The following is a 56,539-nucleotide window of genomic DNA, read 5'->3' on the forward strand; positions in this document are numbered from 1 at the left end:
GTAAGAATCCGGGGGACCGCAGGCGCGGCCTTGTGCGTAACCGCCTTCAGAACCAGCGAGTTCCCGGAAGGGAAATATTTTTCACCTTCCCTGCGGGTACCCCGCCCGAGGGAGACCGGCTATGAACCTATCCGGCGCAGATTCGCTCAGACTACAACTGCTATCGCTTATCAGCTGAAGAGACTTGCTCAAAGATTTCACATGCCAGCTCTATTTCCTCCTGAGTAATGGTATGCGGACGTCCCTGGTAAATCTTCTTAGTTACAAGCGCTCCTTGTGACTCTAATTGTTTAACCGTCTCCTCTACCCGCTTCACAGGCACGTGCATATCTGGATCTCCTGTGGTAATTAATACCGGCGTCCCCTCAAACCCACCTTGGTAATTAGCATCAAGGAGAGTTTGGCCTATCAAGCCCCCAGTGAAGATGAACAGCCCCCCAAATTTCTGGGCATGCCGGGCGGCAAACTCTACCGTGAGACAGGCGCCTTGGGAGAAACCTAATAGATAGATGTTCTCACTAGCGACGCCCTGTGTCTTGATATTCTTCACTAACTCATCTAGCTGCTCTAGCGCTAGGGCTAGTGCTGGTTGATTTTGGGCAACCGGTGCCATAAAACTATAGGGGTACCAGCTATGGTTGGTAGCCTGTGGAGCAAAGAGCGTGAAATCTTTCACCGGCAGATAATCAGCGAGCGAAAGAATACTTTCGGCGGTAGCGCCCCTACCATGGATCATGATTAACGCTTTCCCTGTCTCGGCCAATGATTTGCCTTGGGTTATCACGTTGCTTTGGTGGGTATACATATATAATATAGTGTGTAGTGTAAAACAGGCAGCTCACTGCCTTGGAGTTAATCCAGCTTAGGCAACACGGCTTCAATCTGGGCTCTGCGGGATTCATACTGCGGCGGCAGCAAAAGACTGGCGCCTAATTTATCCCATTCTTCATCTATCCCGAAGCCCGGATTATCTGTGGCAATTTCAAATAACACGCCGCCCGGCTCCCGGAAGTACAGAGAGTAAAAGTAGTTTCGGTCTATCTTTTCTGTGATGCCATGCCCGGCGCTGGCTATTTTCCGGCGGAAATCCATTAGAGTAGCTTCGTCTTTCACCCGGAAGGCAATGTGGTGATTGGTACCGGCCCCACCTATTCCACGCGCCTCATTAGGCAGTTCCACTAAATCTATAATGGCTGCGTGTTCTACTGCGTCTGTGCTATACCTATACCGGTTACCGCTCTTCTCCAATAGCGTGTAGCCAAAGATGTCGGTTAAAATGGCGGCGGTGGCTTTGACGTCCCGCAGGGTTAGGGTTACACTGTGGAAGCCTCTGGTCGCGACACTGGCATTGACTTCCTCGGTTTGCCAGGGCGTGCGGTTGTCCTGCACTTTTGGGATTACCAACTCCAGCTTTAAGCCTTCGGGGTCCAGAAACGCAAGATATTGCTCCCCAAACTTCTCTGAAGGCTTATTGTAGATGACGTTGTGTTTCTCAAAGCGGTCTATCCAGAAATCAAAACTGCCTTCGGGCACCGAATAGCCAATGTTAGTGGCCATACCGGTACCGGCACTGCCTCTTCTGGCTCCTTCATAGGGAAAGAACGTGAGAATGGTACCCGCACTGCCCTTCTCATCTCCGTAGTAGAAGTGGTAAGTACCGGGGTCATCAAAGTTCACGGTTTTCTTGAGCAGACGAAGCCCCAGAACCTTGGTATAGAAATCTACGTTCTTTTTGGCCATACCAGCAATTGCCGTAATGTGGTGCAGGCCTAGTATTTTATTGTCCATAACAGTAGAAGTTAATGATGGATGGATACTCTTTATAAGTAGTACGCTTGCGGGGCTGTGCAAGTGACCGGTAATCAATCTGCCAAATGCCACTGCCCCATCGGCACCTAGCTACTGGCCTCAGTGCCTTTTTATAAACGACGCACAATTCAGACAGGAAGCCTGCGCTAACTTGGAAGGTGCTGGTTTAGCCTTCTTTTTGGAAAAAGAGCCGCTAAACGCTTTTCCCGCCTGCGGTAGGTTACCCCTGCTTCACCAACTGGATTTCTGCGTGCAGTTTTATCTCATCGCTTACCACCACGCTTCCGGCCTCCGTGACTGCGCTCCAGGTTAACCCAAACTCTTTGCGGCTGATTTTACCGGTTACCGTAAAACCGGCTTTGGTCTGCCCGTAAGGATCTACCACAATACCGCCAAACTCCACTTTAAGAGTGACCGGTTTGGTGATGCCCCTGATGGTAAGCTCGCCGTGCAGTTCATAATCATCGGCTTGTAATTCTCCCTGCCCTACGTTGTCATAATGCGAAGCCACAAACCTAACCTGCTGGTGCTGCTCGGCATCAAAGAAATCCGGGGACTTCAAGTGCGTGTCGCGTTGCTCGTTGTTGGTGTTGATGGAGTTGACATCGGCGGTGAAAACCACTTTGCTGGCGCTGGAGAACTGATCATCTGAAGTCTCCGCCTCCACCTGGAAATTCTGGAAATAGCCGGTCACGGTGGTAATCATGAGGTGCTTCACCTTGAACTGAACTTCGCTGTGCATTGGGTCTACTGCCCATTTGATCGTTGCCATAGTCTCTTTCTATTATACAGTGTAGTTAAATACCTTCTTCGTCTTTGCCGAAGACATTACAAATGTATGTACATTTATTGTATATACATATATTTGGTCACAAAAGTTCAGCTATTTTTTTCATGGAAAAGAGATGGTCACCACTGTTAACAAAGATGGCTTGCGTTTAGCGGCTCTTTTTCTGAAAACAGGCCCTAAACGTGCGCGTTCTTCCCGTGGCTTTCTGGCCAATATGTGTTCAGGTCCGGACAAAAAAATGTCCGCTGGCGCACACTTCTCAGCAAGTCTACCTAGTATGCATTGAAAATCAACCACTTGATAAGGTGGCACGGCAATTGGCATAGGGAAAAGCATAAAGCCTCACTTCCATGGACCGCATCATTGAGAAAAAACGCTGGCCTCTGCCCAAAATAGCTGCCTATACCGCGGCCGTGGCGCTACTGGGTCTGCTCACGTATTTCATCGCCTTTGCCGACAGCAGCTCTAACCTGAACGTGGAAAGCCAGAAGCTGACTATGGCCACCGTGAGCCAAGGCTCTTTTGAGGAATTCATACCGGTAGACGGAACGGTGCACCCCATCAAGACCATCATGATCCCGGCGGTGGAAGGCGGTACCGTGGATCAGAAATACCTGGAGGGCGGCAAACCGGTAAAGCAAGGCGACCCCATCCTCAAGCTGACCAACAACCGGCTGGTGCTGGACTTCATGAACCAGGAAACGCTCATGAATGACCTCATCAACAACCTCCAGAACTCCAAGCTGAGCCTGCAACAGAACAAATTCAACCTCCGCCGTAAATTGGCCACCCTAGACGCACAGGTAGACGCAGCCAAAGACGTGTACGAACGCAATATTGCGCTGTATGAAGCCAAAGCGGTTTCGCAGCAGGAGTTCTTCAACTTCAGGCGGGAGTATGAGCGCCTGAAAGCCGAGCGGGCCATTGAGCTGGAGTCTCAGAAATTTGAGGAGAGCAATGCCCGGCAGCAGATTGCGCAGCTGGAAACTACCATTGCCCGCACCAGCCGCAACCTCCAGATGATGGAAGACAACCTCAAAAACCTTTATATTAAAGCCCCCATCTCGGGACAGCTCTCTTCTATTCAGGTAGAACTGGGCGCCCCCGTGCAGGCCGGTCAGGTGATTGGCCAGATAGATGACCTGAGCGGCTTTAAAGTGAAAGCCGAGCTGGACCAACATTACGTAAGCCGGGTGTTTGCCGGGCAACAGGGTAGCTTTCAATACAACGGCGCAACGTACCCGCTGGAAATCTCCCTGGTGTACTCAGAGGTGACCAACGGCCGCTTCCCGATAGACATGAAGTTTACCGGCAACCTACCTGAAAGCATCCGGCGCGGCCAAACCCTGCAGATCAGGCTGCAGCTCTCTGATCCGGCCCCGGCGGTTCTGCTGCCCAGGGGAGGTTTCTACCAAAGCACCGGCGGCGCCTGGGCCTATGTACTGGATGAAACAAGCAAAACCGCGACCAAGAGAATGATAAAGCTGGGCCGCCAGAACCCTGAGTATTATGAAGTACTGGAGGGCCTGAAACCCGGCGAGCAGGTTATTGTCTCTTCCTATGACGCCTTCCATAACAAAGAAAGGCTGGAACTGAAGTAAGGCGTTTAGGGGCTGTTTTCTGAAAAAGAGGCTCTAAACGCTTCAGCTCCAGTTCTGAGTCCTGAGTTCTAAGTCCTGAGTTGAGCACACATTCCGTCCCCCTTTGAAGGGGGTAGGGGGATGATCAAGGCGGTAGAAGAACCTGAAAGCACTAGCAATAGAAGATAAAAAGATGATTCTCGGGAATGCCTGATCAGCAAGAGCAATCATCCCCCTACCCCCTTCAAAGGGGGACATTCAGCAAGAGCAAAAACAATCAACAACCAGCAATAAACAATCAAAAAGATATGTTAAAGACCATTAATCTCCAGAAGAAATATACCACAGATGAAGTGGAAACCACCGCCTTAGCCAATGTAAACTTACACGTACGCCAAGGCGAGTTCTTAGCTATCATGGGTCCCTCGGGCTGCGGCAAATCTACTCTGCTGAATATTATTGGCCTGTTGGACAACCCCAGCGGCGGCGAGTTCTATTTTCTGGACCAGGAAATTTCCAGGCACAGCGAGCGCCAGCGGGCCAACCTGCGCAAAGAGCACCTGGGCTTCGTGTTCCAGAGCTTCAACCTCATTGACGAGCTAACGGTGTATGAGAACGTAGAACTGCCGCTCATTTACCTGAAAGTAGGCGCCACTGAACGGAAACAACGCGTAGAACAAGCACTGGAGCAGATGCAGATAGCCCACCGCCGCAACCATTTTCCACAGCAACTATCTGGGGGGCAGCAGCAACGGGTAGCCATTGCCCGGGCCGTGGTATCCAAACCCAAGCTGCTCCTGGCAGATGAACCAACCGGAAACCTGGACTCAGCGCACGGCCAGGAGGTGATGCAGTTGCTGAGCAGCCTCAATGAGCAGGGCACCACCATCATTATGGTGACCCACTCCCCCTCAGACGCTGACTACGCCCACCGCGTGGTCAACCTGTTTGACGGGCAGGTCATCTCTGAGAACGTGAAAGAATTAGCCATTTTATAACGCCAGCGCCATGTTCAAAAACTACTTTCTGGTGGCGGTGCGCACCTTGCGCCGCAATTTGGCCTACACTACCCTCAACGTGGTAGGCTTGGCCCTAGGCATTACCTGTAGCCTGCTGCTGTTTCTGGTGATACGGCATGAGCTCAGCTATGACACGTTCCATGGCAAGGCAGACCGTATCTACCGCATCAACGTAGACAAGATCTCGGCACACGGCCCTGAAAACAATGCCGGAACCCCGTTTCCCATGCTGGCTCTCCTGAAAGCTTCTCTGCCAGAACTCACCCCCGCCACGCACTTATTCAATGAAGAAGGCGGTACGTTCATGGTGTTGTCTCTCAATGACAAAGAGGCTCCCAGGAAGTTCAGAGAAGAAAAGAACGTCTTGTTTGTGGAGCCGGAGTTCTTTGACTTGTTTGATTTTCCTACAGACGGCGTAAACGGGAAGCAGGCGCTCAAAGACCTAAACACGGTACTGCTGACCCAAACCATCGCTGACAAATACTTCCCCGGTGAGAACCCCGTGGGACGGGTGCTGCGCATGAACAACCAGGTAAACCTGAAAGTAACCGGCGTGATTCCAGACGCGCCCGAGAATACAGATTTGCCATACCAGATGCTCGTTGACTACGAGTCCTCCAGGAAGATCAACACCTTTGCCAATGATTCCTGGAACAGTACCTACAGCAATCAGCAGATCTACTTTGCCTTATCTCCGGGAGCGAACCTGAAACAAGCCGAGGACCGGTTGAATGAGGTGGCCGCGAAATACCGACCACGTTCTCCCGGCGAGCAGGAGCGGTACACGTTTCAGCCGCTCACCCAGGTACACTTTGATGAACGGTACGGAAATTTCAAAGGTCGCACCATTAGCAAAACCACGCTCTGGGCGATGGCCCTCATTGGGATGTTCCTGGTGCTGGTCGCCTCCATCAATTTTGTGAACTTGGCCACGGCTCAGGCCTTGCGGCGGGCCAAAGAAGTGGGCATGCGCAAAGTATTGGGGGCCAGCAAACCGCAGCTTATGACCCAGTTCCTGTTGGAGACCGGGATGATAACCCTCACGGCGCTTTCGCTGTCAGTGGTGTTAACCGAGCTGCTGCTCCCGCCATTGAGCAACTTGCTGGAACTACAGCTCGCGTTTTCCATTCTGCATGATCCGCTGCTGCTGCTTTTCCTGGTGGTGCTACTGGTGGCGGTTACTTTCTTTGCGGGGTTCTATCCGGCCCTGGTCATCTCGGGGTTCCAGCCCATCTCTGCCCTAAAAAGCAAAACTGCTACCGCCCGGGCGGCGGGTTTGTCCTTGCGCCGCACGCTGGTAGTGCTGCAGTTCACCGTCTGCCAGGTGCTCATCATCTGCACCATCATTGTGCACAACCAGATGGAGTATTTCCGGTCGGCTTCTTTAGGCTTTGACAAGGAAGCGATTGTGAACATACCCCTTCCGGCAGGCAAAGCCAAAGATCTGATGGTCCTTCGGCCGCAGTTAGAAGCTCATCCGGCCATCAAGGCTACCTCTTTTGCCATCGCCCCGCCATCTGCCAACATTGACATGAATACGTCTTTCCGGTACGATGAATTCTCTGTGGAACGCAACTTCAGCGTGAACATGAAAATGGCCGATGAACATTACCTGAAAACGTTCAATATTCCGTTACTGGCCGGCCGCATGTACGAGAAAAGCGACACCATGCGGGAGTTCCTGGTCAATGAGACTTTCCTGAGGCAAGTGGGCGAGACAAATCCGCAGGCCGCCGTTGGCAAAGACCTGGTGATTAATGGCAATCAGAACCAAGGCAAGATTGTAGGAGTTGTAAAAGACTTTCACCTGACTTCCTTGCGTGATAAGATTCAGCCGGTAGTCATGTCTACCTTCACGGACATCTATTTGTTCCTGAATGTGAAACTGGAGCAGAAAAACACGAAGGCGGCCTTGACTCACCTGCAGAATGTCTACCAGAGCGCCTACCCAGACGATGTCTTCCACTATGAATTTTTTGACGACTCCATTGCCCGTTTTTATGAAGGAGAGCAGCGGCAGGCCTACCTGTTCAAAGTTTTCTCGGTGATCGCCATTTTAATTGGTTGTCTGGGGCTATATGGACTGGTGGCTTTCATGGTGGCCCAGCGCACCAAAGAAGTGGGGGTACGCAAAGTGCTGGGGGCTTCCTCGGCCAGCATTGTGGGCTTGTTCTGCAAAGACTTTGCCCAGCTGGTGCTCATTGCCTTTGTCATTGCCGGGCCCATCTCCTACTACTTCATGGAACAATGGCTTCAGGATTTCACTTACCGCATTAATATTGGGTATTGGGTGTTTCTGGCGGCCTGCGTCCTTACCCTCATTATTGCTTTGACTACGGTGAGTGTACAGGCACTGCGGGCCGCTTTCTCCAACCCCGTGAAAGCCCTTAAAACTGAATAGAAAAACCATCTTCCGTTTTCCGTTTAGGGGCCGTTTTTTCAAAAACGGCCCCTAAACGGAAAACGCTATTTAAAGAATCCTGCCCGGCCAACCCGGCAGGATTTTTTGTTTCTATCCTGCCCAGCCCTCACATGCTAAAATTGAGCAGAAAGATTCAGTTTGGTCGCTTTATTTTCTAATTTTACCCTTAGGCCTCAATTTTACGTTTAGAGGCTATTTTCTGTAAAAAAGGCCCAAACGGAATAGCTATTCCTATACTTAGAAAACTACCCCTTATGAACAAAGATACCGCCACGTACCTGAAAGGAAAGAGAAAACAGATTTTAGAGAAATGGATGGACAACCAGGTAAAGGACGCCGCCCTGCGGGACGATCTGATGAGCGTGGCTGAGTTACAGCAGCAGTCTGAGGAATTCCTGACCGCCCTCCTGAACGCGTTTGGAACTCCGGAAGCCGAAAACACAGACTCTGCCGGGTATGAGACCCTCATAGATATTTTAAATGAGATTTCCATTTCACGGGCCCGCCAAGGGTTTTCTCCACGTGAAACAAACATGTATATCCTAAGCCTGAAACAGGTACTAGGTCAGCAACTGGAGCAGAACCCAGCGCTTGACCCTTCTAAGCTGTCAAGGGAGATTCTGTCTATCAACAACATCATGGACAGCCTGGGCATGACTACCATGGAGACTTATATCAAAGGCCGTGAAGAGGTAATTCTGCGCCAGTCTAATGAGATGAGTGAAATCTCTACTCCCGTAATTAGAGTATGGGACGGTATCTTGGCTCTCCCCATCATTGGCACCTTAGACAGCGCCCGCACCCAGGTAGTGATGGAAGCCCTGCTGGAAGAGATTGTAGCCACCAGCAGCCGTATTGCCATTCTGGATATTTCCGGTGTACCCACCGTAGACTCCCTGGTAGCCCAGCACCTCATTAAAACCGTAAGTGCCGCCCGCCTTATGGGGGCTGAGTGCATCATTAGCGGTATAAGAGCAGAAATTGCCCAAACCATTGTGCATTTAGGCATTGACCTCACCAACATCTATACCAAAGCGTCTTTAGCCAGCGCACTTAAGATGGCCTTCTCCATGCTGAACATTCAGGTTACGCGTGGGGCAAAACAAAACTTAGGCTTTTAATCACGCACGGCTATGGAAAGAATTCCTATTCTTAAAATGGGGCCTTTTCTGCTGGTGACCATACAGGTAGACCTGTACGACCGGCTGGCCCTTACCCTGGAGAACGACCTCATCAACATGGTGAGCAAGACCGAAGCCAAAGGCGTTCTCATTGATATTTCTGCCGTAAGCATTGTAGACTCCTTCATGGGCCGCATCTTGGGCAACATTGCCTCTATGTCTAAAATTATGGACGCCGCCACGGTAGTGGTAGGCATGCAACCTGCGGTAGCGATTACATTGGTAGAACTGGGCCTTACCCTTTCTGGTGTGCATACAGCCTTAGACGTAGAACAGGGCATGGAACTGCTGCGAACTAAGATAGGCAACCTAGACACTGATGAGGAGGGACTCTATGATAGTTTTATCTAAAGAGAAGCTTCCCATACAGAGAGAGCAGGACGTAGTCCTGTTCCGTAACCGCATCAAAGAACTAGCCACCAAAATTGGGATGAGCCTGGTAAACCAAACCAAGCTCATCACCGCCGCCAGCGAATTAGTACGGAACATGCTGCGCTACGGCGGCGGCGGCATTACTTACCTAGAGGTTGTAAGCAAAAGCAGCATTCCGGGGGTACGTCTCACATTTGCAGATGAAGGACCAGGCATTGCGGATGTAACCTTAGCCATGAAAGATGGTTATTCTACTGGAAAAAGTTTAGGACTTGGATTGCCGGGAGCCAAACGGCTCGTGAATGAATTTGACATCAAAAGTGAACCCGGCAAAGGAACCACAGTCATAATTATCCGGTGGAAAAATGGACTTTAATTTTAATGCACATCAGCATTTTTCGCTTCCAGACCGCAGCTTCTTAAACATAGTTAGGCGAGACATAGGTAAGATTGCTGAAACTGCCGGTTTTACGGAGACTGAAGCTGGCCGAGTAAATTTGGTAATAACCGAAATGGCTACCAACTTACTCAAACATACAGACACGCAGGGCGGCGAGCTGTTGGTGAAACCTATCTGCCAGGAAAACGGCCTCACCTGTGGGCTGGAACTTCTTTGCCTTGACAATGGACCAGGCATGAGTGATCCACAGCGCATGATGGAAGACGGGGTTTCTACCTTTGGCAGCATGGGCCAAGGGCTTGGAGCCATTAAGAGGCAGTCAGACTTTTTTGACCTGTACTCCCAGCGCGGAGTAGGCACTGTAATTCTTTCGCGTATTTATAAAAAAGGACAGGCTCCCAAAAAAGCTGCTCCCAACAAGTATAAATTTCAGATGGGCGCTGTGTTGGTACCCAAGCCCGGTGAACAGGTTAGTGGTGATGGGTGGGGCTTCCGCCCTACTCTTGAAGGAGGCCATCTACTTATTTTAGATGGTTTAGGGCATGGCCCATTTGCCCATCAAGCCTCCAATGAAGCCCTGAAGACCTTTTACCAATTACCTAAACAAACGCCATCAGATATGCTGCGCGGGGTACATGCGGCCATTAAGAAAACCAGGGGAGCGGTAGGAGCATTGGCTCTTTGGAGCGCCGAAACCGGCACGCTCCAGTTCTGCGGCATAGGCAACATTGGCGGACGCCTGTTTTTCCCTGACCGGCCCAAGAATCTGCTCTCCTACAATGGCACCTTGGGCATGAGTATTCCTTCCACTATCCATCACCAGAACCACCCTTGGCAATACGGTAACCTTATGGTACTGCACTCAGATGGCCTTAAAAGCAGATGGGATTTGCACAAATATCCGGAACTGACAAGGCATGATCCTACGTTGATAGCGTCAGTACTCTATAAAGACAACACCCGCACCACAGATGACACGTTGGTGGTGGTAGTGCGGGCTACCAATTAGTTCTATGGATCAACCCATCACTACCATAAAGCTACAGAACGAACTGGACGTAGTATTGGCTTACAAACGAGCCATGCAACTTTCAGAGTTTTCGGGCTTGCCCATCGCCTCGCAGACTAAATTTGCGACGGCAGTTTCTGAGATTTGCCGTAACGTGCTGGAGCATGTAGGCGAGGGAACCATTAGGTTTAGTATGGTAGAAAACAGGGGAACATTGCTGCTGGAGGCCTATGTGACAGACAGAGGCAGGGGCATCCCTAACGTAGAGGAACTACTGGATAGAAAATATATCCCCACTGGAAACAAAGGACAGGGCATTTACAGCTCCCGCAAGTTAGTAGACCATTTCCAGCTGGAAAGCGGGTTTGAGAAAGGTACGCGGGTACGGCTACAGAAAAGGATTCCGGCCAACCACCCACCCATTAACAAGGCCATTATACAGGGTTGGTCAGACTTCTTCAATTTTGAATCTGAGATTTCACCTTACGCTGAGATAAAACGGCAGAACATGCAGCTCATTGAGCTGTTGGAGCAACTGCGGGTGCGCACGATTGAGACAGAATACCAACTACAGGAAATTCAGCACCTGAACCAGGAACTGCAAGCTTCTAACCAGGAAATCAATGCGCTGTTGCAGGAACGCGAGGTCAAGAACTTACAGCTGGAGAAGGTTAACACCACGCTAGATGAGTTTGCCCACACGGTCACCCATGACCTGAAAGCGCCACTGCAAAACATCATGGGCCTTACAGATGCCGTCACTGATTTCTTGGAGGAAGGAAGTCAGCAGGAGGCTCAAGCCGTACTGCCCATGATCCAGATGCAGATTAAGCGCATGGAATACCTGATTAGAGATGTGTTGGCGTACTCCCTAACAGGCCGCCAACAGATACAGAAGAAACGGGTTTCTATTGGGCAACTGGTGTACAATGTCATCACTACCCTTACCATTCCCACGGGCTATCAACTGCATGTCCCCAATAATCTTCCTATACTGGAAGCAGAGGAAATTTACCTGCAGCAGATTTTCAGCAACCTTCTGAGCAATGCGGTAAAGTACCATGATCAACCAACCGGCAATATCTGGGTGAAAGCTTTTGAGACGCCGGAGCATTGGGAGTTTGTGGTGGAAGATGACGGGCCGGGCATACCGGCCGAAGAGCAGGAAAAAATCTTTGAGCTATTTGAAACCACCAGTGATGTGAACCACCCAGACAGCACGGGCATAGGTTTGGCTATTGTGCGTAAGATCATACAAGAGAAAGGTGGCCGTGTGTGGGTAAAGTCTGAAGGAAGGGGAACAGCCATGCACTTCACCTGGCCTCTAGACACCGTTCTGGCTCCACCTTTGAAAGCCTAATTACTATATAAACAGAAAAGGCGCCATGTGTTCACATGGCGCCTTTTCTGTTTATGTTAAATGTAGATAGCTAGCTTCGCTGGTAATAGTCAGACATGATTTCTTTTACGTCACTGTCGGTTAAAGCTTTGGAAAAGTGTTTTTTTACGGAGCTGTAGCCTTTTAAGCGTTCTAAATCATAGAAGCTGGCCGAAGAGGTAAGCATTAAGATGATCATGCTTCGGTTATGCGCCAGATTCTGGTTATGATATTCATCCAAGAAGCTGAATCCATCCATCACCGGCATCTTAATATCCAGGAAAATTAAGTCTGGGAAAGCAGTTCCATTTTGAGCGGAAGTTTGCAGATATTCTAACGCCTCTGCTCCGTTTTTCTTGATGATGATTTCTTTTGCTACTCCTAATTTCAACAGCAAGCGCTTATTCACAAAATTGGTGGTATCATCATCATCTACCAACATGATCACTTCCAACGGCTCAAACTGGGTCTTCATAAAGTCTTTGTACGGGGATTAAACAACTGATCTTGTTTATCTGTCAGGCAAATATAATAAAACTATACCAATTCTATTTTTAACATTATTTTATCAAGCTAATTCCATAAGCCTACAATATTTTCTTAGAAAAGAAAGAGTTGCCTTTTGCGTCACATTTTTAGTAGCGTATTGGGTTTAGCCTGTTCAACGCGCGCGCCACAACTTGCGTATGAAGCAGAGGATTGACATCGCTCCTCGTACGGCGTTCTCCTTGTTGTATAAAGATCCGTATGCACCCACTTATTTACAATTTAACACACTGATAGTATGGCCATTAACCTTCAGCAGACCAGCGCCCGGCTCAACTTCTACATGCGCATAAAGGAGTTGGATGTGTACCAGCTTAGTATGCTTACCAAGACCCCTCCAGAAACTGTGGGCTGCATTTTGCAAGGAGAGGACTATTGCATGGATGACTTAGTAGCTCTGCTAAAGGAACTCCCGGATCTCAACTCCCGCTGGGTGATCTATGGGGAAGGCAATGTGTTCAAGGTTGAAGGCAAAGAAGGAGAGAATGCGCAACCGGTGGGTCTGAAGAAAGACCGCGCAGAATACCTGGCCGAAATGCAGGCACTGCTGCACCAACTGGAGGAAATTGAAAAGCAGAAGCAACAGCAAACCCATTTAGACCAGTTGCGCAGCAGAATCAGAGATCTTACCAAACATATTTAGCCTCTGTTTCTGGCACGTTATTTGGGCTAGTTCAACCAGTTACTCATGCACCGGAGTGGTAGTAGGAATTCTACTGGCTCCTTTGTCTGTCAAGTCACGGTATAACTGGAAACTGAACAAGCCCAAAGCGAATATGATGAACAGCAACGTAGCGTACTGCCGGAGAGTTTTAGGTCTTTTCTGCCCTTCATCGGGCTTTTTACCTGACAGGGCTATGGCAAGCCCTAAACTGCACCAAGCCGCCGCCGACACATATTCATGAGAGGATGCATGCAGCAGTGTCACCAGCGCAATCACGATTACTGCTAAAATCCGTCCTGTTTTTGTTTTCATTCTATTAGCTAATACCTGTACACCAGGCAGGAAGCAAAGGTACCATAGTGCTTGGAGTTTAAGAAGCATTTTGAACAGCAACGCATAGGCAAAACCAAGCCTGCGTTATTTCTTATTTTTAATAGCAGGAGGTATATTCATGAAACAACACCGTAAACTGGAATTACCAGAAGAGTTGCACTATTGCAACCGCAACCGATGGGGTTTTGTATCGGCCAATAACCCCCCACTGGTGCTACAGCAAACGCTGCCACCAGTAGCCCCACTGGCTGAAATCTATAACTTCTGTGGTTATACTTTTTCAGACAATTAACTGATTTTGCTTCATTACCTGCCCAGGCACTGGCTCTTCACATCGCCCTTGCCTGGGCTTTTTGCTTTATCAGCCCGCTCCAGTTCATCAGGGAATGGAGCTTCTAAGAATTATTAGAATCTGATGGAATATAAAATCAAAGCTAGAGACAAATCTTTCTACAGGAGTCTACTTTATACATTTCTAAGCTTTTCCCTCAGAAGCCTTCTCTGTAAAGCATGTTTTCTCCTTACACCTCTCCTCTGCCCTGTTGCTATGGTTCAGGTACCATCTAAAACAAGAAGACACCTAAGCAAAACACTATAAACAGGTACCACCACCTCATTCAATACCCAACAGTCTAGCTAATTACAAAGCAATACCAGACCCAATAAAATATATAATACAATTTCTTTCTCCCATATATACCGTAACCCCTATTTCTTTTTATTAGTATAACTACTCATAAACTCTTTACAGAGAGAAGGTTGGTGCCATGATGGAAAAGCTTAAAAAGATAAAAATAGAGCTGTACAATTTAAAGACGAAGGCTAGAAAGATTTTCAAACGCGGTTATGAAGATCTTACCATGCTCATCTATTACCATGACCTGAAAAACCAGTTTAGACTTTTAATCATTAATGCAAACAACTTGCTCTTGCTGGAAAAGGAAATTACCAGAGCAGAAGCCTTCAGGATCATGAATACCCGCAGCTAATAAACTGTACCCCTATATGGGGATTGATATATAATATACCCGGTGCAAGCCAAACAACGAAAAGACCAGCCATTACGGGCTGGTCTTTCTTTTTTTTAGATGCCTCCCCGTAGAAGCACTTTTCTGAAAACAGGAAATAAGAAGTTTATTCCCAGCCCCCAATGCCACTATTGTGCAGTAGCGTCTCGGCAGCACAATGAAAAAGGAACATCGCTTTTATGGGCCTTATTTCACTATATTGCTCTACAATTCAATTACAGACACTATTCATTATTTAATCTATACCTAATACTTCATTTAAGTGAAAAAGCTATTCATCATTGCTGCTCTCCTAGGCAGCGCTACCTTGTCCCATGCACAAGATTTTGGGAAGACCCTTATCACCGGGGCTGTCAGTTATTCTTCCTCTAAAACAGAAAATGGAGATACGAATTTTGATTCCAAAAACAGCACCTTCTCCTTGAACCCGAAAGTAGGTTTCTTTGTGAGCCCAAGATTTGCGATAGGAGTATCAGCAGGCTATGAATCCAGATCAACTCCTCAACTTATTAACCTTCCCATCTACAACGGCAATGGCTATAATACTGCATATGTTCAAATAGACTATGAGACCAAAACTTTCAATGTAGGTCCTTTTGTACGCCTGTATCAGCCGGTAGGAAACAAGGCAGCTTTCTTTGGTCAAGCCAACGCCTATTACAGTTCTGGCAAATCTGAATATGAAGACACACCCAACGTAACTTTTTCAACTTACTCTAATAAAGGAGGGGGAGTAAGCCTCGCTCCCGGGTTCGTCTTCTTCCCTACCAATACGCTTGGCTTAGAACTCACCATGGGCAATATTGGCTATACCATGATGAAATCAGAACCGGAGGGCTCAGACAGCTCAACTAAAACAAGCTCCTTCAATGCTAACCTGGGCTTAAGCAGCGTGTCTCTAGGTGTTTCTCTGTACCTAGGTCGTTCCGTTTCAGAATAATTCCCTGATAAGCCTAACGCCGGAATCTACAGCTGAGCTACAAATTCCGGCGTTAGCCTCTCCCCCTGTTAGAAATAAATCCACTTTTAGTGATTGGTTTAAGACCTAGTTCAGTACAGGAAGGAATACAATTACCTCATGTAGACTCGGCAAAAGGTCTCTGACAAAACAGGAGGCACTGAGGTAAAAAGGCTTGTATAAAGATTTGCGTTTAGGGGCCGTTTTTCCAAAAACGGCCCCTAAACGCAAATCTTATTTTTGATTCAGCTCTACTTCAATGACGGCGGGCTTCCCCTCCGGGAAACGTTCCACGTAAAACTCTTTCAGGTTGAGCTTGTGCTCCTCCGCGTGGTCAAACAAGGCACTGTAAATTCTTTTGGGGGCAAGGGTAATATTAGCGTCTAGTTCACCGCGCAAAACCGGTCTCCCGGCCGGCACCACCCGCACCGTAAATCCAGCAGGCAACGCGGTTGTATCTTGCACGGCCACGCCCACAAAAGCCTTGATGGTTTTGGAGTTCTTACCAGGGTTGTTGTAGTAAATCCCCGCGAAATCGCCCACTATCTGTTTTTGCTCCACCGCTTTACCCACCTGCTGGTAAATATCACCCAAGGCATCTGAGCTGGGATCTCCCTCAAAATATTTACCGGCAATAACTACCTGCGAGGAAACGGCCTCGGAGATTTTAACCTCAGTAAAGCCGCCCATATACGTGTAAAACACCAACACCAGGCCCACCACAATGGCCAGGTAAATCAAGAACTTCTTTTTCATAGCGCAAAGGTACAGCTAGAGCAGAAACCGGCTATGCCTGGTCAGGAATTTCTTTCCGGCAAGCCTACCTCTAGCTATCATCTGGTGCCACACTCCTTTCAAAGTTCCAAAAGGAAGATTACATTCACTGCGCCAATGGGCACCTTAGACATTTTGCCATCATTATATCTCTTCTATTTTATCCCTAAACCCTTTATGAAAAAAAGTTACCCACTCCTTTGTATCCTTCTCTTCCTCTGCTTTACCGGTAGCCATGCCCAAACCCTAAGACATGCGGTAATAGTTGGAGGCAATTTCAGTTATGAGCACAAATCTGGAAGCAATGCTAATCTTGAGACTAAGACAACGTTATCTGCACGTCCTTTTGCAGGTTATATGCTCAATGACAGATGGGCGGTAGGCATTATGGCCGGGTTCTCTAAGGCCACAACGGAGACAGAAACCAGGGATTTACTTCCTTACTCCGGCTCTACCCATGCCACCACTTTCGACACCCAGGCGGAAATCTCTGCCAAAACGTGGGAGGCCGGACCTTTTATACGCTACTATCAACCCCTCACGCAAAAGCTGTCCTTTTTTGCACATGCGGGAGGAGCCCTTGCCAGAACTACCCAAGAAGTTGACCTCTCCTATTTCACCTATGGATATATTGACTTAGTACATCCAGATGGGACTCCTTTTGGAGAATATTACACCAGAGATTCTCAAGGCAACCTGATTCTGGGTGGCGTCGGCCAGTCCACCAGTGTAGCATCTTCCCAGCACAATGAGACCAAAGCCAACAGCTATAAAGCGTTTTTAAGCCCAGGCATAGTGTTTTTCCCTACGCCGCTGCTAGGGCTTGAAATAACGGCCGGGGAGATTGGGTATGAACGCAACAAGATGCTGGATCAAAAGGAGTTCAAGGCGAACCTGTCCTTATCCAGCCTTAAATTTGGCTTGTCTTTTTACCTTGGTCGTTCTAAAGGGGCAGGCAGCCCAGAATAGAAACCCAGTCACGTTTAGGGGCTCTTTTTCCAAAAACAGCCCCTAAACGCAAAGCAAGTTTTACACGAAGCTCTTGTACTGCATTTCGTGCAGCTGAGCGTAATACCCGCCAGTCTGCAGCAACTGTTCATGGGTGCCGCTTTCCTTGATCTCACCGCGGTCCAGCACAATGATGTTGTCGGCTTTCTGGATGGTGGAGAGGCGGTGGGCAATCACAATAGAGGTGCGGCCCTGCATGAGCTGTGCTATGGCGAACTGGATGAGTTCTTCGGTTTCTGAATCTACGCTGGAAGTGGCCTCATCCAGAATGATGATCTTAGGGTCATACACCATGGCGCGCACAAAGGAAATAAGCTGCCGCTGCCCCACCGATAGCGTGGCGCCGCGCTCCATCACGTTGTACTGCAATCCGCCGGGCAAACGTTCAATGAACTTGTCTGCGCCTACCAGACGGGCGGCGTGCCACATCTGCTCCTCGGTAATCTCCTTGTTTCCTAAGCTGATATTGTCGGCGATGGTGCCGGAAAATAAAAACACGTCTTGCAGCACCACGCCAATGTGCTTGCGCAGCACCTCCAGATCGTACTCCTTCACGTCATGGCCGTCTACGCGTATGGTGCCCTTGTTGATCTCGTAGAAACGGCTGAGCAGGTTGATGATGGAGGTTTTTCCGGCGCCCGTGGCCCCCACCAAAGCCACCGTCTGGCCCGCGTGCACATCAAAAGAAATGCCCTTGAGCACCCAGTCCTCGTCATTGTAGGCGAACCATACGTTCTCAAACTGCACCCCACCCTTAATGGTCTCGGGCGCATAGGTACCCGAGTCTGAGATCATCTCCTTACTCTCCAGCAGGCGCATGATCCGCTCAGAGCTCACCACGCCCAACTGCAGGGTATTGAATCTATCGGCGATTTGCCGGATGGGCCTAAAGAACATGCCAATGTACATGATGAACGCGATCAAAGAACCCAGCGTAACCGTGTCCTGAATCACGCCTTTGGCCCCGTACCACACCAAAAGCCCCGTTCCGGCTGCGCCGATGACCTCGGCCACCGGGAAATAGATGGAGTAATACAGCACTGATTTGATGTTGGCGCGGGTGTGCTCTTTGTTGATGGCCTGGAACTTCTTCATCTCGCGCTCCTCGTTGTTGAAGATCTGCACCACCATCATGCCTGTGATATGCTCCTGCACAAAGGCATTGAGCTTAGACACCGCCCCGCGCACCTCCTGGAAAGACTCTTTTACTTTCTCCTTGAAGATGTACGTACTGATGATGAGCAGCGGGAACATGGAAAGACTCACCAGCGTGAGCTTCCAGTCAATCCAGAACATGTAACCCAAAATGAAAAGCAGCTGCAGAATGTCTCCGATCATGGCGGCCAGACCTTCGGAGAACACATCGGAGAGGGTTTCCACGTCGCTCACGTTGCGGGTGACCAGCGTACCTATGGGGGTGCGGTCATAGAACTTGAGCCGAAGTTTGAGGATGTGCTCATACAGCTTCACCCGTATATCACGGACCACGTACTGCCCCAGCCAACCGGCAAAATAAGTATGGAAGTAAGACACCACCGTGTGGCCCACCAGCAGCACAATGAGCCACATGAACATACGGTTCACACCCTGCCAGTTGTACTGCAGAATCTGCTTGTCCACCATTTCCTGGATGAGGAACGGCCGTATGGTAGCCAGCAACGCCGAGGCCACCGTGAGGAAAATAACCAAATAGAATATTCTCTGGTACGGTTTCACAAACCGGAATATCTTCCGCAGCACTTCCCAGTCAAATGCACTCCCGGTTTTGCTGCCTCCTATCTCACTCATGTAGGTTTCTCTGAATCTGTTAAATGCAATGCCTGCCTCTGCTAACGTAGAACAGGCAGAAGCAGGTGCAGGAATAAGCTAGAACTGTCTGTTTTTGGCGCTGTTTTGGAAAAATAGCCGCTAAACGCCCCTGCCGCGCCAAAGCAAAAGTACGCAATAAAGCCGCACCCGGTAGAGGTGTCCATTCCCGATGCCCCAGGCACTTTCTGCGCCAGGCCAAGCTGTTTTTGCCTTTATTTCAGAAAAACGGCCGCTAAACGCACTTGTTCTTCTTCTATGCCTCTTCGGCCTGACTGGCCACAGCCTGCTCAAACAGGGCCAACTGGTGCTGAAAATACCTCTCCGGATACTCCACGCGGTGCAGGAACAGCCCCTGGGCGGGAGCGGCCCCGCTGGCCAGGCTTCGGTCTTGCCGTTCAATTATCTCCCTGAACTGCGCCGGACTCAGCTTGCCCTTACCCACGTCTAAGAGCGTGCCCACCACCAGCCGCACCATGCCGCGCAGAAACCGGTTGGCTGTAATGGTGAAGATGAGCTGGTTTCCTTCCTGGAGCCACTGGGCGTGGGTGATGGTGCAGCGGTAATGTTTGGTATCTCCTTTCACTTTGGAGAAGGTGGTGAAATCTTCCAGTTGCAGCAGCGCCTGCGCCGCCTGGTTCATCTGGCCCACATCAGGTTTTCTGGAAAGATAATACGCTTGCCTCACCAGGAACGGATTTTTCTCCAGCGTGATGCGGTACTCGTAGGTTCGGCTTACGGCATCAAAACGGGTGTGTGCCTCAGGGCCCACCGGTTTCACCTGCCCCACGGCGATGTCTTGCGGCAGTATGCGGTTGAGCTTGTACTGGATTTCCTCCGGCTCATGCGCCCGCGGAAGGTCTACGTGTACCCATTGCTGCGTGGCATGGACGCCGGTATCTGTGCGCCCGCTGCCCACGGTCTCCACCTCGGCCAGCCGGAACACTTTGCGCAGGCAATCGTCCAGCACCTCCTGCACCGACAACGCATTGGGCTGCACCTGCCACCCGTGGAACCGGGTCCCGTCATACGCCACTTCTAAAAAATACCGCATACCGCAAAGATACAGAAACCCCGCCGTAGTCTGTTGCCTTGCCAGCTTTACAAAAAGAAAGCACTGCGTTTAGGGGCCGTTTTCCCAAAAACAGCCCCTAAACGCAGTGCTCTATATTATAATTGAGATTGCCTTTAGGCTACAATTTCACTAGCGAGATAGTATTTCTTTCTGCCTGCCAGGCGGTTTGACGCTTGTCGCGTTGGCGTTCATAGCGTTCCTGCAGTTTCTGCTTGTCCATCTCGTAAGAGATTCTGAGACGGTCCATTTCCTGGGCGAACTGGCTGGCGGTGTAGTGGTCTTTCACAAACTGATCATTGATCTTATGCTGCTTGCGGTTGTAATCCTCTTTGAGATCGGCTTGGTCGCGCTCGTACTTCTCTTTGGCTCTGGCCATTTCCTGCTGATACTCGGCGTCTTTTTTGGCCGCTTTCTCCAGGGCTTTAGTGCGTTTTTTCTCTGCTTTGGAGAACGGGTTCTCTTTGCCCTTGCCTGCTCCCAAAGTACCCGCTGAGGCTGCTCCGCTTCCTGTCAACAGCAACCCTACTAAACTGAATATCGCTAACCGTTTCATCACTCTTAGATTTGATCTACCTACCCAATTGCAACGTTCATGCCAAAACTGACCACTTTCTACAATTAGCTATCTCGCGCCCTTTACTTCCCTGATTCACAGGAAGATTTTTTATTTGCCGCTCCCTGACAGCAGAAAGCCGCAGAAACCTGTATTTCTGGCCAGAGGGGGAGTTACCTCATTGCCAAGATTTATGTAGCTTTGCAGGCACTATTGAAACCAAAAATTTATGATACAGAGAGTTCAGAGCGTTTTCCTGTTTTTGATTGTGGTGGCCATGGTAGCCATGTTCTTTTTGCCAATCTGGGCTAAAACTGATCCGGCCACTGGTCAGGAATACGCCTTAACCGCTTTCTCCTTGTCGGGGGTGGGTACGGCAGCGGCCAGCGCCCCTTCCACCAGCACCGTGTTCATTGCTATTCTGGCGGGTGCGGCGGCGCTTATTGCCTTATATGAGATCTTCCAGTACAAGAACCGCCTCACCCAAATGAAACTGGGCTTGCTCAACTCCCTGGTGATGGCTGCGCTCATGGGCTGCGCTTTCTACTTCTCCTCCTACGTGGGCGAAGACCTGGTGAAAACCCAAACCCAGGGCGAATACCTTTCCGGTTTCTATCTGCCGGCCTTTGGCTTGCTCATGAACGTGCTGGCCAACCGCTTCATTAAGCGTGATGAAGACCTGGTGCGCTCCATGGACCGCCTTCGGTAGAAATAGACGCTTGACGCCGAGGGTTAGCCAATAGGTTTTCCTCCAGCCGTAAGCCCCAAACAGAACGGCTCCGTTTAGATAACGGAGCCGTTCTGTTTGGGGCTTTTATCTTTTAAACCTGATATTCTTCAACTGATGTGTTTCCCATTCGCTTTGCCTATTAGCGTTTATACAGGAAGTCCTGCATCTCGCGTTTACCGGCGGAAGACTCAAAGGCATCCAGCACCCGGCTGAACCGATGGCGGTCGCAGACATAGGCATAGGCGAACTTGGCCAGGGCAACTCTCTGCTCATCAAAGTTCAGTTCTTTCAGGAGCAGGTACAGGTCTTCGGTCAGGAGGCCACCCGCCAGCTTTATCTCGCCCCTGGCGATCTCAAGCCTGCGGTCGTCAAAGTCTTCTTCGCGTATGAACCTGATTACCCGGTCCACATCGCGCTCTTCCATCATGTGGCGGCAGATGTCCTGCGCCGACACCTCTGCGGGCGGCAGCGGGTTCTCCAACGGGATATCTTCCGCTTTGCGGAGCACCAGTCCTAAGGATCTGTGAGAAGTTGGGGTCAGCACATACACACTTTCATAGCCCCGCTCCAAAACTACCTGGGCAGTAATGTTCTGCGCCCTTCGGCCTCTGCCCAGTACCCGTATGCGCAGCAGGTGCTTACCGGCGGGAAGATCCCCCACGGCCACCCTACTGGCGGGAGTTGGGTTAATGATTCGGCCCCCGATGTTGAGCTGGAAATACTCCCCGCGCTGGCTTTCTACCAGAAGAGCGGCCTCTGGCCTTGCCTGCCCGTACAACAGCGGATTCAGGAGGCACAGGCACAATCCTAAAAAGTATAGACGTTTCATGGCTGGTACAGTTGAAATCGTTCACCTACTCCAAAACCAATATTGTGCCAAATCTATATTTAAAGCCGAAGCCCTTGCGTTTAGGGGCTCTTTTTCTAAAAACAGCCCCTAAACGCAAGGGCTTTCTATAACAGGAAAGAAGAACCTATCCTTCGTAGTAAAACTGGCCGTACGGGCTGGTGATGGTGAGTTCGTTTTTCTCGCTGGCCTCTACCCTGCCAATGATCTGCGCATCAATGTTGAACGATTGGGAAATCTGGATAAGGTCCTGCGCGATGGCCTCGGGCACGTACAGCTCCAGACGGTGCCCCATGTTGAAGACTTTGTACATCTCCTGCCAGCTGGTGTTGCTCTGCTCCTGAATAAGCCTGAACAGCGGCGGCACCGGCAACAGATTGTCTTTGATGATGTGTACGTTCTGGGTGAAATGCAGCACTTTGGTCTGCGCTCCGCCGCTGCAATGCACCATGCCGTGCAATTGGCTGCGGTAGTCCTTCAAGATAGCCTGCACCAGCGGCGCGTACGTTCTGGTGGGCGACAGCACCAGTTTGCCTACCGTAAGGCCAGTTTCCTCGTTCACGTCTGTGAGTTTGCTGCTCCCGGAATAAACCAAATCGGCGGGAACGGCGGGGTCAAAGCTTTCTGGGTAAGCCTGGGCCAGGTAATTGGCAAACACATCATGGCGGGCGCTGGTTAAGCCGTTGCTGCCCATGCCGCCGTTGTACTCATTTTCATAGGTAGCCTGGCCGTAAGACGCAAAGCCCACAATCACATCGCCGGGTTGGATGGTGTGGTTGGAGATCACGTCACTGCGCTTCATGCGGGCGGTCACGGTGCTGTCCACAATAATGGTGCGCACCAGATCACCCACATCAGCGGTTTCGCCGCCGGTGCTGTAGATGCCAATGCCGTTGTCGCGCAGCATCTGCAACACTTCCTCGGTGCCGTTGATGATGGCGGCAATCACTTCGCCGGGCACCAGGTTCTTGTTGCGGCCAATGGTGGAGGAAAGTAGGATGTTCTCCGTGGCGCCCACGCAGAGCAGGTCATCGGTGTTCATGACAATGGCATCCTGGGCAATGCCTTTCCAAACGGAAATATCGCCGGTCTCTTTCCAGTACAGGTACGCCAGCGCCGATTTGGTGCCCGCGCCGTCGGCGTGCATGATGTTACAGTACTCAGGATCGCCCACCAACAGGTCTGGGATAATCTTGCAGAACGCTTTGGGGAACAAACCTTTGTCTATGTTCTTGATGGCGTTGTGTACATCTTCTTTAGACGCGGAAACGCCGCGCTGCAGGTACCTGTTTTCCATGGGAGGCAGTGATTGAAGTAAAAGCTGTTTTGAGCCTAATTTCGCAAAAAGAGCCCCTAAACGGGAATTGGCTCATTGCTGGGCAAAAATAAGAAAGCCTCCCGGTTCTGGGAGGCTTTTCTTGTGGTATTTCTGTTTAGAGCAGCAACATAGGTTTACTGCCCTTGTTCCTGTTTCCGTTTTACGAAGGCCGTTACCATCATCGCCAGCCCCAGGCCTAGCAGACCGCCCTCCACAAAAGAGGCATTCTTCCCTTGGAAAGGCATGTCAAAGAATAAAGGGGCTACCCCGAAGGCTGTAAACAAAAGACCTAAAATAAAAATTAATTTGCTTTTCATGCTTCGGCTAAACAGTTGAACACTTCGGTTTAAAGAAACTTACAGAACAGACCTTGAAAACGGCAAAGAGACTACTCATCAATGCGGGTCACGGTGAATTCTGTGCGGCGGTTACGTTGGTGCTGAGCCTCGGTTTTGGCGTTGCGCACTACCGGCCTGGTCTCGCCGTAGCCGCGGGCGGTGATGCGTTTGGGGTCAATGCCTTTGGAGATGATGTAGTCTACCGCACTCTGCGCCCGGCGCTGCGACAGATCCAGGTTATAGATGTCTACCCCGCGGCTGTCTGTGTGCGAACTCAACTCAATGGTGATGGTAGGGTTATCTATCAAGGTCTGCACCAGTTTGTCCAGTTCCACGGCGGCATCTGGCCTAATATTGGCTTTGTCATAGTCGTAGAAGATGTTCTCTACCACAATGGCCTTGTTGCGCACAATTTTACTCAGGGTAAGCGTGGTGGTAAGCCTGATGTCGGTCACGGGCTGCGTAAGCTGGCTCTGCGGCGGCGTTTTGCCCTGGGTCACCACTGGTTGGCGGGCCGCAAAATAACCGGAGCGCTCCGCGATGACGGAGTACACGCTGGCGGTATCTAATTTAAATGTGAAAGCGCCGGAGGCATCTGCGGTGGCTTCGGTGATCTTTACCCCCTGGGCGTTTTGCAGTGTAACGCGGGCATTGGCCATGGGCGTGGTGGCATTTGTTTTCTCGTTGCGCTCCAGCACGCGGCCGTCTACAAAGAAATTAACCAGTTTTGGCTGCCGCTTCACAAAGGAATAGAGGTCATCGCCGCCCTGGCCGCCGGCTCGGTTAGAGGCGAAAATACCTTGGTCCTGCCCAGTAACCAGCAGCGAAAAATCATCGCCTATGGAATTGATGGGCGCGCCTAAGTTGATGACCGAGTCACCGCTGATGCGGAAGAGGTCCAGTCCGCCCAAGCCGGGATGGCCGTCTGAGGCAATGTACAGGGTGCCGTCTGGTGCCACGTAGGGGAAAGACTCGTTGCCCGGCGTGTTGATGGTGGGTCCTAAGTTCTCTGGTCTGGAGAAGCGACCACCTGCATCCAGAGTAGTTTTCCAGATATCGCGCCCGCCCTGGCCACCGCGGCGGTCTGAGGAGAAATACAGCGTTTTGCCGTCTGGCGAAAAAGCAGGCGAGGCATCCCAGGCGGCGGCGTCATTGAAGCTGGCCGCCCGCGGCTCAGACCACTGCCCGGTCTTATACTGTGAGATGTACAGGTCTACGTTGGCGCTCCCAGACTTCTTGCCGGTATTGCCCCGGGCAAAGACCATGGTACGGCCTTCATTGGTGAACGCCGGCGAGGCATCGTGCACCTCAGGGGCGTTCAGCTGCTCGGCAAAAGGTCTTACCGTGGCGGCGGCGGTGTTGCCGGTATCTGCCAGAGGAACCACGTACAGGTTCAAAAACCCTTCGCCGTTGCCTTTATACTTTGCGTCCTCACGGGTGGAGGAGAAAATGAGCTCATTGTTAAGAACCACCGGCGAAAACTCAGACGCCGCCGAGTTAGACGCGGGCACCGGCTTCACAATCTGGTAAGAAGGCGTCTTGATGATGTTGGCTACCTGCTCCAGGTTCTTCACCTCCAGCTGCGCCAGTTTGATGTAGGTCTTGTTGGAAGCCACGGCCAGATACCGCTGCAATTGCGCGGCGGCCTCCTCATACTTGCCGTTGGCCTTGAGTGCCATACCGTAGCGGAACATGGTTTCCTCGTTCTTGCGGCCAGCGTCCAGGGCGGCTTTGTAGTATTGCTCGGCCTGCGGGAGGCGGTTAGACAGACGGTAAGCCTCGGCCAGTTTGAAATTCACCTCGGCACCGGTGCGTCCTTTGTTCAGCGCGGCCTGGTAATTTTCAATGGCTAATTGGTATTCTTCTCTACTGAAGTTCTTGTCGCCTTTTTGTACGGAGCTACGGAAGGGCCCGCAAGCCGCCACAGCCAAAGACAAGGCCAGTACAAGGATTCGGTTCTGTCGCATCATGTGCCTCTTACGCGTTATTGGCTCTGAAAGTAGCGAGCCAGCCAAGTATCTTTAGCGGGTTTGGGCCACTGTTCCCGCAGGGCACCCACTGTTTGCACTAAGGTATCAAAATAAAGGGAATCAGGCGATAGAGTACCGGCCGCTATCTGCGCTTTTATATCGGCCATCGCCACCGTGCGCACCTGGCTCTGCTCCTGGAAGGCCAACTGCGTGCGGTCAAATAATTTAACGTTAAAGTCCTCTTCTAATTGCCTTAGGAAAGAGACTGATTTATCTATGGAACAGCCGCTGGCCGAGGCTACCTGCTCATTGGTGGCCAGAAACAGAAAGTGGTGCTCCAGAATGCTGAAGGATGCCTGCAGATCACGCCCGTGGCTGCTCCACTCCGTTACGAAATCCTGCAGCCGCTGGTTCATCTGCGCTTCTTCCTCTACAGAAAGCGGTCTACTGATCTGGTATGCCCACACCCGGCTATACGGCGGTAATTGTTCAAAAGGAACGTACATGGCAATGTGCTAATGAGGTAAGCGCCTTGGCAGCGTAAGAAACAACTCACGTACAGAAACGCTTACAATGGGTAAATAGGACGTTTAGCGGCTCTTTTTCAAAAAAGAGCCGCTAAACGCATTTTTCAATCTGGCTTTTTACTCTATCGTCAACTTCAGGAGCCAAAGGAAAGCCAATGGCTACCGGAATGGTTTGTCTGAACTTGCCTTTGCGTTTAGGGGCTGTTTTTAGAAAAAGAGCACCTAAACGCAAACCAACCTGCTAGGCGTTGATGCCTTCGGCCTGGGCAATGAGTTCGGCAATGTCAAAGACTTTCACGTTGTCTTCCTGGTTCTTGTTCTTCACGCCGTCGGCCATCATGGTCATGCAGAACGGGCAGGCGGAGGCAATGATGGTGGCACCGGTGCCAATGGCTTCCTCGGCGCGTTCCACGTTGATGTCTTTGTTGCCCGGCTCTGGTTCTTTCCACATCTGGGCGCCACCGGCACCGCAGCACAGGCCGTTGGCGCGGCTGCGTTTCATCTCCACCAGGTCGGCATCTAAAGCAGCCAGTACCTCGCGCGGAGCCTCATAGATGTTGTTAGCGCGGCCCAGGTAGCAGGAGTCATGGAAGGTGATGCGCTTGCCCTTGAACTCGCCGCCCCCGGCAATTTTCACTTTGCCCTCATTGATGAGGTTCTGCAAAAACGTGGAGTGGTGGATGACCTCATAGTTTCCGCCCAGCGCCGGGTACTCGTTCTTAATGGTATTGAAGCAGTGCGGGCAGGCCGTCACAATGGTCTTGATGCCGTAGCCGTCCAGCGTGGCAATGTTGGTCATGGCCTGCATCTGGAACAGGAACTCATTGCCGGCACGCTTGGCGGGGTCTCCGGTGCAGGTTTCTTCCATGCCCAGCACGGCGTACTTGGTGCCCACGTGCTCCAGAATGCGCACGAAGGCGCGGGTCACGCTTTTGTAGCGGTCATCAAAGGCGCCGGCGCAGCCAACCCAGAATAATACTTCCGGAGATTCACCGCGGGCGGCCAAATCTGCCATGACGGGTACTTGTATCTGTTTTTTCTCTGACATGAGGTGCGTATGCTAAGTAAGATTGTAAAGTGCTAGCAGGCTAATTTACTCGGCATGCAGCACAAAAGCTAAGGTTTGTTCGGCAAAGCCGAAGGAAATGGCTTAGTTCTTAGAAGCCATGAATAAATCATCGGCCCAGTTGAACCGGTCGCTGGGCGAGAAGGCCCACGGGGCCCCGTTGTTCTCAATGTTGCTGAACATGGTATTGAGGGCCGCCGGCGCCGCCGATTCTTCCAGCACCAGGAAGCGGCGCAAGTCAATGATGGTAGACAGCTGGTTGATGTTCACGGGGCAAGACTCCACGCAGGCGTTGCAAGTGGTGCAGGCCCAGAGCTCTTCCGGCGTTACGTACCCGCGCAGCAGCGTACGCTCCTCGGTTACCTTCACGCGCTCAGACTCTTCTTTGTAGTGCGCCGGCGCGAAGATGATAGGCGAATGCCCTTTCTCTTCCAGGCGGTCGCGGGTGTCCATCACAATCTTACGCGGCGACAGCAACTTACCTGTAATATTGGCTGGGCATACGCTGGTACAGCGACCACACTCGGTACAGGTGTAGGCATCCATGAGCTGCTTCCAGGTGAGGTCTTCCACGTCTTTGGCCCCAAATTTCTGCGGATCTGCGCCTTCGGGGGCGGGTGGTACCACATAGCTGGGGTCTAGCATGGCTTTGATCTCATGTGTGATGCTCTCTACGTTGCTGAACTGGCCCTTGGGCTCCAGTTTGCTGTAGTACACATTAGGGAACGACATGAGAATGTGGAAGTGCTTGGAGCTGGGCAGGTAGTTCATGAACGCCAGAATACCAATAATGTGCACCCACCAGCCAATACCGGCAATGGTTTTGAGGGTACTCACATCACTCCCGAACAGATCTACCAATCCTGAGGTAACCGGAAAAGCCCCCGCCAACTGCACGCCATTCAACTGCGACAGTTTCTGATCTGCGATGTTGAACGCGAACAGCGCCAGCATGAGCACGATCTCCGTGATGAGGATCACGTTGGCATCCAGCTTAGGCCAGGCGCGCATCTCGGGCCCGCGGGTGAGGCGCGGCACTTTGGTGAGGTTGCGGCGTGCCAGGAAAATAACGCAGGCAATGATCACCAGCAGTCCCAGAATCTCATTGATGGCCATGAGCACGTTGTACACCGGCCCCAGAAAGCCCAGCACCCGGTGCGTACCAAAGGTACCGTCAATCAAAATCTCAATCAGTTCCACGTTAATCACCAGGAACCCGATGTACACAAACAGGTGCAACACGGCCGGCAAGGGGCGCTTGAACATTTTTTGTTGGCCAAACGCCACCAGCAAAAGGGTGTTAATGCGTTGCGAGACATCGCCGGCAATGGTCTTGTCGCGCCCCAGGTTAATGTTATGGGCAATCTTGCGTATCTGCCAGCCAAACAGCCCGATACCGAGCGCCGCCACCATGATAAAGGCTATACTACTTATCACAAAAAGGAAGTTTTACGTTGGAGTTTGCTTCTATTACGAACGAATTTAGCAAAGTATTCGGAAAAGGGTATAAAAGATTTTTTTGCATTAAGTTTTGCAAATCCGATCAGGCTTCCTACATTTGCATACTTTTTCACCAGAACGGTAGCGAAACGCCTCCGGAACGGTTGCTAAAAGATGCTGGTGATGTAGCTCAGTTGGTAGAGCAAAGGACTGAAAATCCTTGTGTCGTTGGTTCGATTCCAATCATCACCACCAGCAGAAAAGAGAATCCCGCTTCAAGTAATTGGAGCGGGATTTTTGTTTTAGGGCGTTTTGGGAAAAGGAGGCTGGAAGCGGAAGAGACTAATTTCTTATCTTGCCTTCTACTCCATCTCCATTTTGTGATGACATCCAGACCTCCACTACTTCCCCCAGCACAAGAATTAGAAACTAAGGCGGTACTTAAGCAGGCTGCCATTGCCCACAGATATTTGGCGGAACTGAAGGGAATAGCGGCCACCATTCCCAACGAGCAAATTCTAATTAATACGCTTACATTACAGGAAGCCCGTGACAGTTCAGCTATTGAAAATATCATCACCACGCAAGATGAATTGTTCAAAGCTGAACTACAGGAAAACTTAGCACTTTCTGCCGCCACCAAAGAAGTTCAGAACTACGCACAGGCTCTAAGAAAAGGCTTTCAAATTGCCCGGCAGCACAAACTTCTCACGTTTAACCACATCTTATCCATTCAGCAAGAGCTAGAGCAAAATAATGCAGGTTTACGTAAACTTCCAGGCACTGCTCTGAAGAATGCCCAAACGGGAGAGACAGTGTATACGCCACCACAAGAGTATGACACTGTCTATGCATTGATGCAGAACTTGGAAGAGTATATTAACGATGACTCACTCAGCGAGGTAGATCCTTTGGTGAAAATGGCAGTGATTCACCATCAGTTTGAGAGCATACATCCTTTCTATGACGGCAATGGGCGCACAGGCCGCATCATCAATATCTTGTATTTAGTCATCAAAGACTTACTCAACCTGCCTATTCTATACCTTAGTCGTTATATTATTGATCAGAAACAGGAATATTACCGTTTGCTGCAATATGTGAGAGACACTAATTTATGGGAGGAGTGGTTACTCTTCATTTTGAAAGGAGTTGAGGTCACGGCTCAGCAAACCATTAATTTAGTGAAGGGCATCAAACAAGTAATGCAACAGCACAAACACCAAATTAGAACGGAACTTCCCAAGCTTTATTCTCAGGATTTGCTGAACAACTTGTTTCGCCACCCATATACTAAAATTGAGTTTTTAGAGCGTGAGTTGCTTATTACCAGAAAAACGGCAGCCAAATACCTTGACCAGTTGGTAAACATAGGCATACTTCACAAAGAAAAGATAGGTAAAGCTAACTTTTACTTAAATCCAAGTTTAGTAGAAGTGATTATTCACACTGGCACTATCCATTACAAGCCTGAGTAGAACTTCAGTCAAACAATAAATTGTCATGGGTAAATTTTTAGATTTCTTACCCATATACTCTTTCTCATAGGTAAGAAATCTAAAAATTTACCCATGAAGAAAATTGAAATGTCTTACAGCCTGTCTCTCTATAGTATTATTATAAGTTATAATCACTTTTATTCTATATAATAATTCATTCCTGTTGGTAGAGCAAAGGACTGAAAATCCTTGTGTCGTTGGTTCGATTCCAATCATCACCACTTTCGCCATCCCTACAGGATGTCGAGTGGTAACAAAAAAGGTCTCTGAAAGTAATTTCAGAGACCTTTTTGCTTTTCGGTGCATTAGGGCAGCAATACTGTGTATGGCGATGCGCTTGGCAAACTATACTACATCAGCCCAGATAGAGCCATTACGAATTCCCCAAATAGTCTTAAAGGATACTTGGTACTCTTCTGCAAGCTCTTTGTTCATTTTACCTATCAAGAACTTACCTCTTATCTCTACTACCTGTTCAGGCTTAAGCTTGGCTCTTCTCCTACCAGCCAACGTAGACTTCTTGATGTTCTCCTTATGTGTAACCCATTGGAGATTGTCAGCTCTGTTGTTCAAGCGGTCATTGTCAATGTGATCTACATAAAGGGCTTCATTGGAGTTAGGCTTGGGCACAAAGTGCTCCGCAACCAACCTGTGAATGAGTTTCCCTACAGATTTCCCATTGAGCTGTACATCAGTCTGCAAGTAACCGTCATTACATAGGCTAGGCCTCATTGGCTTACCTAGTTTCCCTAGCAGCGTTCCGTAGTTCCCAATTTTGTAGCCCTTGAATCCTTCTACGTCTACAAAAACTTCTTCCAAATTTGTCATAACATTATATGGCAAGATTAGAAGAAAGTTTGAGGGGATGATTAGAACACAGGGCTATAGAGTAGGAAGAAGCAAATGCAAAGGAGTAAAGATTTCTTTTGGAACTTTAATAGTGTTTGACCTACCTCCTCCCATTGAAGCTCCCCCAGATTGAGTTACCCAAAAGCAATACTTTAGAACCTCAGAGAACCTTACACCCCACCATTCAATATTTCCCCCCAAATCATCAACCTCTTCAACAAGGTATAAAGCTTCCATATTATTTGATAGAGAAACGAAAAAGGACAACTTAGAAAAGGGTCCAATATCAATACCAAACCAGTCACCAAGCTTAGCATCTGCATAAACTCTTTTGCTTTTTAACTCGATTGGATATGCCTTTCCACTTTTACCGATTATAAAAAAGTCAAGGTCATTAGATGAAACCAAATAATTCCTCTGGAGAAAATATCTAGAATATTCTTTCCAGAAAAGATGAGTCACCAATGAAGAATCACTCCAAACAGGATCCTTTCTATCGATTCTACCCGATTTGTAGGCTCTCATTCCCACTAAGCCTTTCCTCCTAGGAAAGTTTCTCATCATCACGTTGATATCGACTTTCTCCAACCCACTGCTACCAATTAGGTGAGGCTCTAGTTCGTAAGTAGTATTATAGTTCTTTTTCCTTGGGACATCAAAACGACTTTCCCTGCCAGAAGGATCAAAATTTGCGAAATAAGTTTCTATGCCAACCTGATTAAAGAAGGATGATGCTAAAGTTTGGGCTGTAAATGGTGAAGGTGAAAACGACTTTGTCCAGCTAAACCCAAACGAATTTGGCAATACTGCTATTCTTGCCTTTGTGGGCATCAACACAGCATTACTACCAGGTGCTATTATCCATCCTCCAGGAATGATATATCGGTAAAGATCTTTAATCAAAGGGCTTTTCAAATAAGCCTCAAGGCGAATCTCAGCGTTTATTCCTTTTAATTTATTATCGTTGATGGAAGACCATTGAGTTTCCAAAAAATCAATAGCGGTATTTAAATTGCTTGGCATAGGCTAGTTCTAAAGAGTGTAAATCTTCTAAGAACATTCTAGCTAAACAAGACAGCTAATATCTTGTAGAAAATAAAAATTTTTATCTGCATCATTTGGTATTGAAGCCCTTTACCTTTAAGCAAAACAGCATTTTGCACAATTCCCAGGAAACCTGGCAGTTAGCCTAACAAGGCCTGTATTTTTCCCAGGAGTTGCTAATCGCATTAGGATTAACCCGTATAAAGGGTTAAAATTGTAAACTAATTCTTGCGCTATGGACTTCCAATCGAATATAGATTTTCAGCTAACCAGCCAGACTCTGGAGTCTGCTACATCTTCCATAACTCCCGCGCCAGTAAAAAAGGCAAAGCCGAAAAAGGCCAAAAAGATTACTGAGCCTGAGCTTCTATTCAAACCCGCCCCCCTCTTCAAATTCGTTGACCTCTTTGCCGGAATCGGTGGTTTCCGTCTTGGACTGGAGAAAGCTGGCGGAGAGTGCGTATTTACAAGCGAGTGGGATAAGTATTCCCAAAAGACCTACGAAGCTTGGTACGGAGATAAGCCATCGGGAGACATCACACAAATTGACCCTAATACAATTCCAGACTGCGACATCTTGGCCGCGGGCTTCCCTTGCCAGCCGTTTAGTTTGGCCGGCGTGAGCAAGAAGCAAAGCCTCGGAAGGCCTCACGGCTTCTTGGATGCGACACAGGGAACGATGTTCTTCTATGTTGCCACTATCCTTGAAGTAAAGAGACCTCCTGTATTTATCCTTGAGAACGTGAAGAACCTTGTCTCACACGATAAGGGAAAGACATTCAAGGTAATAATGAAAACACTTGAGGAGCTTGGATACAAAGTAGAAAAGCAAATCATTGATGCGGCAGACTACGTCCCTCAGCACAGAGAAAGGATCTTTATTGTTGGCTTTGATAAAAAGGTATTTGGGGAAGACCCTGGGTTCGAATTCCCGGCACCGCCAGCAGGGCCAAGGCCAACATTAAGAGATATACTTGACCCTAATCCTGATCCCAAGTATACATTAAGTGACCATTTATGGAACTACCTACAGGAGTATGCAAGGAAGCACCGGGAAAGAGGCAACGGGTTCGGGTTCGGCCTAGTGGACTTGGATGGACAGTCAAGAACAATTAGTGCAAGATACCACAAGGATGGGGCTGAGATTCTTATTCCTCAAGGAGAAGGGATGAACCCTAGAAGACTTACGCCAAATGAGGCAAAACGTCTGATGGGCTTTGATGATGATTTGCCAATTGTTGTATCTGACACACAGGCATATCGCCAGTTCGGAAACTCACTCTGCCCTCTTATTGCAGAAGCAGTAGGTGCCAACATTGTAGAAGTGATGCTAAAGAATAAGCGCTGGAAGAAATAAAATAGCCATAAACAAATATAGATTGGGTTGGATATTAGAGCGGAAATCGACTCTTTTGTTCAACCCAATTTTTGTTTTATGGCAACTCCGATCGGTGACAGAGCAATAGAAGATGCGCAGGCATATGGAAAAGCGATTCTGAAATACATATCTCCAAACGATCTTGGTCTGACGGGAGGACATCAGAAAGGCTATTACCTGCCAAAAGCTGTTTGGGAGCTCTTTACACCTAACCCGCCCATAAAGGGAGTAAATGCAAAGTCTTGGCCTTCTGTTTTATGGCAGGATGGTACAGTTACAGAATCCTGTATCACTTGGTATGGCACGGGAACCAGGAGCGAATACAGGTTAACCAGATTCGGGAGAGAGTTTCTTTGGCTGACACCTGACAACCTAGGAAGCCTGCTTGTCTTGATACCTATTTCCCATACTGAGATGAGGGCTTACGTCTTGGATATTGAGGATGATATTCTTGACATCCAAAGCTCTCTTGGTATTGAGATTGAGTTTGGAAAGAACTGGGCAGCTTATATAAGAGGCGAGGAGGAGGAACCTGAAACAGAATCTGAATGCATTGAAAGGAAATTCAGGGAATTTACTACCAACCTGGATGCTTTCCCTACGTCTGGGGCCATCTCGACCGGAACACAACGGATATTACTCGAATGCTTAAGCAAATTCAACCAGCTTTCTCTCGATAAGAAAATAATGGAGCTGGTAGATTTTGAATACAAGCTATTTAAAAGAATAGAAAGGCTATTGCTTCAGGACCAGATAGTAAGGGTTTTTAGTGACGTAGATGATTTTGTTGCTACCGCAAACAGTATAACAAACAGGAGAAAGTCCAGAGCTGGCCACTCCTTCGAGCACCATACTGAATTTTTATTGAGGTTAGCCGGAATCCCCTTTGAAAGCCAAGCGAAAATAGAAGGAAACAAGAAGCCTGATATACTGATTCCAAGCAAAGAAGCTTATGAGGATTCTAAATATCCTGCTGAAAAGCTTCGTATGATTGGAATAAAGACCACCTGCAAAGACAGGTGGAGGCAGGTTCTTAATGAAGCCAACAGAGTGCCTAATAAGCATATAATCACAATGCAGAAAGGTATCTCCTCAAACCAATTACAGGAGATGGAAGATGAAGGGGTAACTCTTGTTGTTCCCCAAGACTTGCATACACAATATCCTCCTGAGTGGAGAAGCCGTATCAAAACTTTGGAAGAGTTTGTATCAGAGCTTAAAGCAGATTTAGAGATAGGTGACGGACGTACACAACAAGGAACAGCGGAGCTTCAATATGTCCCGAATCAAGTCCAAGGACACCAAGCCCGAAATGGTAATAAGGCGCCTAGTTCACAGCTTGGGCTATCGTTTTAGACTGCACAGAAAGGACCTGCCCGGAAAACCAGACCTCGTATTTCCCAGCAGGAAAAAAATAATCTTCATAAACGGGTGCTACTGGCATATGCACACCTGTAAGTATGGGGCTGTAGTGCCTAAAACTAATACTGAGTTTTGGCAGACTAAACGACAGTCTAATGTGGACAGGGACATCCGCAATGTAGCTCAATTGAAAGAAATGGGATGGGAAGTGTTTACTGTATGGGAATGTGAGACAAAAGATATCAAACAGCTAACAGTAAAGGTAGTAGACTTTTTGGATGATCCCCCTATTTAGGATATTCACACACCTGATACTCAACTTCCTCTATACCTAATCTACAAACAGAATACTGGCAATCCAGACACTTCCCAACTTCTGCTGCATCAATTGCCTCTTTAATTATCATTAGCCCTTTGTACAAGAAACTATTATACTTTTTCTGCTCCTCTGTTATTTCCGTTGACTCGCCGTGAGGGGGGAATACCCACACCTTTTCATTATTTAAATATATGTAGCGCCCATTTGGAGGGAATCCAAACATTTTACCATTCCAAAAGACTCCGTCAATTATATACCTGAGTTCTTTCCGATTGTAGAAAATAGTCTCCTTTAATCCTCCTAAAGCATCCACTCTCTTAGGGCATCTTGTTGAAACCTCACCCAATACTCTTAGGACCTTGTAACCAAGATTTGCCTTAAAAAAATTCAGCTTCCTTAACTCCTCTCTTTTGACAGCCTCTTCTTGTTTTGCTTTCTCAGCCATTTCTAATTGATAGGCTTTTTCTAAGCGGGGATTAAATATCCAATATTTTTGAGACGTTGAGGAATTAAAAAAGGCTTCCAACTTCTCCTCATCCAATTCCTGACCAGATAAGTCTATTTCAATACAAGGAATCCCTTTATTTATAAGTTTCTTTCTTTTTAGCTCGTCTATAAAATGGCTATTAGCAAATTCAATATAGATGGTTCGACTCCTCAGACTTCCAATGGCATCAGGGATTAAAAAACTGTCCCCGACTTTGACTCTTTGTTCAAGAACCACAGAATCAAAGCTTACCTCACTACCCCTTGTATATAAGGATACTTCATTATTAGGGTTAAAATCATAGTGAAAATCGGGTATAAATAACCTTTTAGTTTTGGCCAGAACCGCTTTAGCTAATAAATGCAGAGCTGTTTCATAAGCTCCTGCGCATTCCGCTCCAGACAAGTGTGCAAAATGATGCGCTTTTATATTTGCTATGTTGTTTTTAGCAACCAGCTCCTCTGAGCAGTTTGAACAAACACAATTACAAGCTCGGCCGTTGGCGACTTCTGAAATGTGTTTCAATTCACCTCTATTTACCCCATAAGTAAGGAGACGATTCATAGTATTGGTTTTACAAAGCCATATATGTTATATTATATATAAGCATAAAGCATACCGAAAATAATAAGGCGAAATGAAAACTCTTTCCTAAATATAAGGCAGGAGATCGCTACGCAAAAAGCAATGCACCAACCAAGGGGAATGAGTAACATTTTAAGCAGGATTGAGCAGCACTGATTCAGACTTACTAAGTCAAAGAAGGCCATCAACAAAACTATCTGATTCACTAGCCCAGACCCAGAGAAACTACAAGCCCCTGCCAAGTTTTCAATGCGTCTAACTCAGATGCTACAAGACTTGCGCTTTAGAACTACTACTTTGCAATGAATAAAGAAACCATACAATTATTGAATTAGCTTTAAAAGAAGAGACCACACTTTATAAAGTGTGGTCTCTTCTTTTAAAGCTAATTCAATCTATCAAGGCTCCATATTTCTAATGCTGCTTTGACTATCTTATCCCTCCTCCTTTCAATAGCAGTCTTATCCCAAACAGGATTTGACTTATCAGCAACAAATTCAATGATTTCTTTTTGTTGATTGAGGAGATTATCCTTCCCATATACTTCTAACTTTTTAGAAAATGCTTTATTCCCAAGAGAACTGTTTTGGGATTGGGCAATAAGCATAAGGTTACCTATACTGTTTAACCAACTCCCGGAAGAGATACCATCCTTAGGCTCTGCTTCAACTTTATAGGGTCCATAACCATTGGCAACAGGGTCACCATTAGTAGGGGTCTGGGGAGCTATGTGCTCAATACTTTCATTTCTTATCAAATCCTTAAAAGATACATTATGGGGGACAGGGTGGTTCTTATCAGCCAATTGGAGCTCATATCTCCAAAGCAAATAATTATCTACTCGGTTCTGATAAAAATCCCCGCTGTAAAGTTGATTCTTTAAAGAATTGTCATTCCAGTACCACCACCAATTACTTTGCCTAATACTATTGATTGTACTAGAGATGGTTGTATCTATATCTTCAGCTGACTTGAAAGGTACCAGATAGTGGTTCAATCGTGACTCTATTTCAGCCCTCCCCCCTCGAATAAGGCTTCTGAAAGTAATGTTCTCGAGCAGCCTTACAAGACGATCTATGGAGGATTCACTTACTCCATACTTATAAGCTTTGATAAGGAAAGGATAAGAAAGAGCCATATTGTTCAGGTCTCGCAAATGACGTGTATGAACATCATTAGACTTCTCAACTTTTTCTACGGTCTGAAATGCTTGTGCTAACCCGGATACAAACCCCTTTATCCATTTCGTTCTTGAATTTAATTCACCCTGCTGCCCAGACTTTGTTTTTATCTTGTTCTTTATGCCTTCAATCACTTCAGCACTATAAAAACCTTGGCCACTCACAGCTCGCCAGTAATGATTCAGAACTTCATCCTCGTCGAGATTAATGCGAACTATCTGCTTGTATATTTTTGAAAACTCATCCTCTAGATAGGTAATATTGTCACTGATCTTTTCTTTAGAGCCGCTTGACAAATAAATTTGAAGCATAAAGTATGCTTTAATAATTTCCAGCTTTGACAACTTTTTACCTCTGTCATTCTGAAATGCGAAAACCTGAGCCGCCTGAACTTTGTCCTTTACAATGAATTCAGTCACAGTTGCGTCTTCAATGATTTGGCACCACCTCTCCAAGAGTTCGGTAGAAAGAGTTGCAAATTGTTTTGAGAATACCTTCTTAGCATTTCTAATCCTTTCTTTGGAAGTCGTATCCACTTCCTGTGAGTGTCCTTCTCTCCCTTCAATAATTTCCTCTACAAAGAAATTATTGTCGCTCCGGACAGTTTTGAATTTTTGAGTATCCTCTATTTTGTCTACAAGGTAGCGTGAAGCAAGAGCATCCAAATCTACTCTGATTTCTTCGCTACTCTTCTTTCTCTCCTCCAATACCCTTCTGAGGACACTAAAGAAGATGACACAGGTTGTAAGCCGCTGCTGACCATCTATCACATACAACGTTGAGTCATCATTTGACTCGAAAAGAAAATGCCCGAGATAATATTGATTTTCGGCATTTTTCAGGTCTTCGAGAAATTGATTGATTTGCTTATCTTCCCAAGAATAGGCTCTTTGATATGATGGTATCTCGAACTTTCTGCTACCTGTCCCAAACAACTGACTAATAGTGCTTTCCATTTATAATAAATTAATTATGCTTTATTTTTTGCAAATCAAACTATCTATTTTTGACAATTCAGTTTAAGAGGTTCTCAATATATAGATATTTGCATATAATTCCTTTTAATAGATTTCAATCATCTAAATTCTTACACACTTGAGAACCCTGTCACTTACTCTAAAATAGACGTGAGAACTTATTGACTACTTCAATTAGATAGCGATTGCATTCCCTTGCTCATTCATTACGACTAGCACGTTATCCTATCTGGACCTAAAGTGGGCTGTTGCCTTAGCTCAAGAATTGAGTTTATGCAACACAGAAGCATATTGGTTTAGATTCAATCAATGACGAGTTCAGTTAATATCAGGGTGGACAACCAGGGAATCCCCTAAGATAGTTTTAGCCAAGCTTAAACCAATCTAAGATTGTGAACGACTTCTATCGAGAGAGTAACTAATAAACAGGAGAGATAACCAAAGCCAAAGAAAAGAAGCAGATTGACTAGAAGGGGTCAAAATAGCTTTAGCAATAGGAGATGAATCAAGGAAATCGATTAGTAACTTTGAAAATTGAACCAAATTTTACTATTTGTTTGAGTATTAAAGATTAAATGAGAAAAACTAAATGGGTTATCTATACCGTTGGGGTAGGTATCCTGCCACTTTTTGCACGAGCTTTGCTTTCGGCAATATCTGATAAACCCTGGTGTGCAATGTTTGTTTTTAATGAGTCGGATCTTGTGACTTATAGCTTGGCTTTGTGCCTTGCTAACATAATTGAGCTAGATGGGATTGAAGAGAGGCAACTGAAGAAGATACCAAACTTAAAACCAAACTTTAAAACAAAGAACAGGGGTGCGTCGTTATTGATGATAATGGTAGTGATTATTGTATACAGTGCTGTTATCAATGCTGAGCTTGACAATGGTGCTGGATATGAGAAAGTTAACACTAAAGTTCTTACCGGTATACTGGCGTTGGTTAATACGTTGATTAGCTACAGTATATTCGATAGAATAAAAAACATATAATATGGAGACACTAGTAATGGGCATAACAGTCATTGCGGCTGTAGCTGGTGTTATTGTCGCAATAAGTAACTTTATAGGCACTATTCAACTTAAAAGGAATAAACCTCTAGCTGTTGGATTGGAGGGGAACTTCCATAATCCAAGTGAGCCGTTTGAATTCAAACCAGTAGCCGTAGCGAATGATGAACTTGAGAAGTTGGAAGAGCTGCACAAAGAGGTTATTAAGCAATATCTAGAAAGCACTAGGTATACTTATAAGTTTAGTACAGAATTAACTCATAAGTTTGGCACAGAATTAACTTACTTTATATGCACCTCTGATGCTTCCATCAAGTTGATTCAAGCACTTAGGAAGCATCGTAGTGATATAGGGAATGATAAAGAAGGAAATGCTTTGAATTACTCTCATAAGACTTCACATTAACAAAGGCGACCTAAATGGTCGCCTTTGTTTTTAAACTCCCTTTAGCAGCTTCTCTATGATCACATCTTAGTGAACTCTGATCTTGTCCTTAGAGCCACCTGACTCTATCTCTACGTGGCTATTTGTTACTCCTATGAAATTGATGCAGCTAGTTAACGTTGCAAACTGAGCTTCTAAGCCTAAATGCACCCCAAGTTTGGTCCTGAGCCACATTAAGTAACTGATAATACTCAATCCTCGTCTGCACAGGAGCCATTGGTCGCATTAAACAGTTCTAAAGCTATCAGATAGATGTCTTCGTCATTGGCCTCACACCAATCAAAACAGTCCTGCATAATGTTGTCATACTTGGCTGCGTCCTCGCCTGTGAATGTTGGCTCTCCTGTATGGATATTCACATAGTCAAAAAATGAGTCATCAGGGTGGAAGTTTACCTCTAGTTCGTTGGTTAGAAAGATGAAGAATGCAGCAATGTCTTCCTTAGAGTAGATGGTGAACCTTTCCATACTATCCGTTGATTAGGGTGTATAGTGAGGCGCCTTCATAGAACAGCTTAGAGGTATGATACTGAGTGCTGTACTCCTCTAGTACTCTTACTGAATTACCTACAATCTCAAGGACGGTCAGTGTCTCCTTGTATTGGTTGGTTACTTTCTTGAGGTGGAATGCTGAAGCGGTCATATCTTAAGTGGTTTGGTATACCGAGTATAGAAGTATCCCATTACATCGCTCTAGTTCCGCAATCAAAACTTAGTAACACATTCACACTATTTACTAACATTCTTTATATCTACTAGTCAAAGATGTTCCAGGGCAACGTTCTTCTAGGTTTAAAGCACCTAAACCAAAAACCCTACTTACTTCCTTTGCAATAAAATATCTTTAGTTGAGCAAGTGCAACATTCTAACTTAAACTTTCTTTAGAGTCAATTACTATCAATCTATCTAAAACTTGTTTTATCTGGCCATACTTGCACTCTTCAGGCCCTAAACCTTTTAGACTGCTTAGTGCGATTTTCTTTTGAAAAGGGACCTTCTCATCTAAAACAGAGGTTGGCAGAATAAAAAACGTCCATTGGTCTAAGTCCAAAGGGTTGACAGTTTCCTTATCTCGGTGATGCAGAAGGCTGAAAACATAGAAGTCACTCCGCCTTTTTGCCTCTCCTTCGTACTTCCTTGTTTTAATGTTCCATTCTACTGTCGGCCTTATATCAAAACATATTGATGATAGTTTCCCTATATGCCAACTCTGAATATAAGCGGAGGATTTGATTTCAATCTTACTCCCATTCTGAGCAATCAAATCGTAAGCATCCCATTCCACTCGGACCTTGTCACTGACTCCCAAAGCTGTAGCAACAATGTATTCCGCTAGTCGCCCCCTAGATGTATTGTTTAATAAATCAGACATCGACCATTGCCAGAAATCCAAAAGCCGGAAAGTTGTGCACCTAGAGTCTTTAGTGAAAGCTTCCTGTCCTGTCTTGATAGATATTAATGGTTGGCTTAAAGCTCCCTCTGAATTCTCCATAATTTGATTATTCACTAATACTGGGTTATTTCATACAGTTAAATATATAGTTTTGAATATAAACAGGAAGAAAAATGTCTCTTCTGCGCCATTTTTAGGCACTCATAGTGAAGAGTAGTAAGACTCTTCAGACTTATCAATGATTGCTCACGATTAGCTAGAATAGCATATTTACTGCCTTTAACAGATAAAAAGTAATAAAACTTAGCGAAAGCAAACCTTCCTTATCCTTCTAACTTCTTCAATTCCCAACCAAACATCTCTCTTGCCCTTCCCTATCTAAATAATGACGATTTGTCCTATTCAAGACTCTGCGACAAAATGCGAACTAGTGTTTCTATTTTGTTGCGGTTTCGGCTATCTTCAGAAAGTTCAACAAATGAGAGACTTATGAAGAACTTTATAGCCTACTACAGGGTGAGCACCAAAAAGCAGGGAAGGTCTGGCCTCGGATTAGAAGCTCAGGTAGAAATAGTAAAGCAGCACATTGCTACATCTGGACAAGTGGTTGCTGAGTACACAGAAGTAGAATCTGGAAAGAAGAACAACAGGCAAGGGCTTAAGCAGGCACTTCAACATTGCCAAACTTCAGGGGCTACCCTCATTATAGCTAAGCTTGACAGGCTAAGCAGAGATGTAGAGTTCATCTTCTCCCTTAAGAACAGCAGGGTAGACTTTATCTGCTGCGACATTCCAGACTGCAACACACTTACCCTTGGGATATTCGCTACAATGGCTCAATATGAAAGAGAGAGAATAAGCCAGCGGATAACTGATGCTCTGAAAGCAAAGAAGGCCCGTGGCGAGGTTTGGAATACCTCTAACACATTTACAGACGAAGCTAGGGCAAAGGCCTATCAAGCTATCTCTGACAATGCTAGGCAAGCCGATTACATCAACAATGTGCTAGATACCATTCTGCTAATGAGAGAGAAAGGGAGCAGCTACAGGGACATTGCTGCCCACCTGAATATGAGAGGCAGAACCACTAGGAATGGCAAGCCCTTTACCTCTGTGCAAGTAAGGAGAATTGAGGTAAGGCACAACGAACTGATCTACAGAGCAGCATAGTACCTAAGACTGACACTTTTTCCATATTTTTGCCCTTTATGGCAAATGAGAAAAAACACTTAGAAATAGATTGGGCTTATATATGGTCGGTAGACTTTCTATTTGATGCAATGAAAGTTGCAACCTTTGTTATTGGAGTATTACTGCTATTCTTAAGTATTTTCCTTATCCCAATTTATTTAATTGACCAACCTGTTTTTGTAGATAAATTCCAAAATACAGGAGTAGTAGGAGACACTTTTGGAGGTTTAACAGCACCAATCATAGCTTTTATTGGGGCAATCTTAACATTCTTTGCTTTCTATGTTCAGTACGAAGCAAATCAAGCTCAAAACTTAAATTTCAAAATCCAGCAATTTGAAGGAATATTCTTTGAGATGGTTCGGCTACACAGAGATAATGTAGCTGAAATTGAAGTAAATGGGAAGCGAGCAAGGAATGCTTTTGTGGAACTTAAAAAAGACTTCAACTTTTTATACAGGACAATAAAGGGAGTAGACAAAAATGCTTACATCATTGAGCCTATAAAGAGAATAGAAGCAACTTACCTCTTTTTTTATCTAGGACTTAACTACAACAAGGAAGTGTTAGAACATCATCTTAATAAAATTGTAGGCGAAATAAACTATTATGATGATGCTTTTGGCAAGAATGTAAGCTTTAGCAAAACACTAATCAGTTACTTACCCTACGATGTTGCCAAGCAAAATGAAATAGATAAAGAATGGGCAGAGGACGATTTTTATAGACCCAGTCATAGAATAGGTTTACAAGACCAAAGTGGATTCCAATCTCAACTTGGCCATTATTTCAGACATTTATTTCAAACAGTCAAATTTGTTCATAACTCTGATTTCTTAACCCCTAATCAAAAGTACAATTACGTTAAAACATTACGAGCGCAGTTATCCACTTATGAACAAGCGCTTCTTTTTTACAATTCTGTTTCAACATTTGGCAAGAAGTGGGAGCTTGAACCTGAGGACGAACATAGCAAACTAATTTCAACTTATCATCTTATCAAGAATTTGCCTTTAAAGGGGTTTACTGAAGACATTCAACCAGATGAAATTTACCCTAAAGTTGATTATGAATTAAAGTAATCGCAACCCAGTTCCTTATTCTACCTGTCATTAAACTATGCTTTCTCCTGTTGTTCTTTTGACATTACTTTCCCAGCAGACCAAACAATAAAATCAAGTCGCTTCATATCAGACAACTGGTGATTTTTGAACTTGGAATCAAACAGGCTAATAGCTGGATGCACCAAATTTTCGCTTATAATAGCGTTATAGGCTTCAGTGATAAGGTCTAGCTGTTCCTTTAACCTTTTGTACTTGATTTTAAAATCTTTCTGATACGGCCTGCATAAACCAAAAACTCGAGCTACTTCACTATCATAGATAGGGAGGCTGTTATCTATAGTGTTGAAGAGCTTTGTAACGAAGGAGAATTGGAAGCTTTTATTGTCTTGTCTGTTCTTGAAATTATAAAGCCTATCTAAAGCACTTTCTAAGTCAATGACTGTTTTGCTTCTCTCCTCCTGCATTATCCTGAAATATTCGGATTTGAAATCTGGAGTCAGGCCGGCGTTGTCTAAACGGTAAAAGCTTCTGAAAAGGAATTGAAAGACCAAGTTCTTTTCTACGTCTGACTGCTGGAACTCCTTTTGTAAGAAGTTATAAACATCAATACTTTCCTTGTCCAGATTATTAATGATGGCGACTGCATTCTGATTTATAAAATCAACCACTGCTTTAATTGAGCATATTCTCATTTCTTGACTAAGCAAGACATCTATGGCAATCTTATTACTTATTCCCATCCTCTTTAATCCTCTCTATTGTAAGCCTTAAGTGATAAGCTTGTGCAAAATTGAACACATTTATCAACATAACCGGCAGTAAAAAGATGGAATATAGAAGTGCAAAAGTTATAAGGAATAGCCAAAGCACATTGAAACTCCGATAATATGGTTGAATAGTATCAAACCAACTCACTGATTCAAAATCCACATTAATGAATAGTTGATATACAGCCCCTAAAATTAAACTCCCAGCTTGCGCCAATATGCAAAAAGCAAAAATGCTGCTCATCGCTTGGAATAAACTTACTGGCTTATTTTCACTTGTCCTTGTAGTAGATTTTAGAAGCTCTACGTTACCGAAGCCAATTATAATTGCATAACCCCCCAGCAAGAAACCCAACAAGTTAGGTATAACGGAAAGAGTTGTTGAGGAAATATCTTTTATTATTGTATAAAGATCTTCATTAAAGAAAGAAAATAAAATAGTAAAAACTAAGGAAAATAGCAGAGGAAATTTAATGCCTCTAAATAGCTTATCCCTTGTATAATTCTTCCATAGACCTGCAAATCCAGCTAAGTGCCTATCTTCTAATTCCTGCAATTGTTTTTCAGTCATCATTGTCTAAAAATGCTCATTATTTTAGAGAAGACTGAACGATTAACAGCATCATCTCCCCCTATATTTTCAACAAATATTTTCCTAGGGTAATTCCTTGTACTAACCTTCTTTTTGACACCTTCTTGGTCTACTATTGTTGCTTCTACAGTTCCATCACTTTCAGCTACTCCTAGCGCCCCTTTTATAAAGGGACTATCATCTAAAGAAAGTTGTCCAGTCTGGTCTGGCGTTATTGTAGCATCTAACTTACCAACCCTTAATGCCCTTAACTCATTATCAACGAAAGCGGTTAATTCATCATTTGTATCGTTGTTACTGTAAGTGATACTTATTACAAGCTTCTTTATTTCACTAGCGTAAAGAATTTCTTCAAATGAGTTGATATCTTGTTCAACATTTACTTCAAAATCTTCATCTTCAAAAATTACATTAGGAAGAACTTTCTTTAAATAATCTTCTGCATTTGTGAGCGAAATTGTGCCTGCTTTGTCTAAAATACAGAATCTATGTGCACTTGGAATAAAGAAATACTCTGTCTCTTTTAGATTTGGGAACAGGCCCGCAGGGATTTCGTGATTAACAACCTCCATATTTAGAGAGTCAAACCATTCGGTACTATCTAGACGAGTAAACCTAGATATTTTACCATAATACACAGCAGCCTTACCATCAATAGACTCCTTAAATTGTGTCCGGAGTATTATACTACTACCACCCCTAACTTTAGGAGAAAGCCTTAATTTATAAAGTTCAGTAATAAGCTCTTCGTAAGCAGATGGACCTTTTCTTGTATTCGATCTTAACTTAATATTTAATACCCAAAGTCTTACAACTTGAGGTCTTTGTTGATTCGCCATAATACCAATTATTCACTTTTCTTATTTTAGTTGAAAAGCTAATTAGAATTAAAGCGAAAACCAAGTGAAAAGACAGCACCTTCTAAATCCTATAGCAACTCAGCATACATCAAAGGCACTCCTGCAAGATCTACTTCTGTCCAGTAGGAGCAAGCACACCCCTTCTGCCCACAGCCACAATTCCAACCCCTAAAAACCTTTTCCTTTACTTTAGGATGGTCTTGTTCGGCCACTCCCATCATACTGAACCATCTGCTTATCAGGCTAAAGAATAAATTCTTGTTGTCTTGGTGAGTAAGGAAACTGTCGTGGATTGTTGTAAAAAGCTTTGCACCTTCTGCAATCGCCTCTACAGCTATTCTATCGATAATAATCCTAGTCTCCAGCCTTTGGAGTAGCTTAGGGATAAGATTTCTTTTCCTATAAAATTGCTTCTTTAATTTTACCAGCTGTGGGTATGAATACATATCACCGACTTCAGCAACGTACGCCTTCCACTCGGCTAGCCTATTCTCTTCCGGCCTGTTCAGTATCCCACACACTTCTATAACTGAAGGAATCACCAAGCCTAGTTTCCTCTTGATTTTCTTAGCTTCTAATTCATCTGACATAAGCCCAGGCATCAGCATCTTCTTAACCTTATCTCTATCTGTTCTAATACCTTTTGAGGTTAGTTCCTCCACCATCCACTCGTAAAGGTTCCCTGCTAATGCCTGTTTACAGAACTCCCTGAAGTCCTGATTGGCTTTGTAAGCCAATTTGATTGTGCTTAATACTAACATCACCTCATTGCTATCCTGCGCCTCATCTTCCCCTTCCGTAAGAATGTTGTAGACTATATCTGGATAAGTCGCCGCCAAGGCAAAGAAGTAATACTGGGAGTTCTTGAAATCTATCTCCATTGCTGGTTTGCCATTGAATCTGACATACTCCCTGACCTGCTTGATGCTGTTGGTAAGGGGGGAATGATACCTATGCCCAAACTCATCATAACACATTTCATAGTACCAGCCATCGGCAAGCCTATTGACAAACCTTAGCGTATCAGCTACAGGATGCTTTTTGAACTTGGCTTCACTATCCTTGTTATAGATAATGTTAATGTCAGTCCACGCTTGTTTAGAGTCTAGGCCCGAACAAATCGCTATCGTATTTTCAGTTAGTTTCCTTCTCTTGGATTCTATAAGAATCTCTCTTTTTTGCTCATCCTGTTCGTTCCATATCTTGAAAGCCATATTAAATGAATGTTTAAATTTTATCTGGCTTACAGGTGATTTGTCAACTATATCCCAGTATTGAGGGGTTATCCTGTAAGCCTTTGTTTTGTATCCTACTGTGTAACTACCATTACCTAGTTTTGCCACCATAGAACTACCCCGAAAAGGCTCTATTAAGCCCGCCTTAGTGAAAGCCCTAATCAAATGAGTGTATGATCTTTTGTCATTGCTTCCAAAGTATTTCACGAATCTATTACTGTGAATATTCACGTACCGCAAATCATTCTTGCAGTAAAATGGCTGCATCATTTCAAGCATCATCAAACCCTCCTCTATCCTATCCCCTATACCAGCATCAGCAAGTATGGCTGAAGCTATAGGCCTTAATCCTTCTGTAGCTTTACTATAATACTTTACTGGCGAACCTCCTGATTCTAGGTGGCACCTGAATAGTTTCTGTTGCTTATTCTCTTTATATATTTTCTCCATTTACCTCTGTATAAGTGTTTATTAGTTTAGTAATAAGTTCCTTCAACGTAAGCTTCTCTCTTGTCTTCAGTTGATGTATTGAGATAATTCTCAGCATCCTATCTCTATCCTCAATGGATGCTGCCAAGTTGATATTGTTGTGTTGTCTCTGTGCCATAGTGTATGTATGATATTGTTTTATGTACTACATATTATATGCTTCAATTGAGCAAAAGTCTTAATCTTTTTACTGCAACTTTTCAGCATTAAATTGTACAGTCTATCAAAAAGATAAAGATGTACTACAGGTTAGTAAGTGGTGGGAATGTTGATTGTTGGTGGCCCCTTGCTTTATGTGGTTGTGGTTATGCTCTTGTTCTGGTTGTTCTGTACTTTTCTGGTTGGTAATTGTACTACTTGCCAAAAAGATAAAGATGTACTATATGTCTTGATTAAATTGGTTGTTGTTGTTGTTGTTGTTGTTGGGTTGCCTGGTGAGGCTTGCCGAGTTGCTCGCTGCCGCAGGCTTTGTTCTGTAATTCTGTGCAGCTATTTACTCTTGGTATGGAGCCGCAACGACCAGGCCCATAATGGCCTGTGGGGAGTGGCGAGCGAACCAATATTTTAAGACCCGTCATTGACATTCAAACAAGGAGTACACCGCCAAGCCCCATCAAAGGGGCAAGGCGCAGGTGTACAACATTACTTGATTAATGACCAAATAGGGTTTTCGGGTTAAAGTGTTTTAAGTCGTCTTGGCCCTCTTTGTTCTCAGCAGGTTCACTGTTCTTGCTTTGTATAGGCCAGTTCCAGTCATCGTCTCCAAGTTCTTCTTGGATGTCACCGTACTTACCGAAGAGCCTCTCATCACTCTCTTTTTCTAGCTGCTCTAACTGCTCAATCGGCATCTCATCCTCATCGAATGAAAAGATTTGATCATTACTCTCATCCAAGTTGAATAATTCTGGATTTACTTGTTCTTGATTTTTGCTTGATTCCATTGTTAAAAAAGTTTGAAGTTTAAGAATTGTATTAAAAGGACATAGCACTCCCTGCCTCAAGAAAGAAGCTGAATTTTTGAACTGCATAAACAAATATTTATGACTTTTTGGGGGTGATTAAATTGGAATGGACATAGCTATCCCCACCATATTTTTTATGGTAAATTCACAGGTATTCACTTCAATTTATTGCCCTATTTTTTGAGGGCGGCTTATATGGATTGATGCCTAATGAGAACGGCTTAGGCTGCCGTATACAAGGTGTAGATTTATCGATTGATAGTGTAGATTGGGGCGGCATTATCGCTCATCTATGGGGAGCAACAACAATATTTTAAAACCAATACATCAAAGAGCGACATCATCAATCATAGAATTAATGATGATGCAAAAGTAGTATTTTTGACAATGCCAAACAAGTATGCAATAAAAATAAATTAAAAATAATTTGGTATTTACAGAAACACTTTTGGGATATAAACTTTTGTTTATGCTGTTCTAAGTTTTAGTTGAATAACCTTCTATTAAAACAAGCAAATCGCCTCCCCTATCAGCACCTGATATATACTAAGCAATGTATTAGCAAAATATATCGGAGTTGGCAGAGGAGGCGAAAACACCCTCTATTCAAGTATTAGTGTTAACTAAGCAGCAGAAGCCATCTTACCCATCAGCTTCTCTGTCTCTATCTTCAGGTATCGCTTCATAGTACGGAGGTCTTTAGAGCCGATCATCTGTAAAATCTCAGTCTCAGTAAAGCCTTTGGCGAAGCAGTTACTGATAAATGAACGCCTTCCGCAATGCAGAGTAACCAAATCACATCTCCTCCGCACAAACTCAAACTCCTTCTTGCGCTTATACCTTAAGATGGTCACTTCAGTATTTAAGCCAATCTCCTCTATGCACTCTTTGATGTACTTGTTTGCCTTCTGCTCACTAGCTACCCTCATATCATAGCTATACCTCTTCAATATCTCAGTTATCCTTGGAGTTACAGGCACCTTAGCAGCACCTTTGGTCTTTTTGGTAGTGGTATAAATCATTCCTTCCTCAATCCGCCAAAGCCTGCTCCTGAACAAATCTGAAATCCTAAACCCTGTATCACAGGCTAGCACAAACAAATCAACATACTTCCTCTTTACCTCGTCCCACTCATAACTGTACAGTTTATCTAGCTCTTCTACATTCAGGTATATGATGTCTTTCTCTTCATTGTAGCTCTTCCACTTGTTGGACTTAGGATTTACTGTTGTAACCGAATGCTTATCTTGGGCATAGTTTAAAAAGCCTTTCAACAGGCCTACGCTTTTATGCCAACTGTTATTGAAGTAGTCTAGGTCAAACAGGAGGAAGTCAGAATAAGCCTCAAAAAACTTATCATCCATACCCTCAAAGCTCAAAGGGTAGTTCTTCTTCTCTTCAAACTTCAGAAGGTTGTTCCGCAGCAGGTTGTATTGCTTGATGGTGTTGGGGCTTATGTCTTGATTGCCCTTGGAGTAGATTTCAAGTATTTTATGGAAGTCAAAGGCAGGACTCAATTTTGGCTTGTTTTCGGCTCCACCACCGAGTCCTGGATTTGAGGCAGCTAGTAACTCATCAATAGTCACTTTGCCTCCATACAGCTTGGATACGGCCTCCGCAGAAGGATCTATGCCCTGTACAAGCAACTTCAATGCACAAGCCATTAAATCAGACTTTACCTTCTCTATGGCAGCGTTAATAAGCTTGCATTCACTATGTGAACGCCTCACTTGACCTGCATCTTTATCGAAGTAAACAGGATCAATCAATATCCCTACAGCAGTAGAGAACCATTTATGGCGGTGGGTGTACCAGACTGATAATGAGCAGAGTCCTTTTGAATTGGGCTTCCTTAGATAGGCTTTTGTGGTCATATTCTCGCTTTTAGATATGAGCGAGTGTAGCCAATCCGGGAATCTCTTGGCCGCCTGTACTAAGAAAATATGTATGGCAATGCGCTTGGCAGCACGTATGGCGAACTATCTTCGGAGCAAATACTAAACCTTCTGAAAAGTAGTCCTGTTTGGCCCATTCAAGATATTGAAGACAAATTGTGTCGTTGGTTCGATTCCAATCATCACCACCAGCAGAAAGAGAATCCCGCTTCAGGAATGGAGCGGGATTTTTTGTTTTAGGGCATTTTGGGAAAAGGAGGCAGGAAACGGAAACCCGCTTGAATCAATAGCTCTAAGTTAAAAGAAATACCTACTTTCAGGACAAGCTTAATCTTCCTGCTATGTCTTCGCTTTCAGAAAGCCTGAAAAAGTATCTTCATAAATTCACCCATCTTCGCCAAGGCGTGACTAAGTTTGGGCCTGCCCCGCACAAGCCTGTGCTGTTGTTGAGCCTAATTGAGCTATTTGAAAAGGACGTTCTTACAGAGAACAGGATTTGCATTACTCCAGAACTGGTAGGAACCTTCAAAGAGAACTTTGCGCTATTGGTGACCACTGCCCATAACCCAGATTTTTTCCTACCTTTTTACCATTTGTCTGGTGAAGGATTTTGGTTCGTGAAGACATGGCCTGGCAAGGAGTTCAATTCGGTTATCAAGAACTTCAACACGCTGAACAGCTTGGTAGAGCACGCTTTTTTCTCTGAAGATTTGTTCGCGCTCCTGCTATCTACCCAGAGCAGAAATATTTTAAAAACTGCTATTCTGAATCGTTACTTTCTCAACAGCACCCAATCCTATCTACAGGCCAAAAACGGCGGCGGCTATTTACAAGATTTAGAGAAATACCTCCTGAACGAAAGTGCCGCCACCTATACCATTGCTCAAATAGCCCCAGATGAGGAACAGCTCTTTGTGCGCGGCGGCTTGTTTAAAAAACTGGTGCCTCAGGTATATAACTTCACTTGCTGCATTTCGGGCATGCGCCTCAGCTCATTGCACGGATTCTCCATGGTAGATGCGTGCCATATTGTGCCTTTCAGCCTCAGCAAAGATGATAAAGTCACCAATGGCCTCGCACTCTGCCCTAACCTGCACCGTGCCTTTGACCGTGGCTTGATTTCTGTGGATGCACATTTGAAAGTACTGATTTCCCCTGCTATTGCCGAAGATGAGAATAACGCTTACGCCTTGAAGAAACTGGACGGGAAACGGTTGAATTTACCTTTTGGCACCATTCACTATCCTGCGCCCGAGAATCTGGCATGGCATAGGAAAGAGGTTTTCAAGGGATGAAAGTGGAGATTTGATTTAAGGAATGAATCTTTCTGCATTATGATACTCCAGAAAGGCTCTATCAGGCAGAAATCTAGATGGCAGTATTATTCCCTTGTTGTCATACCTCAAGAAATGATCTTCATTGACACTGGTTTGTTTGTTTCCTTTCAGCGAGGATGAAATTTTGATAGTATAATCAGGAGTGATAGTCAAAAGACCAGCCTCAAAAGCCTTGTCATGCAAAGCATTTATGGCGATTCCATTTCTCGGGTTCAATCGGTTTTTTTCATCTGTTCCCCAAGGGCTAATATGTCCCGCAATCAAAAGAGCAGGATGCTGCAAACCTGTGATACAACAAGTAGAGTTATAGGCGGCTAGAACAGTTCGCCTGAAAAAAGACTGATTCACCCGTACTTTAACCACTTGCTCTCTTGCCTTGCCTTCTTTAGGCAACTCAGATTCATCAATCTGATTGATTCTCTCAACTGTTGTATGCTCAAAACTTGCTCTTAGTTTCTCGCTCTCAAACGGCAGTTCCTCCCAATTCTTGTTGAATTCGCTCCACACTTCCCTGTCCAGCTTACTTGTATTTGAAGCTCCTTTGACACCCCGCGCCTGCAAACTTGGATCTAAACTCGCAAAGTTGACAAGCTTATACGCAACAGAGTTAGCAGATCTTCCTATCAACCCAGCTAGCCGAATCACTTCAGGATTATTTCTGTGAAGTCTTCCAAATGGTAGCTTACAGTAGAGATTGATAGCTAGAATAAGTTCATCCTTTGTCCAGAGGCTTTGGCCTTGTCTCATTTATAATTTAGAATTGTTTATGGAAGAAGTATAAGCGCTACAACTGGAGTCATGGGCACTTCTGTTTTAAGTCTTTTTTCCAAAAAATAGCCTCTAAACGTACTACAACAACAACGCATCTACCCTATGCGCGTGCACCATTTCCTCACAGGGCGACCAGGTGAAGATGGTGAAGCGGCCGTCTTGGGAGGCAACCAAGGCCAGAGCATCGCGCTGGTCGTGCACGAATTGGGCAGCCGAGAGGTGACGGGTGCCGCCGGTCTGGCCGGGCGGGACCACCATGGCCTCGCCGCCAATCACGGGCTCAGTGAACACCATCTGCTCTACCTGCGCACTTTCCCAGGCGCGCACAATCTTCGCCCCGAAGGCCAGCAGTTCATATTGGTCGGTGATGACGGTAGCCCCGTCTACGGCGGTGAGGCCGGCAATACTGTCTATGGCCTGCCGCAAGGCGGTTTGCCACGAACTCCGGGTACGCTCGGCTATGTCTTGCCGCATGAGCTCGGCTAACTCAGAGAAGGCCGGGGCTACCGCGTACTGGATGGGGTGCATGATGGAGTTTCGCCAGTCCTCCTTGCCCGAGGGCACCACCAACAGAGAGCCGCCCCGGCCGTGCGCCCGCATGGAAACGGCCAGCTGCACCAGCACATTGACAGAATCATTCCAGGAAGAGGCCGCGGCAAAGCCCAGCAGGGAGGTGAGCACATCGGGGCAATCGGGGAGGTTGGCGCTGGTTTCGTCCACTACTTTTATCTGGTCGCCTTTGAGTACCGCCACGTTGTTGAACTTGCCAAAGCCTCCCTTGCGCCGGTGTTTAATGACCAGCAACCCGGGCTCTGACACATCCAGCACAAAACAGAACGTAGAGATCTCATGCATGGTGCCCCAGATATACAGCTCCTCGCCTTCGTACCAAACTCCCAGATGAATGCCGGAGCGCTCCACCCCTGGGGCAATTTTAGTGAGCATGTGGGAAGTAAGGGGCAAGCGCTGTTCAAAAACCAACGGACGGATGGCCTGTTCGGGAGGCAGGAAAGCAAGTGAGATTTTAGGCGAGTGCCCTTCCTCGCGCCGCAGACTGGCCCAAAAGGCCGTGTCAATCATGGCGGCGATTACTTTGGCGTGCGGTTCGGGGGCCGAGGCCTGCTCTCCCCGCTCGCGGGCTTCTCTCAGGTATTGGACAAAATGTTTCTCTACCGTGCCGGCCACCGCTTTGGCGGCCTGGTATGTGATTTCCCTATTCATGGCGCATGGTGCTGGAAAGAGCCGGGGCAAGCGTTGCCCTCTCTTCATTGAGTTTCCAACTTACGGAAAAAGGGAATAATTGGCGTATCTGCCCGGGAACATTTCTGCGGGAAAGGACTAAATTATTGCAGACCCCAGCCTACGCCGTTTAGGGGCCGTTTTTCTGGAATTAAGCCTAAACCAGCCCAGACCTCATGCAAGGGAGGAAGGCCGGGGAAACTGAACGACAGGTGGACAGCACTCTTAGTGGGTGAGTTCCTGCACCAGTTTCTCCATGGCGGTGGTTTTGAGGTAAGGCTCCAGTTGCTCCTGCGAGGTAAACGTCCTCACCATGCCAATGCTGCCGCAGTGCTCCAGCAACCATACCTCGGCGTAGAAACTGCCCATAAAGTAAAGACTAATGTGGCACCAACCCTTGAGGCGGGCGTGCAGGTACCGCCCAGTATCTTGCACACATTTTATCTGTTCCGTTAAAGGAAGCTGGCTGAATTCCTTCACTCTCATTTCCATCTCTACGTTGGCCGTTATTGTTCTTTCATACGCTCCCAAAGGCCGCTTTAGTGCTTTAAGGTAGTAATATTTTCACTTCCTGCCGCTACCAAACGCTGGAATTCCTGCCAGGAGACTACTTTTTAAACGATGACCTTGGCAAGGAGTTGTGCATGCAAGGCATAATACCTTAGGCTTCTGCCTAAGATCCTGTTTAGGCGCCGTTTTCAGAAAAAGAGCCCCTAAACAGGATCTACTTTTTCACTAGCGCAACGTGCCCAATTGCGCAACGAACTCCTTAGAGATGCATTTTGGCTCCTATAGCCAGATGAAAGATCTTGCCGGGACTCAGGTACTTGGGGTTCTGGACGTAAGAGACCAGGTATTTCGCCATGGTGCCCGCCTCATAATACACCTTGAAGCGGTTCAGCTTCTCAATTCTGGTGAAATTGACCTGCCCGCCGGCAAACAGGTAGAGATGGAAGGCTGTGGAGAACCTGTAATAGCTGTTGGGGTACCGGCTCAGGTATTTCTCGCTCGCGAAGTATTCTTTCCCGAAGATATACCCCAACTGCATGCCGGTGGTGAAGGCGTGCCAGTCCACCGGCCCCACCTTCACGGGCTTGAAGGGCAGCAGCGTAGACTTGAGCGCGAGGGTGAAGATGTGGTCACCGCCCACAGATTTGGGCAGGTAGCCCAGCGAGAGATCGGTCTCCAGCCGCTGGCTGAACGACTGTTTGCCTATGCCCACAGAAACCAAGCCCACATCGCCGGCGAACTGCGTCTTCAGGTAATATGGCGACCAATCTCTGTCCTGCTCCGGTTGCAACTCCTGGGCATGGCCTCCGGCCGAAAACAGAAATAAGCCCAATACCAGCAGAATACGTGTACAGGTTCTCATCTTAGTAGGCTATTTGTTCAACGGAATATCCTTGGTCCCAGACTTTGAGGTAGGTGAACCCGCGTTTTTTCACGGTGGTGGTCACGTGGTAGAGAATATCATCTCCGTACTTCACCTCTGAACCCCAGTTGTGCCGGTGCCCGTGCAGGCTCAACGACACTTTGTTGCTGCTCACCAGCGTATTATGGAACGGCAGCTCCAGCTGCTGGTCAAAATCTGAGTCAAAAGGCGGCACGTGGGAGACTACAATGGCTTGGGTCCAGGACTGCGGTTCTGTGGGGTTCAGCTCCTGCGCCAGCCATTCTAAATCCGGAACTTTGCCGTTGAACCCGTATTCCCGGCCGTTGGTGTCTATGAAGATGAATTTGGCGGACCCGTAGGTGAAGGAATAGTTCATGGGGCCGTACATCTGAGCGTACACCTTCCGGGAATTGCCCAGCATATCATGGTTCCCAATCACCGTGAGGTAAGGCCACTTGAGGTCTTCCATGATGTCATGCACCCACCCAAACTCCTTAGACATACCAAAGTCTGAGATGTCGCCCAGGTGAATGACAAAGTCTATGTAAGGGAAGGTATTGGCTTTGTCCACGAAGGCTTCGGTTTCGTCATAGAAGCGCTGGGTGTCTCCCATGACCAGAATGCGAAGGGTGTCTTGGGGCGTCTGCTTCTGAAGCCGTTGCAGGTAACGGGCCGTCAAGTTCTTCTCGCTGTCCTCTAACCGAATCTGGTTGGGGTGGTATTCAAATAGATCTTCGCACGAGACTAAGGAAAGCACGAGCAAAGAAAGCAGGATGGGTAAGCGTTTCATGGTGTACTACAGGCAAATCAAGCGGTCTGGAGAAGCCAAAAGCCACCAGACCCGCGCCGCCGGAAGAGAGCAAACTCCTTCTCCCCAGATGCGCCGGCTCAGAGAACAGCAGTTTGCCCTTTTCTGAAACCGGGACAAAGGTAAAGCAACCTTTAAATTTTACTACAGTCTGAGGTCACTTTTAGAGAAAGGAACCTGGTACCCTGCAAGTTACCGGATAGGGTTAGGAAAACTCTTTCCTATTTTGCGGTAGAGCGCGTTTAGGCGCCGTTTTCAGAAAAAGAGCCCCTAAACGCATACCGGCACGGCAGCACCTATCACCGGCAGATGTCCTGCACTTCCTCCCGGGCCAGGACAAAACCCAGGTCGGCGGCTTTGGTGAGCAGGGCACAGCCGTATTCATGCTCGCCCTGCAACTGCTTTATTTTGGCCTGCAGATAATAGCCTTTGGGGTTGCGGTCGTCTTGCCGAAGGGCCTGTT

57 protein-coding genes and 2 tRNA genes (1 of these 59 cut by a window edge) are annotated in these 56,539 nt (G+C 46.5%); 24 read left to right on the plus strand and 35 right to left on the minus strand.

Annotation, left to right across the window (positions count from 1 at the left end; genetic code table 11):
- Positions 1–160: 160 nt before the first annotated feature.
- The 3 genes from EFA69_RS02435 to EFA69_RS02445 form a co-directional block, all read right to left on the minus strand.
- Positions 161–805 carry an alpha/beta hydrolase gene (locus EFA69_RS02435; protein ID WP_123131505.1) on the minus strand — a complete coding sequence of 215 codons (645 nt, stop codon included), beginning with the start codon at positions 803–805 and terminating at the stop codon, positions 161–163.
- 47 nt (positions 806–852) lie between these two features.
- Positions 853–1,788 (minus strand): ring-cleaving dioxygenase, encoded by a 936-nt coding sequence (locus EFA69_RS02440; protein WP_123131506.1) that lies wholly within the window; start codon positions 1,786–1,788, stop codon positions 853–855.
- 241 nt (positions 1,789–2,029) lie between these two features.
- Positions 2,030–2,581: a YceI family protein gene (locus tag EFA69_RS02445; RefSeq protein WP_123131507.1), complete on the minus strand. Its 552-nt coding sequence runs from the start codon at positions 2,579–2,581 to the stop codon at positions 2,030–2,032.
- A 368-nt stretch (positions 2,582–2,949) separates the two neighbouring features.
- On the opposite strand from EFA69_RS02445, the gene EFA69_RS02450 reads away from it, so the two are divergent.
- The 8 genes from EFA69_RS02450 (at position 2,950) to EFA69_RS02485 (ending at position 11,942) form a co-directional block, all read left to right on the plus strand.
- Positions 2,950–4,200 carry an efflux RND transporter periplasmic adaptor subunit gene (locus EFA69_RS02450; RefSeq protein WP_123131508.1) on the plus strand — a complete coding sequence of 417 codons (1,251 nt, stop codon included), beginning with the start codon at positions 2,950–2,952 and terminating at the stop codon, positions 4,198–4,200.
- Positions 4,201–4,487: 287 nt separating this feature from the next.
- A complete protein-coding gene (locus tag EFA69_RS02455; protein ID WP_123131509.1) occupies positions 4,488–5,177 on the plus strand; it encodes an ABC transporter ATP-binding protein in 690 nt (229 codons plus the stop codon).
- 10 nt (positions 5,178–5,187) lie between these two features.
- On the plus strand, positions 5,188–7,599 hold the full coding sequence (locus EFA69_RS02460) for an ABC transporter permease (RefSeq protein ID WP_123131510.1): 2,412 nt from the start codon (positions 5,188–5,190) through the stop codon (positions 7,597–7,599).
- Between the two features lie 275 nt (positions 7,600–7,874).
- A complete protein-coding gene (locus EFA69_RS02465) occupies positions 7,875–8,741 on the plus strand; it encodes an STAS domain-containing protein (protein ID WP_123131511.1) in 867 nt (288 codons plus the stop codon).
- Between the two features lie 12 nt (positions 8,742–8,753).
- On the plus strand, positions 8,754–9,152 hold the full coding sequence (locus EFA69_RS02470; RefSeq protein ID WP_123131512.1) for an STAS domain-containing protein: 399 nt from the start codon (positions 8,754–8,756) through the stop codon (positions 9,150–9,152).
- A complete protein-coding gene (locus tag EFA69_RS02475; protein WP_123131513.1) occupies positions 9,136–9,549 on the plus strand; it encodes an anti-sigma regulatory factor in 414 nt (137 codons plus the stop codon). The genes EFA69_RS02470 and EFA69_RS02475 overlap by 17 nt, the downstream gene beginning before the upstream one ends.
- Positions 9,539–10,582, plus strand: coding sequence for an ATP-binding protein (locus tag EFA69_RS02480; protein ID WP_123131514.1), 1,044 nt, complete (start codon positions 9,539–9,541; stop codon positions 10,580–10,582). Before EFA69_RS02475 ends, EFA69_RS02480 begins: the two co-directional genes overlap by 11 nt.
- A gap of 4 nt (positions 10,583–10,586) precedes the next feature.
- Positions 10,587–11,942, plus strand: coding sequence for a sensor histidine kinase (locus tag EFA69_RS02485; protein ID WP_123131515.1), 1,356 nt, complete (start codon positions 10,587–10,589; stop codon positions 11,940–11,942).
- 70 nt (positions 11,943–12,012) lie between these two features.
- On the opposite strand, the gene EFA69_RS02490 is transcribed toward EFA69_RS02485, so the two are convergent.
- Complete coding sequence (locus EFA69_RS02490) at positions 12,013–12,435, minus strand: response regulator (protein WP_123131516.1); 423 nt, start codon at positions 12,433–12,435, stop codon at positions 12,013–12,015.
- 309 nt (positions 12,436–12,744) lie between these two features.
- On the opposite strand from EFA69_RS02490, the gene EFA69_RS02495 reads away from it, so the two are divergent.
- Positions 12,745–13,149: a hypothetical protein gene (locus EFA69_RS02495; protein ID WP_123131517.1), complete on the plus strand. Its 405-nt coding sequence runs from the start codon at positions 12,745–12,747 to the stop codon at positions 13,147–13,149.
- 39 nt (positions 13,150–13,188) lie between these two features.
- Here the strand turns inward: EFA69_RS02495 and EFA69_RS02500 are convergent, their stop codons facing one another.
- Complete coding sequence (locus EFA69_RS02500) at positions 13,189–13,482, minus strand: hypothetical protein (protein WP_148041233.1); 294 nt, start codon at positions 13,480–13,482, stop codon at positions 13,189–13,191.
- Positions 13,483–14,270: 788 nt separating this feature from the next.
- Between EFA69_RS02500 and EFA69_RS02505 the strand changes: the two genes are divergently transcribed.
- Complete coding sequence (locus tag EFA69_RS02505; protein WP_245964474.1) at positions 14,271–14,492, plus strand: hypothetical protein; 222 nt, start codon at positions 14,271–14,273, stop codon at positions 14,490–14,492.
- Positions 14,493–14,793: 301 nt separating this feature from the next.
- A complete protein-coding gene (locus EFA69_RS02510) occupies positions 14,794–15,471 on the plus strand; it encodes an outer membrane beta-barrel protein (RefSeq protein ID WP_123131519.1) in 678 nt (225 codons plus the stop codon).
- A 252-nt stretch (positions 15,472–15,723) separates the two neighbouring features.
- Here the strand turns inward: EFA69_RS02510 and EFA69_RS02515 are convergent, their stop codons facing one another.
- Positions 15,724–16,245, minus strand: coding sequence for a GyrI-like domain-containing protein (locus tag EFA69_RS02515; protein WP_123131520.1), 522 nt, complete (start codon positions 16,243–16,245; stop codon positions 15,724–15,726).
- Positions 16,246–16,278: 33 nt separating this feature from the next.
- Here EFA69_RS02515 and EFA69_RS20090 point away from each other — a divergent pair, with 33 nt between their 5' ends.
- A complete protein-coding gene (locus tag EFA69_RS20090) occupies positions 16,279–17,232 on the plus strand; it encodes a hypothetical protein (protein WP_148041234.1) in 954 nt (317 codons plus the stop codon).
- A gap of 60 nt (positions 17,233–17,292) precedes the next feature.
- Here the strand turns inward: EFA69_RS20090 and EFA69_RS02525 are convergent, their stop codons facing one another.
- From EFA69_RS02525 to EFA69_RS02535, 3 genes are all read right to left on the minus strand, one after another.
- A complete protein-coding gene (locus tag EFA69_RS02525) occupies positions 17,293–19,059 on the minus strand; it encodes an ABC transporter ATP-binding protein (protein WP_123131522.1) in 1,767 nt (588 codons plus the stop codon).
- Between the two features lie 274 nt (positions 19,060–19,333).
- Complete coding sequence (gene truA / locus EFA69_RS02530; RefSeq protein ID WP_123131523.1) at positions 19,334–20,131, minus strand: tRNA pseudouridine(38-40) synthase TruA; 798 nt, start codon at positions 20,129–20,131, stop codon at positions 19,334–19,336.
- A gap of 139 nt (positions 20,132–20,270) precedes the next feature.
- Positions 20,271–20,705, minus strand: coding sequence for a hypothetical protein (locus EFA69_RS02535; RefSeq protein WP_148041235.1), 435 nt, complete (start codon positions 20,703–20,705; stop codon positions 20,271–20,273).
- A gap of 229 nt (positions 20,706–20,934) precedes the next feature.
- Between EFA69_RS02535 and EFA69_RS02540 the strand changes: the two genes are divergently transcribed.
- Entirely contained in the window at positions 20,935–21,414 is a 480-nt protein-coding gene (locus EFA69_RS02540; RefSeq protein WP_123131525.1) for a DUF4293 domain-containing protein, read from the plus strand.
- A gap of 160 nt (positions 21,415–21,574) precedes the next feature.
- Here EFA69_RS02540 and EFA69_RS02545 read toward each other — a convergent pair whose 3' ends face one another.
- From EFA69_RS02545 to EFA69_RS02575, 7 genes are all read right to left on the minus strand, one after another.
- Positions 21,575–22,264 (minus strand): DUF4476 domain-containing protein, encoded by a 690-nt coding sequence (locus EFA69_RS02545; protein WP_123131526.1) that lies wholly within the window; start codon positions 22,262–22,264, stop codon positions 21,575–21,577.
- Between the two features lie 145 nt (positions 22,265–22,409).
- Complete coding sequence (locus tag EFA69_RS02550) at positions 22,410–23,579, minus strand: AIR synthase related protein (protein ID WP_123131527.1); 1,170 nt, start codon at positions 23,577–23,579, stop codon at positions 22,410–22,412.
- A 155-nt stretch (positions 23,580–23,734) separates the two neighbouring features.
- Positions 23,735–23,917, minus strand: coding sequence for a hypothetical protein (locus EFA69_RS02555; protein WP_123131528.1), 183 nt, complete (start codon positions 23,915–23,917; stop codon positions 23,735–23,737).
- A 71-nt stretch (positions 23,918–23,988) separates the two neighbouring features.
- A complete protein-coding gene (locus EFA69_RS02560) occupies positions 23,989–25,908 on the minus strand; it encodes an OmpA family protein (RefSeq protein ID WP_123131529.1) in 1,920 nt (639 codons plus the stop codon).
- A gap of 14 nt (positions 25,909–25,922) precedes the next feature.
- Positions 25,923–26,414, minus strand: coding sequence for a hypothetical protein (locus tag EFA69_RS02565; RefSeq protein WP_123131530.1), 492 nt, complete (start codon positions 26,412–26,414; stop codon positions 25,923–25,925).
- Positions 26,415–26,676: 262 nt separating this feature from the next.
- On the minus strand, positions 26,677–27,450 hold the full coding sequence (locus EFA69_RS02570) for a (Fe-S)-binding protein (RefSeq protein ID WP_123131531.1): 774 nt from the start codon (positions 27,448–27,450) through the stop codon (positions 26,677–26,679).
- 135 nt (positions 27,451–27,585) lie between these two features.
- Positions 27,586–28,914, minus strand: a complete 1,329-nt coding sequence (locus EFA69_RS02575; protein ID WP_123131532.1) for a (Fe-S)-binding protein — start codon at positions 28,912–28,914, stop codon at positions 27,586–27,588.
- 206 nt (positions 28,915–29,120) lie between these two features.
- Between EFA69_RS02575 and EFA69_RS02580 the strand changes: the two genes are divergently transcribed.
- A tRNA-Phe gene (locus EFA69_RS02580) sits at positions 29,121–29,196 on the plus strand.
- A gap of 128 nt (positions 29,197–29,324) precedes the next feature.
- Positions 29,325–30,419, plus strand: coding sequence for a Fic family protein (locus EFA69_RS02585; RefSeq protein WP_123131533.1), 1,095 nt, complete (start codon positions 29,325–29,327; stop codon positions 30,417–30,419).
- A 366-nt stretch (positions 30,420–30,785) separates the two neighbouring features.
- On the opposite strand, the gene EFA69_RS02590 is transcribed toward EFA69_RS02585, so the two are convergent.
- Positions 30,786–31,268, minus strand: a complete 483-nt coding sequence (locus tag EFA69_RS02590) for an HNH endonuclease signature motif containing protein (RefSeq protein WP_123131534.1) — start codon at positions 31,266–31,268, stop codon at positions 30,786–30,788.
- A 54-nt stretch (positions 31,269–31,322) separates the two neighbouring features.
- Positions 31,323–32,312 carry a hypothetical protein gene (locus tag EFA69_RS02595; protein WP_123131535.1) on the minus strand — a complete coding sequence of 330 codons (990 nt, stop codon included), beginning with the start codon at positions 32,310–32,312 and terminating at the stop codon, positions 31,323–31,325.
- Positions 32,313–32,568: 256 nt separating this feature from the next.
- Here EFA69_RS02595 and dcm point away from each other — a divergent pair, with 256 nt between their 5' ends.
- The 3 genes from dcm (at position 32,569) to EFA69_RS02610 (ending at position 35,368) form a co-directional block, all read left to right on the plus strand.
- Entirely contained in the window at positions 32,569–33,690 is a 1,122-nt protein-coding gene (gene dcm / locus EFA69_RS02600) for a DNA (cytosine-5-)-methyltransferase (protein WP_123131536.1), read from the plus strand.
- A 78-nt stretch (positions 33,691–33,768) separates the two neighbouring features.
- Complete coding sequence (locus EFA69_RS02605; RefSeq protein WP_148041236.1) at positions 33,769–35,067, plus strand: type II restriction endonuclease; 1,299 nt, start codon at positions 33,769–33,771, stop codon at positions 35,065–35,067.
- Entirely contained in the window at positions 34,988–35,368 is a 381-nt protein-coding gene (locus tag EFA69_RS02610) for a very short patch repair endonuclease (protein WP_123131538.1), read from the plus strand. Before EFA69_RS02605 ends, EFA69_RS02610 begins: the two co-directional genes overlap by 80 nt.
- Here the strand turns inward: EFA69_RS02610 and EFA69_RS02615 are convergent.
- Both EFA69_RS02615 and EFA69_RS02620 read right to left on the minus strand, forming a co-directional pair.
- Positions 35,361–36,443: a competence protein CoiA family protein gene (locus EFA69_RS02615; protein WP_123131539.1), complete on the minus strand. Its 1,083-nt coding sequence runs from the start codon at positions 36,441–36,443 to the stop codon at positions 35,361–35,363. The genes EFA69_RS02610 and EFA69_RS02615 overlap by 8 nt on opposite strands.
- 406 nt (positions 36,444–36,849) lie before the next feature.
- Positions 36,850–38,601: a DUF262 domain-containing protein gene (locus tag EFA69_RS02620; protein ID WP_123131540.1), complete on the minus strand. Its 1,752-nt coding sequence runs from the start codon at positions 38,599–38,601 to the stop codon at positions 36,850–36,852.
- Positions 38,602–39,197: 596 nt separating this feature from the next.
- Between EFA69_RS02620 and EFA69_RS02625 the strand changes: the two genes are divergently transcribed.
- Both EFA69_RS02625 and EFA69_RS02630 read left to right on the plus strand, forming a co-directional pair.
- Positions 39,198–39,617: a hypothetical protein gene (locus tag EFA69_RS02625; RefSeq protein WP_123131541.1), complete on the plus strand. Its 420-nt coding sequence runs from the start codon at positions 39,198–39,200 to the stop codon at positions 39,615–39,617.
- Position 39,618: 1 nt separating this feature from the next.
- A complete protein-coding gene (locus EFA69_RS02630; protein WP_123131542.1) occupies positions 39,619–40,041 on the plus strand; it encodes a hypothetical protein in 423 nt (140 codons plus the stop codon).
- 230 nt (positions 40,042–40,271) lie between these two features.
- Here the strand turns inward: EFA69_RS02630 and EFA69_RS02635 are convergent, their stop codons facing one another.
- The 3 genes from EFA69_RS02635 to EFA69_RS02640 all read right to left on the minus strand — a co-directional run bounded on the left by EFA69_RS02635 (position 40,272) and on the right by EFA69_RS02640 (position 41,572).
- Positions 40,272–40,547 carry a hypothetical protein gene (locus tag EFA69_RS02635; RefSeq protein ID WP_123131543.1) on the minus strand — a complete coding sequence of 92 codons (276 nt, stop codon included), beginning with the start codon at positions 40,545–40,547 and terminating at the stop codon, positions 40,272–40,274.
- A 1-nt stretch (position 40,548) separates the two neighbouring features.
- The gene (locus tag EFA69_RS20180) at positions 40,549–40,722 is read right to left on the minus strand and encodes a hypothetical protein (protein ID WP_183906666.1); all 174 of its coding nucleotides are present in this window, start codon (positions 40,720–40,722) and stop codon (positions 40,549–40,551) included.
- Between the two features lie 223 nt (positions 40,723–40,945).
- Complete coding sequence (locus EFA69_RS02640) at positions 40,946–41,572, minus strand: hypothetical protein (protein WP_123131544.1); 627 nt, start codon at positions 41,570–41,572, stop codon at positions 40,946–40,948.
- 390 nt (positions 41,573–41,962) lie between these two features.
- On the opposite strand from EFA69_RS02640, the gene EFA69_RS02645 reads away from it, so the two are divergent.
- Positions 41,963–42,643 (plus strand): recombinase family protein, encoded by a 681-nt coding sequence (locus EFA69_RS02645; RefSeq protein WP_183906667.1) that lies wholly within the window; start codon positions 41,963–41,965, stop codon positions 42,641–42,643.
- A gap of 38 nt (positions 42,644–42,681) precedes the next feature.
- Positions 42,682–43,746 carry a putative phage abortive infection protein gene (locus EFA69_RS02650; RefSeq protein WP_148041237.1) on the plus strand — a complete coding sequence of 355 codons (1,065 nt, stop codon included), beginning with the start codon at positions 42,682–42,684 and terminating at the stop codon, positions 43,744–43,746.
- 35 nt (positions 43,747–43,781) lie between these two features.
- On the opposite strand, the gene EFA69_RS02655 is transcribed toward EFA69_RS02650, so the two are convergent.
- From EFA69_RS02655 to EFA69_RS02680, 6 genes are all read right to left on the minus strand, one after another.
- Positions 43,782–44,468: a hypothetical protein gene (locus EFA69_RS02655; protein ID WP_123131547.1), complete on the minus strand. Its 687-nt coding sequence runs from the start codon at positions 44,466–44,468 to the stop codon at positions 43,782–43,784.
- On the minus strand, positions 44,455–45,069 hold the full coding sequence (locus EFA69_RS02660; protein ID WP_123131548.1) for a hypothetical protein: 615 nt from the start codon (positions 45,067–45,069) through the stop codon (positions 44,455–44,457). The genes EFA69_RS02655 and EFA69_RS02660 overlap by 14 nt, the downstream gene beginning before the upstream one ends.
- Positions 45,066–45,926, minus strand: a complete 861-nt coding sequence (locus EFA69_RS02665; protein ID WP_123131549.1) for a DUF4747 family protein — start codon at positions 45,924–45,926, stop codon at positions 45,066–45,068. Before EFA69_RS02665 ends, EFA69_RS02660 begins: the two co-directional genes overlap by 4 nt.
- Before the next feature lie 89 nt (positions 45,927–46,015).
- Positions 46,016–47,632 carry a hypothetical protein gene (locus EFA69_RS02670; protein ID WP_123131550.1) on the minus strand — a complete coding sequence of 539 codons (1,617 nt, stop codon included), beginning with the start codon at positions 47,630–47,632 and terminating at the stop codon, positions 46,016–46,018.
- A 689-nt stretch (positions 47,633–48,321) separates the two neighbouring features.
- Positions 48,322–48,699 (minus strand): hypothetical protein, encoded by a 378-nt coding sequence (locus EFA69_RS02675; protein ID WP_148041238.1) that lies wholly within the window; start codon positions 48,697–48,699, stop codon positions 48,322–48,324.
- A gap of 557 nt (positions 48,700–49,256) precedes the next feature.
- Positions 49,257–50,507, minus strand: coding sequence for a tyrosine-type recombinase/integrase (locus EFA69_RS02680; RefSeq protein ID WP_123131552.1), 1,251 nt, complete (start codon positions 50,505–50,507; stop codon positions 49,257–49,259).
- Positions 50,508–50,646: 139 nt separating this feature from the next.
- Here EFA69_RS02680 and EFA69_RS20185 point away from each other — a divergent pair.
- Together EFA69_RS20185 and EFA69_RS02690 are read left to right on the plus strand one after the other, a co-directional pair.
- Positions 50,647–50,719: transfer RNA gene (locus tag EFA69_RS20185), tRNA-OTHER, on the plus strand.
- A gap of 150 nt (positions 50,720–50,869) precedes the next feature.
- Positions 50,870–51,823, plus strand: coding sequence for an HNH endonuclease (locus tag EFA69_RS02690; RefSeq protein ID WP_123131554.1), 954 nt, complete (start codon positions 50,870–50,872; stop codon positions 51,821–51,823).
- Positions 51,824–51,838: 15 nt separating this feature from the next.
- Here the strand turns inward: EFA69_RS02690 and EFA69_RS02695 are convergent, their stop codons facing one another.
- The 6 genes from EFA69_RS02695 to EFA69_RS02720 all read right to left on the minus strand — a co-directional run.
- The gene (locus EFA69_RS02695) at positions 51,839–52,612 is read right to left on the minus strand and encodes an HNH endonuclease (protein WP_123131555.1); all 774 of its coding nucleotides are present in this window, start codon (positions 52,610–52,612) and stop codon (positions 51,839–51,841) included.
- 102 nt (positions 52,613–52,714) lie between these two features.
- Positions 52,715–53,857 carry a putative sensor domain DACNV-containing protein gene (locus tag EFA69_RS02700; protein WP_123131556.1) on the minus strand — a complete coding sequence of 381 codons (1,143 nt, stop codon included), beginning with the start codon at positions 53,855–53,857 and terminating at the stop codon, positions 52,715–52,717.
- A 243-nt stretch (positions 53,858–54,100) separates the two neighbouring features.
- Positions 54,101–54,310: a hypothetical protein gene (locus EFA69_RS02705; protein WP_148041239.1), complete on the minus strand. Its 210-nt coding sequence runs from the start codon at positions 54,308–54,310 to the stop codon at positions 54,101–54,103.
- Positions 54,311–54,644: 334 nt separating this feature from the next.
- Positions 54,645–55,247 (minus strand): hypothetical protein, encoded by a 603-nt coding sequence (locus EFA69_RS02710; protein WP_123131558.1) that lies wholly within the window; start codon positions 55,245–55,247, stop codon positions 54,645–54,647.
- Position 55,248: 1 nt separating this feature from the next.
- On the minus strand, positions 55,249–56,058 hold the full coding sequence (locus EFA69_RS02715; protein WP_123131559.1) for a metallophosphoesterase family protein: 810 nt from the start codon (positions 56,056–56,058) through the stop codon (positions 55,249–55,251).
- 317 nt (positions 56,059–56,375) lie between these two features.
- Positions 56,376–56,539, minus strand: partial view of a tetratricopeptide repeat protein gene (locus tag EFA69_RS02720; RefSeq protein WP_123131560.1) — the 3' portion only. It continues 925 nt past the right edge of the window; 164 of the gene's 1,089 nt are visible here — the last part of the coding sequence; its start codon lies beyond the right edge, outside the window; its stop codon occupies positions 56,376–56,378.

Origin of the sequence: Rufibacter immobilis (genome assembly GCF_003721565.1) — a bacterium.
GTDB classification, from domain to species: Bacteria; Bacteroidota; Bacteroidia; order Cytophagales; family Hymenobacteraceae; genus Nibribacter; species Nibribacter immobilis.

What these genes read in the sequence shown, in the direction of transcription:
- EFA69_RS02435 (WP_123131505.1), bottom strand. Translation starts at nt 805, where the DNA reads ATGTATACCCACCAAAGCAACGTGATAACCCAAGGCAAATCATTGGCC.
- EFA69_RS02440 (WP_123131506.1), bottom strand. Translation starts at nt 1,788, where the DNA reads ATGGACAATAAAATACTAGGCCTGCACCACATTACGGCAATTGCTGGT.
- EFA69_RS02445 (WP_123131507.1), bottom strand. Translation starts at nt 2,581, where the DNA reads ATGGCAACGATCAAATGGGCAGTAGACCCAATGCACAGCGAAGTTCAG.
- EFA69_RS02450 (WP_123131508.1), top strand. Translation starts at nt 2,950, where the DNA reads ATGGACCGCATCATTGAGAAAAAACGCTGGCCTCTGCCCAAAATAGCT.
- EFA69_RS02455 (WP_123131509.1), top strand. Translation starts at nt 4,488, where the DNA reads ATGTTAAAGACCATTAATCTCCAGAAGAAATATACCACAGATGAAGTG.
- EFA69_RS02460 (WP_123131510.1), top strand. Translation starts at nt 5,188, where the DNA reads ATGTTCAAAAACTACTTTCTGGTGGCGGTGCGCACCTTGCGCCGCAAT.
- EFA69_RS02465 (WP_123131511.1), top strand. Translation starts at nt 7,875, where the DNA reads ATGAACAAAGATACCGCCACGTACCTGAAAGGAAAGAGAAAACAGATT.
- EFA69_RS02470 (WP_123131512.1), top strand. Translation starts at nt 8,754, where the DNA reads ATGGAAAGAATTCCTATTCTTAAAATGGGGCCTTTTCTGCTGGTGACC.
- EFA69_RS02475 (WP_123131513.1), top strand. Translation starts at nt 9,136, where the DNA reads ATGATAGTTTTATCTAAAGAGAAGCTTCCCATACAGAGAGAGCAGGAC.
- EFA69_RS02480 (WP_123131514.1), top strand. Translation starts at nt 9,539, where the DNA reads ATGGACTTTAATTTTAATGCACATCAGCATTTTTCGCTTCCAGACCGC.
- EFA69_RS02485 (WP_123131515.1), top strand. Translation starts at nt 10,587, where the DNA reads ATGGATCAACCCATCACTACCATAAAGCTACAGAACGAACTGGACGTA.
- EFA69_RS02490 (WP_123131516.1), bottom strand. Translation starts at nt 12,435, where the DNA reads ATGAAGACCCAGTTTGAGCCGTTGGAAGTGATCATGTTGGTAGATGAT.
- EFA69_RS02495 (WP_123131517.1), top strand. Translation starts at nt 12,745, where the DNA reads ATGGCCATTAACCTTCAGCAGACCAGCGCCCGGCTCAACTTCTACATG.
- EFA69_RS02500 (WP_148041233.1), bottom strand. Translation starts at nt 13,482, where the DNA reads ATGAAAACAAAAACAGGACGGATTTTAGCAGTAATCGTGATTGCGCTG.
- EFA69_RS02505 (WP_245964474.1), top strand. Translation starts at nt 14,271, where the DNA reads ATGATGGAAAAGCTTAAAAAGATAAAAATAGAGCTGTACAATTTAAAG.
- EFA69_RS02515 (WP_123131520.1), bottom strand. Translation starts at nt 16,245, where the DNA reads ATGAAAAAGAAGTTCTTGATTTACCTGGCCATTGTGGTGGGCCTGGTG.
- EFA69_RS20090 (WP_148041234.1), top strand. Translation starts at nt 16,279, where the DNA reads ATGCCTGGTCAGGAATTTCTTTCCGGCAAGCCTACCTCTAGCTATCAT.
- EFA69_RS02525 (WP_123131522.1), bottom strand. Translation starts at nt 19,059, where the DNA reads ATGAGTGAGATAGGAGGCAGCAAAACCGGGAGTGCATTTGACTGGGAA.
- truA (WP_123131523.1), bottom strand. Translation starts at nt 20,131, where the DNA reads ATGCGGTATTTTTTAGAAGTGGCGTATGACGGGACCCGGTTCCACGGG.
- EFA69_RS02535 (WP_148041235.1), bottom strand. Translation starts at nt 20,705, where the DNA reads ATGAAACGGTTAGCGATATTCAGTTTAGTAGGGTTGCTGTTGACAGGA.
- EFA69_RS02540 (WP_123131525.1), top strand. Translation starts at nt 20,935, where the DNA reads ATGATACAGAGAGTTCAGAGCGTTTTCCTGTTTTTGATTGTGGTGGCC.
- EFA69_RS02545 (WP_123131526.1), bottom strand. Translation starts at nt 22,264, where the DNA reads ATGAAACGTCTATACTTTTTAGGATTGTGCCTGTGCCTCCTGAATCCG.
- EFA69_RS02550 (WP_123131527.1), bottom strand. Translation starts at nt 23,579, where the DNA reads ATGGAAAACAGGTACCTGCAGCGCGGCGTTTCCGCGTCTAAAGAAGAT.
- EFA69_RS02555 (WP_123131528.1), bottom strand. Translation starts at nt 23,917, where the DNA reads ATGAAAAGCAAATTAATTTTTATTTTAGGTCTTTTGTTTACAGCCTTC.
- EFA69_RS02560 (WP_123131529.1), bottom strand. Translation starts at nt 25,908, where the DNA reads ATGATGCGACAGAACCGAATCCTTGTACTGGCCTTGTCTTTGGCTGTG.
- EFA69_RS02565 (WP_123131530.1), bottom strand. Translation starts at nt 26,414, where the DNA reads ATGTACGTTCCTTTTGAACAATTACCGCCGTATAGCCGGGTGTGGGCA.
- EFA69_RS02570 (WP_123131531.1), bottom strand. Translation starts at nt 27,450, where the DNA reads ATGGCAGATTTGGCCGCCCGCGGTGAATCTCCGGAAGTATTATTCTGG.
- EFA69_RS02575 (WP_123131532.1), bottom strand. Translation starts at nt 28,914, where the DNA reads ATGGTGGCGGCGCTCGGTATCGGGCTGTTTGGCTGGCAGATACGCAAG.
- EFA69_RS02585 (WP_123131533.1), top strand. Translation starts at nt 29,325, where the DNA reads ATGACATCCAGACCTCCACTACTTCCCCCAGCACAAGAATTAGAAACT.
- EFA69_RS02590 (WP_123131534.1), bottom strand. Translation starts at nt 31,268, where the DNA reads ATGACAAATTTGGAAGAAGTTTTTGTAGACGTAGAAGGATTCAAGGGC.
- EFA69_RS02595 (WP_123131535.1), bottom strand. Translation starts at nt 32,312, where the DNA reads ATGCCAAGCAATTTAAATACCGCTATTGATTTTTTGGAAACTCAATGG.
- dcm (WP_123131536.1), top strand. Translation starts at nt 32,569, where the DNA reads ATGGACTTCCAATCGAATATAGATTTTCAGCTAACCAGCCAGACTCTG.
- EFA69_RS02605 (WP_148041236.1), top strand. Translation starts at nt 33,769, where the DNA reads ATGGCAACTCCGATCGGTGACAGAGCAATAGAAGATGCGCAGGCATAT.
- EFA69_RS02610 (WP_123131538.1), top strand. Translation starts at nt 34,988, where the DNA reads ATGTCCCGAATCAAGTCCAAGGACACCAAGCCCGAAATGGTAATAAGG.
- EFA69_RS02615 (WP_123131539.1), bottom strand. Translation starts at nt 36,443, where the DNA reads ATGAATCGTCTCCTTACTTATGGGGTAAATAGAGGTGAATTGAAACAC.
- EFA69_RS02620 (WP_123131540.1), bottom strand. Translation starts at nt 38,601, where the DNA reads ATGGAAAGCACTATTAGTCAGTTGTTTGGGACAGGTAGCAGAAAGTTC.
- EFA69_RS02625 (WP_123131541.1), top strand. Translation starts at nt 39,198, where the DNA reads ATGAGAAAAACTAAATGGGTTATCTATACCGTTGGGGTAGGTATCCTG.
- EFA69_RS02630 (WP_123131542.1), top strand. Translation starts at nt 39,619, where the DNA reads ATGGAGACACTAGTAATGGGCATAACAGTCATTGCGGCTGTAGCTGGT.
- EFA69_RS02635 (WP_123131543.1), bottom strand. Translation starts at nt 40,547, where the DNA reads ATGGAAAGGTTCACCATCTACTCTAAGGAAGACATTGCTGCATTCTTC.
- EFA69_RS20180 (WP_183906666.1), bottom strand. Translation starts at nt 40,722, where the DNA reads ATGACCGCTTCAGCATTCCACCTCAAGAAAGTAACCAACCAATACAAG.
- EFA69_RS02640 (WP_123131544.1), bottom strand. Translation starts at nt 41,572, where the DNA reads ATGGAGAATTCAGAGGGAGCTTTAAGCCAACCATTAATATCTATCAAG.
- EFA69_RS02645 (WP_183906667.1), top strand. Translation starts at nt 41,963, where the DNA reads ATGAAGAACTTTATAGCCTACTACAGGGTGAGCACCAAAAAGCAGGGA.
- EFA69_RS02650 (WP_148041237.1), top strand. Translation starts at nt 42,682, where the DNA reads ATGGCAAATGAGAAAAAACACTTAGAAATAGATTGGGCTTATATATGG.
- EFA69_RS02655 (WP_123131547.1), bottom strand. Translation starts at nt 44,468, where the DNA reads ATGGGAATAAGTAATAAGATTGCCATAGATGTCTTGCTTAGTCAAGAA.
- EFA69_RS02660 (WP_123131548.1), bottom strand. Translation starts at nt 45,069, where the DNA reads ATGATGACTGAAAAACAATTGCAGGAATTAGAAGATAGGCACTTAGCT.
- EFA69_RS02665 (WP_123131549.1), bottom strand. Translation starts at nt 45,926, where the DNA reads ATGGCGAATCAACAAAGACCTCAAGTTGTAAGACTTTGGGTATTAAAT.
- EFA69_RS02670 (WP_123131550.1), bottom strand. Translation starts at nt 47,632, where the DNA reads ATGGAGAAAATATATAAAGAGAATAAGCAACAGAAACTATTCAGGTGC.
- EFA69_RS02675 (WP_148041238.1), bottom strand. Translation starts at nt 48,699, where the DNA reads ATGCAGTTCAAAAATTCAGCTTCTTTCTTGAGGCAGGGAGTGCTATGT.
- EFA69_RS02680 (WP_123131552.1), bottom strand. Translation starts at nt 50,507, where the DNA reads ATGACCACAAAAGCCTATCTAAGGAAGCCCAATTCAAAAGGACTCTGC.
- EFA69_RS02690 (WP_123131554.1), top strand. Translation starts at nt 50,870, where the DNA reads ATGTCTTCGCTTTCAGAAAGCCTGAAAAAGTATCTTCATAAATTCACC.
- EFA69_RS02695 (WP_123131555.1), bottom strand. Translation starts at nt 52,612, where the DNA reads ATGAGACAAGGCCAAAGCCTCTGGACAAAGGATGAACTTATTCTAGCT.
- EFA69_RS02700 (WP_123131556.1), bottom strand. Translation starts at nt 53,857, where the DNA reads ATGAATAGGGAAATCACATACCAGGCCGCCAAAGCGGTGGCCGGCACG.
- EFA69_RS02710 (WP_123131558.1), bottom strand. Translation starts at nt 55,247, where the DNA reads ATGAGAACCTGTACACGTATTCTGCTGGTATTGGGCTTATTTCTGTTT.
- EFA69_RS02715 (WP_123131559.1), bottom strand. Translation starts at nt 56,058, where the DNA reads ATGAAACGCTTACCCATCCTGCTTTCTTTGCTCGTGCTTTCCTTAGTC.